The organism is Actinoplanes sp. NPDC023801 (assembly GCF_040639655.1).
Lineage (GTDB): Bacteria > Actinomycetota > Actinomycetes > Mycobacteriales > Micromonosporaceae > Actinoplanes.
Window position 1 is genome coordinate 1 of the sequence record NZ_JBFAAI010000001.1, and the last position, 56601, is coordinate 56601.

Below are 56601 nucleotides of genomic sequence, written 5' to 3' on the forward strand. Positions count from 1 at the left end.
GCGCGGCTCTCTCTGCCGTCCGCTCCACCTCGCTGGCCCGGCGGCAGTAGGCCTACCTTTTGGGGGCGTCGTGGGGCGTGGTTGCGCGTGTGGGGGGGGGGCCCCCCCCCGGCCCCCCCCCCCCGACCGATGCTCAGAGGGTCAGCGTCCAGGTGTTGATATACCCGGAATCCGACGAGTAGACGTCCTGCGCCCTGATTCGCCAGGTGCCGTTCGCCGCTTCGCCCGAAAGGTTGACGGTGTAGGTGGTGCTGACGTTGTCGGCGCTGTCGGAGGTCGACGCCGCCTTCAGGGCGTAGGTGGTGCCGTCCGGAGCCACCAGGTCAACCTTCACGTCACCCCGGTACGTGTGGACGATGTTCACCGCGACCTTCGAGGTGGCCGACGCGTTGCGGGCGCAGCCGCCGATGGTGATGTTGCTGTGGACCGCGCTGCCCGCGTCCGGGATCGAGACGTCAGCCGCGTTCGTCCCGGTGCAGCCGCCGGCCGGCGGCGTGGTCGGTGGTGTGGTCGGGGTGGTCGTGCCACACGTCGGGTCGGCGGTCTGGGCCGGCACGTTCACCGCGTCCCAGGCGGCCTTGGTCTTGTTGAACAGCCCGCAGGTGCTGTCCAGGGCCTTGGCCGAGGTGAGCGTCCACGTGCGGTACTTCAGGTACGACGAGCTGGACGTCTTCATCAGCATCGCGTTGTACATGATCTTGGTGGCGGTCTGGATGCCGACCCCGGTGAGGGCGCCGGAACCACTGCACCGGGTGCTTGCCGGCTGCCCGTTGGCCGGATTGGTGCCCTCGGCGAGCAGATAGAACCAGTGGTTGCCGGGCCCGGCCGCGGCGTGCACCTCCTGGCTCGGCGTGCTGCTGGAGTAGCAGTTGTCGTCACCGGCGAGCGACGGGTTGTACATGTACCGGATCGGGCCGTTGCCGACCAGGTCGACCTCCTCGCCGACCTGGTAGTCGAACGGGTCGTTCGGGTTGGCGGCGAACGCCTCGGTGGCCGCGCCGAAGACGTCGCCGACGAACTCCTGGGTGCCGTTGCCGGAGATGCCACCCGGGGTGTTGTCGTCGATGCCGTGACCGATCTCGTGACCCACCACGTCGAGCGAGGAGATCCACCGGCCGGCGCTGTTCTTGCCGATCTGGATCTGCGTGCCGTCGTAGTAGGCGTTCGTCTGGTTGAGGCCCACCCGGATCGGCCACGCGCCGCCGTTGCTGGTGAAGCCGGTGCGACCCAGCCAGTTGGACAGCATCGCCTTCTGCTTCTGCGCCGCGTAGAACGCGTCGACGCAGCCGGTCTCCTTGTTGCTGCCGGTGCCGTTGCCCCACACGTTGTCGGTGCCGCTGAAGGTCGTGTTCGTCGCCGAGTCCTGGCAGGTCAGGCTGGTGAGCGACGGGTCCTTCAGGCTGTACGTGCCACCCGAGAGCGTGGTGTCCAGACTGACCGGGCCGACGGTCCAGCCGGTGCCCGTACCGCTCACGTGGGTGATGTTGTCCTTGGTCCGCAGCACCTTGCTGGTGGCCGCGTCGACGTCGACGGTGAGACGGCTGGGGCTCTCGTCACCGTGGTCGTCGATCCGGGTGCCGTTGACGACGGACTCCCAGGCCAGAGCCGGTGTTCCGGTCGTGTTGAGGACCACCAGCCGGGTGCTTTCGACGTTCTTCACCGTCTTGAGTTCGGCCTTGGCGAACGGCACGGAATCGGCTGCGGACAGCTTCGGGGTCACCGCGAGCTGCCCGATCGGCCGGTCCTGCGCCACCGAAGTGAACTGGGTCTGACCGGCGCGGTCGGTGACGACGACGAAGTCACCACCGACAACCGGCAGACCCTTGTACGTGCGCTCGTAGGGCACGTACTGAAGCTTGTCGGTCGAGATCACCTGGCGCTGCACGAACACCTCGTCGGCACTGGCCAGCAGCACCGCGGGACGGTCGGCGATGAGGGCCGCCGCCGAATCCCTCGCGAGCGCCGCAACCGCGGCGGGGTCGGTGGGGTTCGGTGCCTGGGCGGTCGCCGGTCCGGAGACCGCCACCATCGCCGACGCCGCCGCGGTCGCGGCGGTCAAGGCGATGACGACTGGGGTACGGGATTTCACGCCTGCTCCTCTCCCGCCCGGGGGATGTGCGGGCGGGCCTCAACCGTCCGGGGACGGCAGGTCACACCGGGGTGACTTGAGGGGAGACGTTAAAGATCGATGAGGGTCACCGAATCGGGGAAAACCCTTGCGATCCCTCGGTACGGCTGTCGCGTACCGCTGTCTCAGCGAGTCCGGGACAGCGGTGCACGACAGTCGGCGGGGTCAGCTGCCTACTTCGCTGACCTCGACGAACGGGGCGTTGTTGAACCACTGCGCGTGGATGATGAAGCTCTTGCCGGTCCGGTGGAAATAGACGGCCAGGTTGACGTCCGAACCCTGCTTCTCCACGCGGTAGCCGTCGGCCGGAGTCGCGGTCACCAGTGACACGGTGCCCTTGCTGGACATCCGGATGACAGCCGTGCCGCCCTCGGTGGTGAACGACTTCACATAGGTCTTCACGCCGTCACTTGTAGTGACTGTCCAGCCGTCCTCGGTGGTCGTCACCGGCTTCGCCGGCGTGGTCGACGGCGCGTTCGGCGAAGGGGATTTCGACGTGGGTCGCGGATCGGCCGACGACGAGCGGGTACGCGACGGAACGGGTTTCGTGGTGCGCGTCGGATCCGCCGTCTCCGGCGGTGGGACCGGACTCGTCTCGGACACCGCGGCGGGAGCCGGGAGCTGGTCGATGTCGGGCAGCTCACCCGAGTCGGCCCGAGCCGCGTTGAGCACCGGGGACAGTGCCACCGAGGAGAGCACGATGCTGGTCGCGGTGGCCACACACCAGCCGGCTATCGGCACCCACCTGGAAGATCGCACGAGGCCATCCTCTCACCTGGTCCTATGGTTATCGCCATGGCGATGATCCTGTTGGTCGAGGACGACCGCATCATCACGGCCGCTCTCACCCGGGCGCTGACCGATGCCGGGCACGTGGTGCGCCCGGTCGGTCAGGCTGCCCAGGCGTTGAAGATCGTCACGCAGGAGCGGCCCGACCTGGTGATTCTCGATCTGGGACTGCCCGATATCGACGGCACTGATGCTTTACGGATGATGCGTACGGTCTCCGACGTCCCGGTGATCGTCGCGACCGCCAGACGGTCCGAGGCGGACATCATCGCCCTCCTCAGTGCCGGCGCCGACGACTACGTGACCAAACCGTTTTCCGGCGGGCACATCCTGGCGCGCATCTCGGCGGTGCTGCGGCGGGCCCGGACCACCACCGAGCAACAGCCCAACGCGATCACTGTGGGTGAGCTGGTGATCAAGCCGCGGCAGCGCCGGGTGGAACTCCGCGGCGAACCGTTGCAACTGACCCGGCGGGAGTTCGACGTTCTCGCGTATCTTGCCGAACGGGTCGGCCAGGTGATCAGCCGGCGCGAGCTGATGAACCAGGTGTGGCAGCAGGCCCGGATCGGCGAGGAGCAGACCATCGACGTCCACATCTCCTGGCTGCGCCGCAAGCTCGGCGAGACCGCCGCGAAACCGCGTTACCTGCACACCGTCCGGGGAGTGGGCGTCATGATGGTCGATCCGCAATGAGATGGGCGCTCAACCGCCTGGCGCTGGCGATCACCTCGATGGTGGCGCTGGCCTTCCTCGTGCCGCTCGCCGTCGCGACCCGGCAGATCGCCTACGACCGGGCCATCACCGACGCCCGACAGCAGGCCACCTCGATGGTCACCGTGCTCGGCGTCGACAACGACCTGTTCACCCTCACCAACGCGGTGGCCAGCACCGCCGCCGGTAGCGCCGGGCGGCTCGCCCTGCACCTGCCCGGCCTCGACCCGATCGGGACATCGCACCTCACCAGCGCCACCGTGCAGCGAGCCGCACAGGACCGGCGGGCCGCCACCGCCGATGCCGAGGGTGGCGTCGCCTACCTGCAGCCGACCGTGCTGACCGACGGCCGGACCGTGGTCGTCGAGGTCTACGTGCCCGAGGCGGACACCCGCCGCGGCGTCGGCACGGCCTGGCTCGCCCTCGGTGGGCTCGCGATCCTGCTGGTCGGCGGCTCGACGCTCTTCGCCGACCGGCTCGGCAGCCAGCTGGTGCGGGCCACTCGTCAACTCGCTGCGGCCAGCCGCCGCCTCGGCAGCGGCGAACTCAACGAACGGATGACCCCGACCGGCCCGCGCGAGCTGCGCGACGCCGCGAACGCCTTCAACACCATGGCCGACGACCTGCGGCGCCTGCTGGACCGCGAACGCGAACTCGCCGCGGATCTGTCACACCGATTGCGTACGCCCCTGACGGGCCTGCGTCTCGACGTCGAGGCGATGCCGCCCGGCCCGATCGCCGAACGCATGCGCCAGGCCTGCGACCTCCTCGACGAGGAGCTGGAGGCGATCATCACCGGCGCCCGGCTGGGCAGCATCGAGAAGCGTGGCTCCCAGCGATGCGACCTGGTCGAGGTGCTGGCCGACCGGCTCGCCTTCTGGTCGGTGCTCGCCGAGGACCAGGAACGGCCGTGGGAGGTGGTCGGCGGCAACGAACCGGTGTTCCTCCCGATGCCGGCCAGCGAGGTGATCCTGGTCGTCGACGCCCTGCTCGGCAACGTCTTCTCGCACACCCCGGACGGGACCGCCTTCCGGGTCAGCGTCTCGGCCGGCGGCCTGCTCGTCGACGACGCCGGCCCCGGCATCCCCGACCCGCAACGAGCCGTGACCCGCGGGTTCAGTGGCGCCGGATCGACCGGACTCGGACTCGACATCGTCCGCCGGGCTGCCGAGACCGTACGTGGTCAGCTCGTCATCGACCGTAGCCCGCTCGGTGGTGCCCGCATCGGTTTCCTGCTGCACGCGCCCATCCCAGAGCCTGCTGAGCTGCGTAAACGCCGCTGATTCCAGCTTTTAACCGAGTTTCCGGTTCCTTTAAGGCTCCGTTATGGCAGCCCTCCCTAATGTTCCGGCCTGTAACTGCCAGGTCGAATCATTGGAGAGCTGACATGCGCAGGAAGATCGCCTACCCGCTGGCCACCCTCGGGATGGTCGCCTCCTCCCTGGCGGTCGCGTCGTCGCCTGCTCTGGCACACGGCTACGTCTCCTCGCCCCCCAGCCGCCAGGCGCAGTGCGCCGCCGGTTCGGTCGCGAACTGTGGCGCCATCCAGTTCGAGCCGCAGAGCGCGGAGGCTCCGAAGGGGTCCAAGGAGTGCAACGGCGGGGTCGCGGCCTTCCCGGAGCTGAACAACAACTCCCTGCCCTGGCGCGCCACCAACGTCGGCAAGTCGGCGACCTTCAACTGGGTCCTGACCGCCCGGCACCGGACCGCCACCTGGGTGTACTACGTGGACGGCGCCGAGGTCGCGAAGTTCGACGACAAGAACGCCATCCCGGCGGCCTCCGTCTCGCACACCGTCGACCTGAGCCGGTTCTCGGGCCGCAAGACGGTCCTCGCGGTGTGGAACATCGGCGACACCCCGATGGCCTTCTACAACTGCGTCGACGTCAACATCGGCGGCTCCGGCGGCGGCTCGACGCCCCCGGCCACCACGGCTCCGGCGACCCCGCCGGCCACGCCGCCCGCCACCCGGCCCACGACCGCGCCGACCACCACCGCGCCGACCGCGACCACCGCGCCGACCAGCACGGTCCCGGCGAACGGCACCGCTTGGGCGCCGGGAGTCTCGTACAAGATCAATGATGTGGTGACCTTCGACGGCGTCTCCTACAAGTGCCGCCAGCCGCACCAGTCGATCCGCAGCTGGGAGCCCAGCATCTGGACGCTCGCCCTCTGGCTGCCGCTGTGAAGCGCCGAGTCGCCGCCCTGATCGTTGCGGCCGCCCCCTTCCTGCTCGGAGCCTGCGGCACCGCACGCGAGGACGCCCCGCCGGCCCCGGCCACGGTGCAGACCCAGAACGTCAAGAACGTCTCCGAGATCACCGCGGGCGCGACGTTCAACGACACCGACGTGATGTTCCTGCAGATGCTGATCGACAACCTGGAGCAGGGCCAGGAGATGGCGCAGACCGCGGCCAAGCGGGCCGCCCGCCCCGAGGTCGCCCAGCTTGCCGAAGCCGTGCAGGTCACCCAGGCCGACGAGATCAAGCTGATGAAGGGCTGGCTCGCCGAATGGGGCAAGCCGGCCACCCTCGACGAGCGCGTCAGCCTGCACGCCGACCACGGCGGCATGCCGAGCACCGGCGACAAGGAGATCGCGTCGCTCAAGACGGTGAAGAAGGCGCAGTTCGAGACCGCCTTCCTCAACCTCTTCCTGGCGCACCAGCACAACGCCGTCGAGTTCGCGCAGATGGAACTCGACAAGGGCGGCAACGAACTGGCCAAATCGTTCGCCGAACGGGTCAAGCAGTCGCGCACCGACCAGGTCCAGCAGATGCTCAAGCTGCTCGCCGGCTGATACTCCCCCCAGTGAAACGGGGCGGTCCGTGGGGGACCGCCCCGTTTCGCGCGTTCCGGCAACGATGGCTCACGGGCCTGGGGTGGTGCCACCGCGGAACGTCGACGGTTGCGGTTGGGGAGTGGTGGCCCGTACCGGATCGTCCGGAGTTGCCGTTGGGTTGTTCCTGGCCCAACCGCCGAAGCGGAACCTGAGGCCGGCCCGAAGAGGGAAACGGCGCCGAGAGACGGCGTCGTCTTCCCTGGAGGTGCCGCCACCTTGGCTCCCATGTTCGCGCCGCTCCGAGAACGCAACTACCGCCTGTGGGCAGTCGCCGACCTCATCTCGGTGAGCGGCACCTGGATGCAGGTGCTGGCGCTGAACTGGCTGATCCTCACCGCCACCGGATCAGCCACCGCCATGGGTGCGGTCGTCATGCTGCAGTCCCTGCCGGTCCTGCTGCTCGGCAGCTGGGGCGGCGCCCTCGCCGACCGGCTGCCCGCACGACCGATGCTCATCGCTTTCCAGGCCGTCCGCGCGCTGCTCGCCCTGGCGTTGCTGCTCCCCGGCGGTGAATGGCCGATCTACGCGGTCGCGCTCGCGTCCGGCGTGATCGGCTCGTTCGAAGGCCCGGTGCTCGGCCGGTTCGGCTCGGCCCTGGTACCCAAGGAATCGCTGGCGTCCGCGCTGGCGCTCGGCTCAGTACTCAGTTCCGGCGGTCGCATCGGCGGAATGGCCCTGGGCGGAATGCTCATCGGAGTCACCGGCCCGTCCGCGCTGTTCGTGATCAACGCGGTGTCCTACCTCGCCGTCATCATCGCCCTGCTCGCCATGCGCCTCCGCGACATGCGTGACCTCGCGGTGGCCGCCCCCACCGAAGGCGGAGTACTCGCCGGATTCCGCTACCTGCTGCGGCAGCCGGTCATCCTGATCGTTCTCGCGCTGTCGTTCGTGCTGGGCTCGCTCGGCCGCAACTACCAGGTCTCGATGGCCGCCATGGTCTCCGGCCCGCTGGGCGGATCGTCCGGATCGTACGGTCTGTTGTCGACAGTCTTCGCAGTCGGCGCCGTATCCGGCGGCCTGCTGCTGGCCGGCACCGGCCGATCCACGCTGCGGGTCCTCCTCGGCACCGGCCTGGCGATCAGCGCCCTGCAGCTCTGCTCCGGCCTGGCCCCCAACATCCTCGGCTTCGCGGCACTCATCCTGCCGATCGCCGCCGGCGCCGTCATCTTCGACACCGTCGTCTCGACCCGCATCCAGCTGGACACCCGCGAGGAGATGCGCGGCCGCGTCCTCGCCACGGTCGGCATCGTGTCGTCGCTGTCCGGCATCGTCGGAGCCCCGGCGATCGGCTGGCTGTGCGACTCGATGGGGGCGCGGGGAGCCCTGGTCACCGCCGGAATGGTGACCATGGTTGCGGCGGTGGTGGGCGGGCTTGCTCTGGTCCGGATCAAGGGGCGGTCGCTGAACTGGTCGTTCCTGTTCGGCCGCCCCGTCCCACAACCCGCCTGAACTCGACGCCGCCCAACCGAATCGGTTGGGCGGCGTTTTTACTGGTGCCCCTTAGCGCCCGCCGTCATAGATCCGCGTACGGTGCCACTCGAGGTAAGTCGGCTGAGGCCGTAAAGCGCCGATAGGCAGCAGAAGACGTTCGGCTAGCGGCGGACGGCCGAATGCGGCGCTCACACCGGGATTGGTGGCAACCGCATCCTCCAGATCTGGACGAACTTGGATACGGAGCTCCGGGGTTACCGTGATGAGCCCAGTGTCGAATGCGACGTCGTGGGTTGGGCACGCCGTCAGGCCATTGGCGATGTCGAGACGCTCGCGGGAGTCACAATCCCGCCAAGGCTTGATGTGGGATGCAAGGAGTAGCCGAGGAGTACGCCGGCCGTCAAACGTGACCGCTAAGCCGCAAAAGACACACTGGTGATCATGGTTGCGAAGGACCTCACGGGCGAAACGGTGTTGGCCTACACGAATAGCCGCTGTCAGCATCTTCTCGGTCAGCTCATCAAGGCTGTCGGAGAGTCGTTGACGTACCGCTCCGGCAATGTCTTCCGGATTGATCTCATCCTGACCGAGGAGCGTCATGGGACCGTCGTCGTTCTCCAGGTACAGGAAGTCAGGCAGCGCCTCGGCCGTGATGCCGACATCCCGCGCGGCTTGAATGATGAGTCGATAAGTGTCGGCCAGCTCGCTCTCGGCATTCAGGAGGCGGCCGGCAACCTCCATCTCGTGGCGGGCGCCGTTGGTTCGACTTCCGTCCAGATTCGCCATCTTCGCCAGCACACTGCTGTTCGGGCGCTTGAAGAGCCTAGCGAGGCTCGGAACGGGCTCCACCGCCTTGTGGGAGGTGCTACCCCCGTACCGCCGGTGATCCACAACCAGGCTCGCGGTGAGACATATGAGCGTCTCCACGGGGACGAAGTCGACCTGTCTGCGGCCGCCGTCAGGTGTTGAGCGCGCAGTGATGGAACGCCACTGCTTACGAGCGGCGGACGGAGTGATATCGAGATAGTCAGCCGCTGTGAGCATCGCTCTCCCGGAAGGGATGTGGAGGTTGTTTCGACTTCATCAAACAGACAGGTATCGGCCGCCCTCGGAGTCGGTGAATCTTGCCGCGCTCGGCCAAATCGCACCCACGTCGGCGGCCCTCAGTAGGCCCATCAGGTCGTGGCTGGGCCGATTTGGAATTAGGACCGCGAGGCTCACTTCGAAGTCCAGATATCGTCTGTAGTCGTAGAGTTGGCCTACGGCGAAGCGAAGACGGTCTCGCTCCGCCTCCGCCTTCACCTCGATCAAGAGGCTGGCCACCGGGTCGTAGAGATCGACCCGAAGTATTGAAGCTGGGGTATCGATGGATATTCCACAGAGCCGCCTGTTTTTGGGGTCTCGCCACCGGCGGAATCGCTCACGCAGCACGGCCTCCGCCTGCTGCGCCTGTTTGACTGCCTCGTGGGTCACTACAGTGACTGGTTCTTGGCTCGGGACCTCAGGCGGGAGGATACGAACGCTCGTGCCATCCGGCCCTGACACAGTTCCACCGGTTAGAAGCGCCATGCGGGCTTCTGCTTGAGCTACGGCGCGGGCTAGAGCCGCGCGATTGCCGCGCAACTTCTTCCAGTTCTCCAGTGGTTTGCCGGAGATAGGCTTCGGGCCACTGCCAGGATTGTCGGTGCTAGCGAAGTTTCCCACGCGCCAGGTGATGGAGTCCGGACTGCGTCCGAGAAGGTCCGCGATCCTGATGACATCGACGTCGTTTGATCGAACCGAGCGGCCACGACGGAGCCACAGGTCGCCCACGATCCAGTACTCGTCATGTAGCCATGGAACGCCGTCACGAACACCCATCGAATGCTCCCCGCGTCTTTCGGCGGGACGCTACCGATGGCTGCCCTAGCGGCGTGTAAAGAAGTTATGGGCTCTACCGCACTCAGACTTACAAGCGTCCGCCGACAAAGGCGAGACGGGCGTTATGGGGTGAGGTGAGCAGGCTTTGGTCCTCGGATGTCTCGGGACGAGGTGTTCGATAGCGTGAACGTGCATCGCCCGCCAGCACTGAGGGGAACCCGTGGAGCTCCTGCACTCCGGCAAGGTCCGGGACGTCTACGCCGATGGCGAGGACCTCGTCCTGGTCACCTCGGACCGGATCTCGATCTACGACGTCATCCTGCCCACTCCGATTCCGGACAAGGGCAAGATTCTCACTCAGCTGTCTCTGTGGTGGTTCGAGCAGCTCGCGGACGTCATCCCCAACCACGTCATCTCGGCCACCGACGTACCGACCGAGTTTGCCGGACGGGCCATCCGGTGCGAGCGGCTCGAAATGGTGATGGTCGAGTGCATCGCTCGCGGCTATCTGGCCGGCTCGGGGCTGAAGGACTACGAGCGGGAGCGGACGATCTCCGGCAACCTGCTTCCGGAAGGCCTGGTCGAGTCGTCGAAGCTGCCGGAGCCGATCTTTACGCCCAGCACCAAGGAGCCCGTCGGCGGTGGGCACGACGCGCCGCTGACCTTCGACGAGACGGTGGAGCGGGTCGGGAAGGAGCTGGCCGAGGAGCTGCGCCGGGTGACGCTCGAGGTGTACCGGCGGGGTTCGGAAATCGCGGCGACCAAGGGCATCATCATCGCGGACACCAAGATCGAGGTGGGGCGCTCGAAGGACGGGGCCCTGAAGATCGGTGACGAGCTGCTGACGCCGGACTCGTCGCGGTTCTGGGATGTCGCCGACTGGCAGCCGGGTCGGGTTCCCCGGTACCTGGACAAGCAGTTCCTGCGTGACTGGGCGACTCAGAACACCGACTGGGACCGCACCGAGCCGGGGCCGGAGATCCCGGACGAGGTCGTCGAGGCTACCCGTAACCGGTATGTCGAGGTCTACGAGCGGCTCACCGGCGACCGCTGGCGCTGATCGACTCGGCTGCGGCGGCCCACTTCTTGCGTTTCTGCATCAGGTGGGTCCCGTAGATCCCGGCCAGGACCGCTTCGATGAGGCCGGTCCAGCCGCCGTAGACGATGCAGATCGGCGCGATGCTCCACAGCAGAACGGCGATGACCGCCCATCGCTGCGGCGGGCGGGCGGCCCGTCGGCGGAAGTCGGGGTCGGCGGATTCGAGGCGGGTCACCAGGTCCGCGAAGACCTGCTGTTCTTCCGGCTTGAGCAAGGCGTCATCTCCAAATCCGGCGCGGCTGCGACTAGGCCTGCGCGGGCGGTGACGAATCCGGAGCGGGCTACGACGGTTCCGGAGTGGCGGCGACGCACCCGGCGCTGGCGGCGACCGCGTACCCACATCTGTGTGACGGGAAACGGCCCGGCGATGATCCGCCGAGCCGTTTTCACCGTGCTGGTTTTACCTGGACAGCGTCTTCGGCGGCAGCCGCAACATCGAGCTGTCGCGGGCCGGCTGGCCCGGCTCGGTGCAGTCGGGGCACCAGTCGTTGGTGCTTCGCAAATACCACCCGAGCGCGACTCCGGCGAAGAGGCTCATCAGGCCGACCAGTGCGGCGACGGTGACCGCGCCGGTCATGTCAGCGGGCCCCGGCGCACGAGCCGCAGCGCCCGGTGGTCGAGATCGGGGAACAGATCTTCGCGCAACGTCACGTACGGGGCGGTGAAGGTGTCGACACCCGTACCCCGATGGGATGTTTCCGGCTGGTAGGTGACGGTTACCGCCCGGGGTGAGGCCGCCTCGATGACACCGGCCCGCCATCCGTTCCGGTAGACCCACACCGGATCCGCCGGACGGTAGCTCTCGGATGGGGCGACATCTGCGGGGTCGCGGTGAACCGGAGCCACGGTAGGCGTGGATGCCGTCAGGTTCGGCATGGAAATGCCTCCAATGGCTTGAGGCGGACTCTTGCCGGGGTTACGGGCGCAACAGCTGAGCAGGCGAACATTTCGGCACGCTGCGTCAGCAGTCGGATCGTGTCTGTCAGCTATCATGCTCGTCATCAAGTGCGTCCGCAAGGCCGGATGCACGTGCATCCGCAACGAGCAGACGTCGTCGGCACGCCGATACGGACCGGTTTCGCGGCGGACGATCTCCGCTCTAGGATGCGTAAGGCTGCGCCGGGCAGTCACAGAGCAGCGACAAGGAGTCAGGTGAGCGCGGGTTCGCAGGAGGAGGCGCCGGGCGGCGGCCCTACCGTGCTGCGCATCCTGCTCGGTTCGCAGCTTCGGAAGCTGCGGGAGGCGCAGGGCATCACCCGGGAGGCGGCCGGCTACGAGATCCGCGCCTCCGGCTCCAAGATCAGCCGGATGGAGCTCGGCCGCGTCAGCTTCAAGGAACGCGACGTCACCGACCTTCTGACCATGTACGGCGTGAGCGACTCCGCCGAGCGGGACGCGTTGATCGGCCTCGCCCGCCAGGCCAACAACCCCGGCTGGTGGCAGCACTTCGGTGACGTCCTTCCCAACTGGTTCCAGGCCTATCTAGGGCTCGAGGCGGCCGCGTCGCTGATCCGGACGTACGAGATCCAGTTCGTCCCCGGCCTCCTGCAGACGCCGGACTACGCCCGCGCCGTGATCATGCTCGGCCATGCCGGCGCCAGCGCGGAGGAGATCAACCGACGGGTCGACCTGCGGTTGCAGCGCCAGCAGATCCTCACTCGTTCGGGTGGCCCTCAGCTGTGGGCGGTGATCGACGAGGCGGTGCTGCGCCGCCCGATCGGTGGCGTCGACGTGATGCGGGCGCAGATCGAGGCGCTGATCGAGGCGTCCAAACTGCCGGGTGTCCGGCTGCAGATCATCCCGTTCCTGGCCGGTGGGCACGCCGCAGCGGGTGGCCCGTTCGCGATCCTGCGCTTCCCCGAGCCCGAACTGCCCGATGTCGTCTACGTGGAGCAGCTGACCAGCGCGATCTATCTGGACAAGCGCGAGGACGTGGACCATTACGCGATGGCGATGGAGCGGGTCTGCATCGACGCCGAGCCGCCGAACCACACCCCGGAAATCCTCGGGAAGCTGCTGAACGAGGTCGGCCGCCCGGTCTGAGGTGCCGTCGTCGGGTGAAGCCGTCCGATCAAGGCTGATGAATGGGACCGGCCGCCCGGTTCGGAGAACCGGGCGGCCGCCATACAGACAGTGGATCAGGCGAGCAGGTTGTCGAAATCTCCGTCACGGACGCCGCCGAGGAACGCCTCGATCTCGGCCCGGGTGTAGATAAGTGCAGCACCCTCGGGATCCCGGGAGTTACGCACGGCGACGTCGCCGCCGGGCAGGACGGCACACTCAACGCAGTTGCCGCTCGGGTTGCTGCGGCGGCTCTTCTGCCAGGTGACTCCCTGGAGATCGCCGGCTGGCATGCCGTTGACCACGTTGGTCATCTGAAGCTCCCTAGATTTGCCCCGGATCGCCCATCGATCCGAGATCAGTGGTGTCCGCGTGCCTAAAACTGGGCGGCGATGCAAATGCACGTGCATCTGGCCTTGCGTAGTCACGGGATTCTGAGCATGATAACGCACGTACTACAACCTTTGGGTGTCACTCAGGGTGACATCTTTAGGTGACGGGTCGGTCGCGGAGCGACAGTCTGCGGCCTCGGCGCGAGGCTCCCTGGCGGGGGCGTCCTTAGCGAGAGGTGACGAGCATGTCGATTCCCAACATCGGTCCGGAGCATCCCGAACCGGGTGACCCCGGCGCGGCCGACAGCTCGCGCCGGGGCAACTCGTTGACCCATCGGGACGAACCGTTCGTCGGCGAGGTGTTCGCGGCCTCGACCAGGGCGACCATGGTGACGCATCGGTTCGGAGGGGTCAGGTATGCATTGAACCGGCCCGGCGGGACGACCGTCCGGAGGCCGCCTGCCGAGGAGGATGAGTCCGACGCGCGTGACTGAGCTCGTTCGTTGCCGCCGCCAGCAGCGACCTGCCCGGCCTCCGCAGGCGAGAGCCCCGCATGTCCGTGACAACCGGTTGCGCCCGAGCGGCCCGGCCTGGCCGGTGTATGAGTTTGCCGAGTCGGACTACTGCTACGGCATCGGCCCGATCCGGCTGCGCCTCGAATGGGTGAACTGGGCACAGCCCATCCCCCATGAGGGTGACTACTGGCTCGCGGTACGCGGAGTCGTGATCGATCGGTCCGGGCGCGACGGTGCCGTACGCGAGATGTTGATCCGGGCGGCGTGCGTGCCGGTTCCGCCCGCTTGCAAGCGGCCACGCTTGAGGGTGTTGCGCAGCAGCACACCCGTCTGAACGCCGGGTGGGCGGCGCGGTTCCCCGTGCTGGGCCGCCCACCCGGTCAGGGTTTCCGGGCGACCCCGGCCCAGTAGTAGACCGCCTCCGGGTTGTCGACCGGCGCATCCGGCCGCCAGGCCGGCACCGGCGTGAGCCCCGGCTCCAGCAGTTCCCAGTCACCGAAGAAGCGCGAAACCGCCTCGCGAGTGCGCGCGACAAGCGTCATGCCGGCGCCGGTCGCCGCGCCCACCGCGGCGGCCACCGCCTCGGGATTGAAGTCGGCCGTCGGGTGGGTTACCGCCAGGCAGCTGCCCGACGGCAGGGCATCGCGAAGCTCCTCGACCTTGGCCCACGGATCGTCCGCGTCCGCAAGCAGCATGAGGATCGCGATCAGGGTCAGCCCGACCGGCTTCTTCAGGTCCAGCGTCTCGAGCAGGGCCGGGTCCTTCAGGATGGACGCCGGGTTCCGCAGGTCGGCGGCGATGTACTCGCTGCGGCCCAGAGGATTACTGATCATCAGGGCGCGGGCGTGGACCAGCACGATCGGATCGTTGTCCACATAGACCACCCGCGCCTCGGGGATGATGCCCTGCGCTATCTCGTGCAGGTTCGGCCGGGTCGGGATGCCGGTACCGATGTCGAGGAACTGGCTGATGCCTTCCTTCTGGACCAGGTCGCGGGCCACCCGGTGGACGAACTTCCGGTTCTCGCCGGCCATGTGGCGCATGTCCGGGATGGCCTTGATCATCGCTTCGCCGACGGCCCGGTCGACGGCGAAGTTGTCCTTGCCGCCGAGCCAGTAGTCGTAGATGCGTGCGGAGTGCGGGACGTTGATGTTGACACCGGGCGGTGCGACCTCGTTGGGTGCGGAGCTGCCCTCTGCCACGACCGCCTCCTTGCGATACCGCGTGTTACGACCGCTGACCAGCCTAACCCCAACGATCGACCGGCTTAACCCCCGGAATCCGGTTCAGGCGGCCGAGGCGTAACCCCGGGCGGACGCCGAGACGACACGATCACGTCCGGCGTGCTTGGCAGCGTACAGACGACTGTCCGCAGTGGACAGCAGGGTCGGCTGGGTCGGCGCCGGCAGGTCCGCGCATGTGGCGACACCGACGCTGACGGTGACCGGCAGGCCCCGGGTCAGCCGGTGCCAGTCGTGATCACGGACCGTGCGCCGGATGCCGTCCAGCAGGGTGACGGCCCGCCGCGCCGAAATGCCGGGCAGCACGATCAGGAACTCCTCACCACCCAGCCGGGCGGTGTAACCGGCCGGGCAGCCGTCGGCGACCCCGGCGGCCAGGATCCCGGCCACCTCGATGAGCACCTCGTCACCGACGTTGTGCGAGAGGCTGTCGTTGATCTGTTTGAAGTGGTCGAGGTCGACGAGCGCGACGGTCAGCGGCGGGTCGGACTCGATCAGGACGGGCAGCGACTCGTCGACGTGCCGCCGGTTGTACAGGCCGGTCAGCGGGTCACGGCGGGCCTGCTCGCGGAAACGCTCGGCCTCCTGCCGGGCCTCGGCCGTCTCGAACATCGCCTGCCTGGTGCGGGTACGGGCCTCCCGCTGCAGCGAGTGCAGGTTCTGGTGGGCCGCGAAGAACATCTTGTGGACGGCGAACGCCTCGGCGAACTCGCCACGGGCGGCATGCAGCTCGGCCTGCTCCTGGTGCACCCGGACCAGCACGTCCACCAGATCGCGCTCGGCGCAGAGGGTGCGGCACGAGTCGAGGCTCTGCTGGGCGCGGTCGTACGCCCCGAGACCGCGCTGCGCCCCGGCGAGCGTGAGCAGGTATTCCGGGAGGGCGTCGGCATCGTCGTGCCGGCCCTGCTCGTGCTGCTCGATGCAGAGCCGCATGGTCGCCTCGGCCTCGGCGTATCGTCCGTTGCCGACCTGGATGGCACCCACCGTGTCGAGGTACGCCGGATGGAGTGGCTCGCCCTGCTCGTCGGAGAGCCGCAGCAACCGGTTCGCCACCTCCTCGGCGCGCTGCTGGTTGCCGGAGTCGTACTCCGCATAGGCGTGGTTGTTGAGCAGGCACAGCAGGGCGGGCGAACCGGTGCGGACCGCCAGTGCCTCCGCCTGCGCGTAGCGGAGGCGGGCCGCCTCCATCGAGCCGGCGGCCCACAGAGCGTCGGCCAGCTTGGTGCGGTGCCAGATGTGCATGTGCGTGGTCGACTCGTCGTCGAGCAGCTCGACGGAGAGCAGCGCGTGCTCGAGTGCCTGCTCGGAATCGCCGAGGTTCTGGTGGATGGCGGCCCAGATCAGGTGGGTGCGGGCCATCAGGACCCGGGCGTCGTTGGCGACCGCCCACTCGTGCACCCGCCACATGTGCTCGACGGCGCCGGCGATGTCACCGGAGCGCAGCCGCATGTTGGCCTGGCAGAGCCGGGCCCGGAAGATCAGCAGCTGATCGCCGAGAACCCGGGCGTCCTCCTCGATGCGAAGGGCCCGGGCCAGCTCGGCCCGCGCGTCCCAGGAGCGCTCGTCCTCGATCTCCAGGAGCTCGGCCGAAAGCACCTCGGCGCTGATCGTGTCTGTCACCGAACGCCTCTCCTCTTGGCCGGTCTGCTCCCACGGCGTGGAATCGGCGCGGAGTCGCGGTGGCTGAGGGAAAGCACCGGCCTCCCCGAGGTTAGCTCTGTGTGAACACCTGACCCCAGGGAGTACGGCGTGATTTGTGCCCTAGTCGGCCGTGGCGTCGGCGAGCTCCCGTTCCGGCGCCAGGTCGACCGTTGAACGCAGCTTGGTCGGCTTCAGCGCGATCGCCGCGATCACGCCGATCACCGCCACTCCGGCCGAGATGAGGAAGATGTGGCCGGTGGCGTCGCCGTACGCGGCCCGTACGACATGTTGGATCGGCTCCGGAAGAACGCCCAGGTTGAGGGTGCTGGTACCGCTCGAGGGGCTGCCGGCCGGCACGCCGAGGGCGGTGAGCTGCTCAGTGATCGAGTCGGAGACGCGCCGGGCGAGCACCGCGCCGAGCACCGAGACGCCGATCGTGCCGCCGAGCGAGCGGAAGAAGGCGATCGTCGAGCTGGCCGCGCCGATGTCCCGGAGCGAGACGGTGTTCTGCACGACGAGGACCAGGTTCTGCATGGACATGCCGACACCGATGCCGACCACGGCCATAGCGGTGCCGATGTACCACAGCGGAGTGTCGTGGTCGAGGACGGAGAGCCCGGCGAACCCGGCGACCAGAATGATCGTGCCGGCCACCACGTACGGCTTGATCTTGCCGCTCTTGGTGATCGCCTTGCCCGCGACGGTCGACGAGACCAGGATGCCGAGCATCATCGGAATCATCAGCAGACCCGCCTCGGTCGGGCTGTATCCACGGCCGATCTGGAAGTACTGCCCGAGGAAGACCGAGCCGCCGAACATCGCCATGCCGACCGCGAGGCTGCCGATGATGGCCAGTGCCGTGGTCCGCTGCCGGACGATGGGCAGCGGCACGACCGGCTCGGCGACCCGCGATTCGACCCGGACGGCCAGGGCGAGCAGCAGCACGCCGCCACCGGCCATGGCACCGGTCTGCCAGGACAGCCAGCCGAACGCGTCGTCCACGAAGGACACCCAGATCAGGATGACGCTGACGCCGGCGGCGATCAGGGTGGCGCCGAGGTAGTCGATCTTGACGTCGTCCCGTCGCAGAACCGGCAGGTGCAGGGTCCTCTGGAGGACGACCAGCGCGATCACGGCGACCGGGGCCCCGATGAAGAAGCACCAGCGCCAGCCGAGCGCCTCGGTGTCGACGATCACTCCGCCGAGCAGCGGGCCGGCGACGGTGGCCAGGGCCATGACGCCACCGAGGTAGCCGTTGTAGCGGCCGCGCTCACGCGGCGGGATCATCGCGGCGATGGCGACCTGGACGAGCGCCTGCACACCGCCCATACCGAGGCCCTGGAACGCGCGGGCCGCGATGAGCTGCTCGGTGTTCTGGGTGAAGCCGGCCACCAGCGAGCCCAGGATGAAGACCACGATGGAGATCTGGACCAGAAGCTTCTTGCTGTACAGGTCGGACAGCTTGCCCCAGATCGGGGTGGACGCGGTGGCGGTCAGCAGCGTCGCGGTGATCACCCAGGTGTATTGCGTCTGACTGCCGTTCAGGTCACCGATGATCTTCGGCAGGGCGGTCGAGACGATGGTCGAGCTGGCCATCGCGACGAAGAGCACGAGCAGCAGGCCGGAGAGGGCCTCCATGATCTCGCGGTGGGTCATCGGGCGCTGTTCACTCATGACTGCCTTCCGGTGATGCTTGCTGCATGCAACTATCTTCCGGAACTTGCCCAGTGCGCAAGTTTGCTCATTGGGAACTGAGTCACATCCCGGTACGCTCAGGTCATGACTGCGGTGACCGAGCCGGGCCTCCGTGAACGCAAGAAGATGGCCACCCGGCAGGCCCTGCACGAGGCCGCGCTGCGCCTGGCCCTCGAGCACGGACCGGACCGGATCACCGTCGATGCCATCGCCGACGAGGCCGGCGTCTCCCGGCGGACCTTCTCCAACTACTTCGCCAACAAGGAGGAGGCGCTCTTCCACGGCGATCTCCAGCGGATGCGTGCGCTGGCCGGCCTGGTCCGGGCCCGACCGGCGGGCGAACCGCCGTGGGCCGCGCTCACCGCGGCCGCCGAGGAGCACTACGCCGGTCTGGGCGATCTCGACCCGGAGTGGGTCGCCCGCGGCCGGCTCGTGCGCCGCCATCCGTCACTCGCGGCAGCGCAGGTCCAGACCTTCGCCACCATGGAGAGCGCGCTTGCCGCGGAGGTTGCGGCACGGCTGAAAGATCAAGACCCGCTGGGCGTACGTGCAAAGCTCGTCGCCGCCACGTTCATGGCCGTTCTGCGGGTCTCGTTGAACGTGTGGCTGGAGCATCCGGCCGAGGTCGGTTACTGGGAACTGGCCCGCGAATCGCTGGACGAGGCGGGCCGCGGATTCGCCAAGCCCAACCCCGGCGGTTCCGCACCGTTGTCTCGACGTGTTTGAGGCAGCGGTGGTGTCCAGCTGGGGGTCGGGGGTCAGCGGGTGCCGAGGCCGCCGATCACCAGGGTCAGCTGGCGCCGCCAGGCGTGCGGGTCGCCGGAGTGCTGGGCCACTCCGGCGTTCGCCATCATGAGCAGCGCGAAGTCATGCCCGGTGAAGTCGGCGCGCAGCCGCCCGGACCGCTGGGCCCGGACCAACACGTCGGCGGCCCGCTGCTGGGCGACGGCACGCAGGGCGGCGAGCCGTTCGTCGTCGTCGAAAGCCGTGGTGACTAGCAACTGGGCCAGGCCGCGATCGGTGGCCTGCAACTCACAGACCCGGGTCAGGTAGCCGACGAACGCGGCCCACGGATCCGGATGGTCGAGTGCCTGCTCGGCGAGCTGGACCGCGGCGGTCATGTGGCTGGCGAAGACCTCGGCGATCAGGTGCCGGCGGCTGGGGAACCGGCGGTAGAGGGTGGCGTTGCCGACGCCGGCCCGGCGGGCGATCTCGTCCAGCGAGGCATCGAGGCCCTGCTCGGCGAAGACCTCGCGCGCCGCGGCGAGCAGGGCCGCTCGATTGCGGCGTGCGTCCGCGCGCAGCCGGGTGGCCATGCGCCACAGGATACGACGTTCCGCGCAAAAGGCAGAGATCGAATGTTACGGTCCGCAGGATCATCTACAAGGGTGCTGGAGGTGCGGGAATGCCGCGGATCGCGACAGAGGTGCCGGCCGCGGACGGTGTGGCGGAGGCGTACCTCGTCACGCCGCACGGCGACGGGCCGTCCCCGGCCGTGCTGATGTTCATGGATGCCTTCGGGCTGCGGCCGCGGATCATGGAGATGGCCGGGCGGATCGCTGATCGAGGCTATGCCGTTCTGGTGCCGAACCTCTTCTACCGCAGTGCCCGTGGTCCACTCGCGACACCGGACGAACTGCTCGACGGCGCGAAGCGGGGTGCGGCGTTCGGCCGGCTCACCCCGATGATCCGGGAACTGACGGCCGCGCGAATCAGCGCCGACGCGGCCGCCTACCTCGACTTCCTGGCCGGGCGGCCGGAGGTGGCGGACGGCCCGGCCGGGATCGTCGGGTACTGCATGGGCGGCCGGAACGCGCTGCTCGTGGCGCAAGCGCACCCGCTGCGGTTCGCCGCCCTCGCCAGTTTCCACGCGGGCCGCATCGTCACCGACGCCCCGGACAGCCCGCACCTGGGTGTCGCCGCACTGACCGCCGAGGTCTACCTCGGACACGCCGACAACGACGACTCGATGACACCGGACCAGATCAGGACCCTGGAACTGGCCCTCGCCGAGACCGGCGTGAAGTACACCTCGGAGCTCTACGAGGGCGCACCGCACGGTTTCACGATGAGCGACACCTCGCTGTACGACCAGGCCGCCGAGCAGCGGCACTGGCAGGCACTGTTCGACCTGCTGGAACGGGCGCTGCCGGTCAGGTGATGCAGAACTCGTTGCCCTCCGGGTCGGACATCGTGAACCACGAGTGCGGTCCCTGACGGGCTTCCCAGAGGAACGTGGCGCCGCGTGCGACCAGTTTGTCGCGTTCGGCGTCCCGCTTGTCCTCGCCCACCCGCACGTCCACGTGCCAGCGGTTCTTGACCGTCTTGGCGGCTTCGTCGTACTGGAAGAGCAGCCGCCGGCCGTTCTCCGGGTGCCGGAGGGCGGACCCGGCACGCCACACGAGTTTCCCCCGGTGATGGGTGGTCTCTGCGTCGGTGGCGAACCCCTTGGCGATCATCTCCTTGATGAACGCCTCGTCCTGGGGCTCGACGTCCCAGCCGAGAGTCTCCGCCCACCAGTCGGCGAGGTTGTGCGGGTCGGTGCAGTCCACGGTGACTTGGAAGTCGTAGGCCATGGACCGCACGCTACCGACGCTTCAGGTCAATTACCGGCCTAATTCGCGTAGAGGTCCGGGAAGTACCGGTCGATCGCGGTCACGTCGTACACGTGCCGTACCTCATTGATCTTCTGGTTCTCGACGCCGAGGAACTCGACCAGCCGGGCCGTACCGAACGGCGCCGCCAGGTCGTAGATCAGCGCGGCACCGTCCACCGCGCCGGTCCGCGCGACAAGCGTGATGTGGTCGGCGAACGCGGCGATCCGGTGCAGGACCTGCAGCAGTTCCTCGTCGTCGACCGGAGCGTCGAAGTTCCACTCCGTCTCGACGTCCGGGGCGAGGAGCTTCCTCGCCCCGGCCAGGTCGTCACTGGTCCACGACTTGATCCAGAGATCGACCACGTCCATCGGGTGCTCCATCAGCCGTTGAGCATCGTTTCGGCGCTCACGAAGGTGTAACCGGCCTTGATGATGCCCGGAACGAGCTCTTTGAGGTGGTCCGTGCCGAGGTAGGGGTGGTAGAAGAAGCTTGCTACCCCGTCCCGCACCACCAGGTTGCGTTCGGCGTCGGCGATCAGGTGGGACGGCAGCCGCACCGGGTGGGTGTTGTACGCCTCCGGCTCCACGTTGCCGATGTTCTCCGGCACCACGACCGAGCCGTACACGTCCCGGACCGTGTAGGGGAAGAACTGGCCGAACTGCCGGGTGTAGTCGTACCTCGCACCGGTCAGCACACCCGGGAAGTACAGGCCGCGGTCGTACCGTTTGCCGAACAGGGTCTGCACCGCCTGGTAGTCGGCCGGGCTGGCCGCATAGTGCGGGAACTCGAAGATCTTCGGCACGCCCAGCCCGGTGGCCGCGAAGATCGCGCCGGCCGCGATCATCCGCGAGGTGGCCCAGGCTGCCGAGTCCTCCTTGACCGGCCCGTCGTAGATCACCCGGTCGGCCGAGTCGACGTGGGCCATGAAGAACTCGAAGTCGTTGCCGCTCGTGCCGTCGTACGGGTTGTTCACCGCGCCGTACTGGTGGGTGTAGCCGTGCATGAGCAGCGTGCCGCCCTTGGCCTGCATGTACTTGAGCGCGGCCACCACCTCGGGCCGTTTGGCGAGGGTGTAGTCCTCGGCCACGCCGTTGTTCTTGGCGCCCTTCGGGTCCCGGTACCGCGGGTAGGTCGCGACGCTGAACGGCACCTTCATCGAGTACAGGTAGTCAGCGATCGCGCGCAGCTGGACCGGGTCGGCGTCCGGGCCGACGTCCTCGAGCCGGAGCAGCGCCCGGTGCCGCTCGGCGGTCTTCGGGGCCAGCGCGTCGAAGAGCAGGTCCGCGAAGATCAGGTAGCGGTCCTCGTGCGTCACGTACGAGAACGGGATCTCGCCGACGTAGGTCAGGTTCCCGGAGCGGACCGCCCACGGCAGGGAGCCGCCGGCCTTCTTCGCCGTCGCCAGCGTGGTGACCTTGGCGGCGTCGCTGATCGACAGGTTCATCAGGCCGGACTTGTTGTCGGCACTGCGACCCAGCGTCCGGCCCTTGTAGGAGACCTCGGACACGTCGGCGAAGTCGTACAGGCCGCTGGTGAAGCCGAACTTGGCGGCGAAACCGTCCAGCTTGGTCAGCTGCCAGATGTTGTCGCGGACCCAGATCACCGGAAGCGTCGTGGCCGCCACGTCGGTCAGGAACGCGGCCGGCAGCGGCTCGTCGTAGGTGGAACCCAGGTAGATCACCGCGGTGTAGTTCTTCAGGTCGCCCGACCGGTAGCCCTTCACCGGCGCGGCCGTCCAGGAGCCGAAGTGCGAGGCCAGGTTCGCCGTCTGGGTCGCGTAGACCTCACCCAGCCAGCCGTAGTCGCCCGTGGTGTCGTACAGGACGAGGGTCTTCGCCGTGCCGCCGCCGGGCGCGGCCTTGCCGGTCCGGACCGGGCTGGTGCTGGTGGCGGCGTCCGCCGCGATGGTGTGGAAACCGACGGTGGCGGCCGTGGCGGCGGCCGCTCCGGCGACGAGGACGCTGCGGCGGGAAACGATGTTGTTCAGCATCAGGCGACGACTCCGGTGGCGAGGGCGGTCTGGGGCACGGGCATGGCCTCGGGGGCCGGGGCGAGACCCAGCAGGTTCGCGGTGGCCTGGGCGGTACGGACCGCGGCGAGACCATCGCCGTACGGGTTACCGCCGGCCGTCATCGAGTCGCGGCGGACCCGGCTGTCCAGCAGTTCGGACGCCTCCGCCACGATCAGCCCGGTGTCCGAGCCGACCAGCTTGGCGCAGCCCGCGTGCAGCGACTCCACCCGCTCGGTGACCTCTCGCAGCACCAGCGCCGGCACCCCGAACGACGGGGCCTCCTCCTGGATGCCGCCCGAGTCGGTGAGCACCAGGTACGCCTCGGAGAGCAGCCGGGACAGGTCCGGGTAGGGCAGCGGGTCGGTGACCGTGACCCGCTCGACCCCGGCCAGGGCGGCGTCAACCTGCTCGCGGACGGCCGGGTTGGGGTGGCTCGGCAGGATCACGTCGATGTCGTCGTAGCGGGCGATCAGTTCCTTGACCGCGGCCAGGATCCGGTCCAGCGGCTCGCCCCACGACTCACGGCGGTGCGCGGTCACCAGGACCAGGCGGTTCGTGCTGTTCGCGCGGGCCGCGGCCACGTCCGGGTTCTCGAACGGCAGCCTCCGGCCGGCCACCGCCAGGGTCGCGTCGACCACGGTGTTGCCGGTGACCAGCACGTCGCTCGCCGGGATCTTCTCGTCGAGCAGGTTCATCGCGGCCAGCGGGGTGGGCGCCAGGTGCAGGGCGGCGACCTGGGCGACCAGGCGGCGGTTGCCCTCCTCGGGGAACGGCGACTCCAGGTCACCGGAGCGCAGCCCGGCCTCCAGGTGCACGACCGGGATACGCCGCCAGAACGCGGCGAGGGCACCGGCCAGGCTGGTGGTGGTGTCGCCCTGCACGATCACGGCGGCCGGGGTGCGTACCGACCAGAGCTCGTCGAGTTCCCGGATCATCGCGGTGAGCAGTTCGGCCTGGCTGCCAGTGGCCCGGTCGACCTGGAGGGTGATGTCCGGCTCGAGGCCGAACGCGGCGAGGGCCTGGGTGACCATCGTGGGGTGCTGGCCGCTGGCGAGCAGTACCGGTTCGAGGAGACCGGCGTCGCGCATGGCCAGGGCGACCGGGGCGAGCTTGACGGCCTCGGGCCGGGTGCCGCCGACCAGGTGGACTTCACGAGACATGGGGGGAGCCTTTTCTCGAGGGGGAGCTGAGGGGGAATCTCAGGCGGGGAGAGCGAGGGGTTCTTCGACGAGCCGTTCGGTCTTGGCCCAGGCCTGGCGGCCGCTGGCCTGGCGGCCCAGAGCCCGGTAGGTGGCGGCGAGACCGAGGATCAGGAAGGCGGGGTACGCCAGGGCGGCGGTCAGCATTCGCGCCGCGCCCTCGTCGCCGTGCTTGCGCTGGTGGACCGCGGCCCAGAGCAGGCCGGGGAAGGTGGTGACGCCGAGCCAGACACCGAAGCTCAGGGCCAGCGCCTCCCACGTCGGGATGAAGACGACCGGGTGTCCGATCAGCAGGCCGCCGAGGCCGGCGATCCCGGTGCCGATGAGCAGCACCGTGACCATCGCGTTGGCCCACGGGGAGAGCAGGTAGTGCAGCATCTCGGCCAGCGCGATCCGGGCGACCCGCGGCGACGAGAAGAGCTTGCCCAGGTAGCGGGCGCACTGCATGTTGCCCTGCGCCCAGCGGGTGCGCTGCCGGGTGAGCCGGCGTACGTCGACCACCGCCTGCTGGGTGACCGAGGCGCGTGAGGTGTAGCGGATCCCGTCGCCGTTCAAATGCATCCGCAGGCCGAGTTCCAGGTCCTCGACGAGGCAGCTGGACCACGGGGCGGTGCCGAGTTTCTGCAGCGTGGAGAGCCGGCTGAACTGCCCGTTGCCGCCGAGGCCGACGGTGTCCAGGGCGTCGCGCATGTTCTGGCAGGCGTCGACGATCGCGCCGAACTCGAGGTCCTGCACGGCGCCGAGGAGCTTGTTGCGGTTGCGGATGCGTACCTGCACCTGGGCCGCGCCGATCCGCTCGTCGCGCATCAGGCGGGAGACCTCGACCAGGATGTTCTCGCTGCCCTGTCCGTCGCCGTCGATGATGCCGACGACGACCTTGTCCGGGGCGACGCCGGCCTGTGCGGTGAGCATCGAGATGTGCCGGTACGCCGCGTTCAGCGCCTCTCCCTTGCCCTGCCGGGCCGTGGGCAGCTCGCGCCGCATGACGTGCAGCCGGGGGTGGTCGATCGCGGCGAGCACCTCGGGGGTCCGGTCGTCCGAGCCGTCGTCCACGACCAGCACCCGGGAGAGGGTGCCGGCCGGGCCGCGCAGCTTGAGGGCCGCGCCGACGGTGTTGGCGACCACGGCTTCCTCGTTCAGGGCCGGGACGATGATCCAGAAGTGCTCGGGGCGGCCGTTGCCGCCGGCCACCGACCGGTTGACGGTCTTCGCGCGGTGCGTGCCGTGGTAGCGAAGTGCGAACCAGACGAGGACGACCGTGGTGATCGGCCAGGCCAGCAGGACCGCATAACCACCGACCATGTACAGCCAACTGTCCGACGCCGTCATCCGAACCTCCCCGTCACTGTCCGTTCCGATCCTTGACCGGGGTGCCCCCCGCTCTTGGACGTAATAGGACATTAAGGTGCTACGGAGCGTCACTCAAGAGCGGTGAGCGGAACGGAGGAGGAGACCGGCCAAACGGGCGAACCCAGACAACTCAGACTGCCCTCACCAGGCGAAACCGGGCGCGTCGGGCACCATTTCCGGCAAATAGCCGTCATGTCGCACCGGAGTCAGGCGACTGCGGAGAGTTACTTCAGTGAGTGTGACGAAGAGACTACGTTACGTAGTCGTCGGTGCTACTGCGGCCCGTCGAGCAGAGTGGGATCGTTGCGCAGCATCGCCGCCAGCCGGCGGGCCGCCTGCTCGGTCTCCTCCGGGCGTTCCACCTTCAGCGGGATCGGCTCGGGCAGCGGCTCCGGGAAACCGGGCTGCGGCTCGGCGTGCTGGGCCTGGAACGGCGCGGCCGGCGGGGCGTACGGGTGCGGTTCCGCGTACGGATGCGGAGCCGGCTGAGGTGGCGGAGGGTACGGGGACTGCGCGGCCGCGTACGGATGAGGGGCGTTGTTCTGCGGGGGGACCGGCGGCGGCGGTGTCGCGGCGAACGGATGCGGAGTGATGTTGCCCTGGTCGGCATAGCCGGCCGGGTCGTAGCCAAAGGGCTGCTCGTGCCGGTTCCCGACGAGCGGCTGCTCGGCCGTCGTGGGCTCGTCGTAGTCGTAGTCGGTCGGCCCGAACCGGTCCTGGTCGTCGCGGCTGGCCCGCGGTCGCTCCGCGGCGGGCTCCTCGACCGGATCCTCGACGTCTATCTCGAAGTCGGCGTGCCGGGGTCCGGCCTCGGTGGCGCGCGCCGCGACCGAATTGTCGGCGGTCACCTGGACCACGCCGTCGGCCATCGCGAAATGGAGCAGCACCGGATCGCCGGCACCCTCGACGCCCACCGTGACGCTCAGCTGGGGATTGCGGGAAACCACGCCGGCGATCGCCTCGACCAGCTCGGTCACCGCCGGCGGCGTGCCGTTGCTCTCCCCGGAGGCCCGGCGCCTCAGCTCGTCCCGCCGGGCGAGCTTGTCGAGCGCGTCGTCCAGTCCGCCTCGCACGTCACCGTCCTCTTTCCTACGCGGTCGCCCGGTACCCCAACTCTGCCCCTCCACGGGCCGGTTTGGGAACCGCCCTGCCCCGGGTTCATGGGAAACCGTCACCGGGCGACCGGCTCACACCCTACGACTTCATGCGGATCGCCTTGTCGAGAGCCTGGTCCAATACCACGAGCAGAGCGTCCCGCACGGATGCGCGGAAGCGTGCATCGAAGGATATGACCGGCACGTCCTCGCGTACCGCGAGGGCCCACCGAACCTCCTCCACGCTGTAGCTCATCTGCCCGTTGAAGGTGTTGATGCCGACCACGAACGGAAGGCCGGCGCGCTCGAAGTAGTCGACCGCCGGATAACAGTCGTCTATTCGATTGGTGTCGACCACGACCAGCGCACCGAGCGCGCCCCGGACCAGGTCGTCCCACATGAAGGCGAACCGGGTCTGCCCCGGCGTGCCGAATATGTAGAGCTTCAGGGTCTGGTCGATGGTGAGGACGCCGAAGTCCATCGCGACCGTGGTGCCGGTCTTCATGGTGGCCTGACCGGGATTGTCGATGCCGACCGATTCCGAGGTCATCTCGGCCTCGGTGGTCAGTGGCGAGATCTCGGAGATGGCGCCCACGGTGGTCGTCTTGCCCACCCCGAAGCCGCCGGCCACGATGATCTTGACCGGGACCGGCGCCTTCTTGGGTGCCGGGGCACCCGGTATGCGCGCGGTACCGACGACGCGGTTAGCTGATGGATCGAAGTCCACGGATCACTCGCATGATGGTGTCGGGGTCAGGTGTGTCGTTATCCAGCACATGGACGTCGAGCTGGCCGGCGGCGCGAAGGTCACCGACCAGGATTCGGGTCACACCCAGGTGCAGGCGAAGGCGCGCGGAGATCTCGGCTACCGAGATCGGACTCTCCTCGCAGAGAGCCACGATCGCCCTGGTTTCCGGAGAGAGCCTGGACGGTGGCGCACCTTGCACCATCGTCACCTGAGTCTCCATACCGATGTTGGGGTCGCCTCCATCGGTCCGCCCGGACGTGATGACGAACGGGCGCAGCTTGTTGGTCGAGGCCTCGACCGGCGGCTGCTCCCCGGTAGGGGTGTAACCACCGGTCGAGTGCTGAGGACCGGATTGCAGGAACGGCCGGACTCCGGGGCGCGCCGGAGCTACCGGGTCGTCGGGGTCCGGGTACGTCATTGCTGAACGGCGTTCTTCAACTCGGCGATGAGGCGCGGGCTCAGAGCGCCACCGGCGCGGGTCGCGAACAGAGTCATCTCGTACGCCAGCGTGCCCAGGTTGGCCGAGCGGTCCGCGATGACGCCCAGGACGGACCCGGTGCTGATCGCGGTGACCAGCAGATACCCGTCCGCCATGTCGATGATGACCCGGTTCAGCGCGCCCAGCCGGTACCAGCTCGCGGCACCGCCGGCGAGGCTCGTCAGGCCGGACACCACGGCCGCGAGACGCTCGGCGTTGGGCCGGTCCTTGATCGCCGACATCGCCATCAGCAGGCCGTCCGAGGAGACCGCGATGGCTTCGATCACACCCGCGGTACCGGAGGTGAACGAGTCGAGCAGCCAGTTGAAGGTTTTGGCTTCAGCGCTGAGCTGACTTTGCGCGGGGGAGTAAGGGGAAGTCATCGCGGTTGTCCCTCGTGTTGTGGCTGACTTTCGTTCAGTGCGAGTGCGACGCCGTACTCGAACTGATCCATGAGAGCCCGGGCCGCCTCAGGATCGAGGGTGGCCGGAGCGGGCGGTGTGATCGGTCGGTGCATGTCGTCGGCCGGAAGGGTCGCTCCCGGCACTCGACGAGTCAGCGGCGCGCCGCCACCGTTCGACGACGGCGGAGCAGGCGGAGCGGCGGGGGCCGGGGTGTTCCACTGCGCCGGCGCGGCCGGGGTGCTCCACTGCGCGGGTGCGGCCGGAGCCTCCCACTGCGCCGGGGCCGGCGGGGCCGCCGGAGCGGGCGTGTTCCACTGCGCCGGCGCGGGTGTGTCCCAGTTGGGGGCGGTGAAGGTCGGCGCCGGGATCGACGTGCTCGTGTCGTGGGCCCGGATGACGCCGGCCTCGAAGGCGTCGAACGCTGCCCTGGCGGCCAGGGCGTCGTCCTGCGACTTCGGTGCGGCCAGCTGGTGCGGAACGTGCTCCTCCGGGAGCTGGCTGCCGGGGACCCGGCGGCGCAGTGGCGTGGCACCACCGTTGCGCTGCGGCTCCGGTGCGGCCGGTACCGCCGGGGCGGCGGGCTGGGCGGGGATCTCGGCGGCGGCCGGGGCCGGAACGTCCCAGCTCGGCTGTACCGCCACCTCGGCGCTCCAGCTCGGCTGGGCCGGCGGCAGCTCCGGAAGCGCGGCCGGAACCCGGCCGGCGACCGGCGTGCCCATGTCGTACGACTGGACCGGCTCCGGCAGACCACCGGCGGCCGGGTAGGCCGGCTCCTGGTAGGCCGGGCGCGGCGAGTAGACCGGCTCGGCGTCGTAGACCGGCTGGCCCGCGTACGGGTCCGCCGGGGCACTGCCGAGCGCCGGGGCGCCCGACCCGCCGAAGGCGTTCCACGAGTGGCCGGATTCGACGACCTGGGTGGCGCGGTTGAGCATCACCGGGTCGAACGGCTGCTGGCTGCCCGGCACCGAACGGACGCCGGCACTGGCGATCGCGACCTCGGTGGTGTTGCCACGCAGCGCCCCCGAGTAGGCGGCCATCGAAGCGGCCGGGAAGTCGGCGGCCTGGATCTGCGGAGGCGCGACCGGGGCACCGAAGGCGGGAGCCGCCGGGTACGCGGGCGGGGCCATCGGGCTGAGGTTCTCCACCCGGGAGATCAGATGCGACTGGTTGAGGTCGATCCAGGCGGTCAGACCGCCGTCCGGGGTGTCGGTCAGGGTCACCTCGATGCCGTGCCGGCGGGCGAGCCGGCCGACCACGAAGAGACCCAGCACCTCGGTGGGCGCCAGGTCGAGGCGCTCACGGCGGGTCAGTCGCGCGTTCTCCTCGGCCAGACGCTCGGGCGCGAGGCCCAGGCCGTGGTCGATGATCGCGAGGCGTGCACCGCCGCGCAGCTCGTCGGCGGTGACCGTGACGGTGGTGTGCGGCGGGGAGAACGTGGTGGCGTTCTCCAGCAGCTCCGCCAGGAGCAGCGTCAGGTCGGCCAGGACGGCCGGGACCACGACGATGTCCTCGGGGACCTCCACCTCGACACGGGTGTAGTCCTCGATCTCACCGAGCGAGAGCCGGACGACGTCGGAGAGGGCCAGCGGGGCCATGTGCTCGTTCGCACCGGCGCCACCGGAGAGCACGACCAGCGCGGACGCGTTCCGGCGCAGACGGCTGGACATGTGGTCCAGACGGTAGAGCTCGCGCAGGCGGTCGCTGTCGGTCTCCTTGCGCTCCAGCGTGTCGATCAGGGACAGCTGACGGCCGACCAGGTTCTGGGTACGACGACCGACGTGGCCGAACATCTGGGCGACGTTCCGCCGGCCGTCCACCTGACGCTGCACCAGCCGCGCCGCGGTGGTCTGCACGCGGTCGAACGCCCGCGCCAGGTCACCGATCTCGTCCTGGGCCTCGACGTCGACCGGGTCCAGCCGGATCGGCCGTACCTGGGCCTCGGCCTCGTCGTCGGCCACGCGCTCCAGCTCGGCCTCGGCGGCACGAGCGATGCGGTCGGCGGAGGCGGTCAGACGCCGCAGCGGCCGGGCGACCGCGCGGGCCATCAGGATCGACAGCGTGATCACCAGGATGAGCAGCAGGAAGGCGCCGCCACCGATGAGGGCCGACTGCCGGAGGGCGCTGTCCCGGCTCTCGGTCACCGCGATGTCCACGTCCTGGGCCACACGCTGTTCGACGAAGCTACCGAGGATCGTCACCGACTCCAGCGACGGGAAGAGCAGCTCGATGTTCAGGCCCTTCAGGGCCAGCGCCGGGTTGGTCTCCAGTTGCCTGGTGAACTTGTCGCCCACCCGGGCCGCGAAGGCCTGCTGGGTGCTCAGGTACAGCCTGTACTGGGTCTCGGTGAAGTACTCGCGGGACGAGACGATGATCGACTGGATCTGGGCGAACGTCGCGTTGAACTGGCTCAGCAGCAGAGCGGCTTCCTGCGGCTGCCTGCCGGCGACCACCGCCGTCGCCAGCCAGCACGACGCCTGACTGATCAGGTCGTCGGAGCGCATGGCGCGGTCGAGGGCGAAGATCTGCCGGCCGACCTGGGTGGTCAGGTCGGCGTTGCCGGACAGGCCCAGGCCCTCGATCAACGGGTTGATGACGTTGGTGAAGTCGTCGATGACGGTCGGCGGCGTGATCGACCGGTTGAGCACGTTTTGCCGGGTGCTGTTCAGCTTGGCCGCGCCGGAGACGGCACGGCGCAGCGCGATCGGGGCGTCCTCGTCCTCGGCCAGCTCCGCGACCGAGTCGGTGGCCTCGGCGGCCTGCAGGACCAGCGTCGGCCGCTCGACGATGCCGAGCAGGTAACCGACCGAGAGCAGTCGCTCCTCCTGGAGCTCGATCAGGGCCGAGCTGACCTCGGTGGCCCGCCGGACGGCGTCCGAGTGGTCCTGGGCGACCTGGGCGGCGTTGATGCGGTCGTAGATGACCGGGACGGCCAGGCCGACGACGCCGAGCAGCGGTACGAGGATCAGCAGCGCCAGCTTGCCGAGGATGCGGAACTTACCGAAGAGCACCGGAACGCTCCCGACCGGCACCACTGCCGTAGTTGGGGTTTTCGCCGTAGCCCGGCGCCGGGTCGTACGGGCGGCCGCCGTAGGCGCCGGGGGCCGTGGTGGCGTTCGGGGCGTCGTTGAGAACCGAGACGTCCCGGCTGGACCGGCCGGAGTCGGAGCCGGACCGGACGGCGCGGACACGGGTCCAGAAGGCGGCGCCGATCAGCAGAAGGATGCTGACCGAAAGCATGGCCCAGGCCTCGGCCCGGCGGTAGTTCAGGTCGTCGATCCGCTCGTCGAGCAGCGTCGACATCTCCTTGAGGAGAACCGTGCTCAGCGCCTTGAGGGCGTTGGTCAGCGAACTCTGGGCGGTCACCAGGACGGAGACGTCCGGGATGCTGCCGAGGTGGGCGCCACGGTTGGCGTTCTCCACACCCTGGCGGAACTGGTCCAGGTTGTTGACCGTGTTGCTGGCGAGGGTCGAGCTCTCGGTGTCCTCGGCGGCATCCTGGAGGTTCTCGGTCAGCTCGGCGACGGTCTCCTCGACGGCGATGATCTCGGCGCCGAACAGCACCGCGAGCTCGGCCCGCTCCCGCTCCTTCGCGGCGGCCACCATGTTCGCCAGGTCGGCCATCCGGCTCACGTGGGTGACGGCCTCCGGCATGTTGACCGCGACGGTCTCCTGGAGGAACCAGACGTCGCTCTGCTGGTCCTGGTTCAGCCTCGAGGCCTCACGGACCGCGCTGTAGAGCTCCAGGGCGAGGTCACCGACCTCGACGTGGGCCTCGTAGACCTGCGCCGAGCTGCCGGTGACGCCGGGGAGGCGGCCGATCTTCTCCTTGAGTCCTGCCCAGCGGCTGCTGGTGTCGAGGTCTTCGCCGAGGCTCTCGTCGACACCCTGCACGCGCGCGACTGCGGCGGTCAGCGCGGCCGGCTCGGCGGTGACTCCCTGCAGGGCCGAGGACTGCGACTCGGCCAGCGCGCTGACCAGCGGCGCCAGCTCGGCGAGGTACTCGATGCCCTTCTGCTTGAGCTCCGTCGCGTCCCGCTGAGTGGTGTTCTCGTCCAGGACGCGCAGGAACAGGACTGCGGTCGGCAGCACGACGAGCACCGTCAGCGCCACCGCGATGGCGGAGCTCCAACGGGACCGCCGGCTTTTCACCGAGACTGACATTGCTTTAGTCCTCCGCCATGCACACGCGATGGGCCAATGGGGGGGCTACGGAGAGTAGCCATGCGGGCGCACCGATCCGGGTCAATCTATCCGAGAAATCCTCAGAAAACCCCTTTCCAAGGGTCAGAGTTCGCTCGGCTGATCGGGGGATACGCGACGCTGCCGGCTTCGCTGTACGAACGCCTGCCCTGCGGAAGGAAAGGGGAAGGCCCAGTCCACGAGGCTTTCGAAACAAAGTGAGGAGCGCCGCCGGAGATCGTATCCGTCCACCTGGCGGGACGTGAATATGAGTTCTACTTCGGATTTGTTACGTCTTGGCGTCCTTCCATTTACGGAAAGTGCTGGATCGATAACTCTACGAAGTAAAGTCACCCATCGTGATGGGATGAATACAGACAACCGAGCCCCTCCGTCCTGTTTGAGGCACGAAGAAGCCCGATTGACTCAAATCCTGGCCAGTGCCTTACGCAACGGGTCGAGCCCGAGGGAACCGAGGTTCAACGCGTCCCGGTGGAAAGCCTTGAGGTCGAAGTCACTTCCCTTGCGGGCCTTCGCCTCGTCCCGGGCCTGCAGCCAGATGCGCTCGCCGATCTTGTACGACGGCGCCTGCCCCGGCCAGCCCAGATAGCGCTTCCACTCGAACCGCAGGACCTCCTCCTGCATCCGGGTGTGCGCCCGCAGGAACTCCCAGCCCAACTCCGGAGTCCACCGCTCACCGGGGTGGAAACCGAACGGGTTGTCCCGCGGAATTTCCAGCTCAAGGTGCATGCCGATGTCGACGATCACCCGAGCCGCGCGCAACGCCTGGCCGTCGAGCATGCCCAGCCGGTCACCCGGGTCGGCCAGGTAGCCGAGTTCGTCCATCAGGCGTTCGGCGTACAGCGCCCAGCCCTCGCCGTGCCCCGAGCTCCAGCAGAGCAGCCGCTGCCAGCGGTTCAGCGAGTCCGCCCGCAGCAGAGTCTGGCTGACCTGCAGGTGATGGCCGGGAACACCCTCATGGAAGACGGTGGTGACCTCACGCCATGTGGAGAAATTCTCCTGCCCCTCCGGCACCGCCCACCACATCCGGCCCGGCCGGGAGAAGTCCTCGCTGGGGCCGGTGTAGTAGATGCCGCCGTCGCTGGTCGGCGTCAGGCAGCACTCAAGCTTCCGGGCCGCTGGTTCGATGTCGAAGTGCGTGCCGTCCAGCTCGGTGATCGCCCGGTCGGAGAGTGCCTGCATCCAGTCCCGGAAGGCCTCCTTGCCGGCGATCGTGCGGGCCGGGTCGGCGTCGAGCACCTCCACCGCCTCGTCCACCGACGCACCCACCCCGGCGATCCGGGCCGACACCGCGCGCATCTCCCGTTCCAGCCGGTCCAGCTCGGCGAACCCCCATAGATACGTCTCCTGCAGGTCGACCTTCGCACCGAGGAAGTACTGGGAGGCCAGGGCGTACCGCTCGGGGCCGGCCGCCTCCTTGTCCCGGCCGAGGGGAGCCAGCTCGTCACGGAGGAAGCGGCCGAACGAGGCGGTCGCGGCGGTCGCCGCCTCGGCTCCGCGCCGCAGCTCGGCGGCGAGGGCGCCGGACGCGTTCAGCCGGCCGGCCAGCCCGTTGAAGAAGTCGTCGCGAGCCGGGTCGGTCCACGCGTCACACTGCTCGGCCACGGCCACCAGCTGTTTCGCCGCGCTGACCCGGCCGTCGGCGGCGCCCTCCAGCAGAGTCCGCCGGTACTGCTCCAGCGCCCGCGGGAACTCCTTGAGCCGGGCGGTGACGTTGGCGACCGCCTGCTCACCCTCGGCCGGCATCACGTCGAGCACCATGCGCAGCTCGTGCAGCGGACTGGTGATGACGTTGACGTCGGTGCTGACGTAGCCCGCGTCGTACTGGGCCAGCTGCAGCCCGAGACGCTCCATCATGGCGTCCTTGGCCACCTGCTCGGACTCGTGCTCCGGCTCGATCACGTCGAGCTCGTTGACGGTCCGGCGGATCAGCTCGGCCTGCGCCGCGAAACCCTCGGGGGAGAGATCGTCGGTCTTGTCGTCATGGCCGGTGATGCCGGCCGCGGTGGCACCCGTCGGGTTGAGCGCGGCCCACTCGTCGACATAGCGGTTGGCGAGTTCGTCAATGTGTCCCACTGCGGGGACATTACGGGACCTCACGCGTGCGAGGCAGTCCACTCGAGCAGGCGTTCGACCGGCCAGGTGTTGACGATCCGGTCGGCCGGGACGCCGCACAGCGCGGCCCGTTCGCAGCCGAAGTCCAGCCAGTCCAGCTGTCCCGGCGCGTGCGCGTCGGTGTCGATCGTGAAGACGCAGCCGGCCTCCACCGCGACGGTGAGCATCCGCTTCGGCGGGTCGAGACGGTCCGGCCGCGAGTTGATCTCCACGGCCTTGCCGTGCTCCACGCAGGCGGCGAGCACCTTCTCCAGATCGAAGTCGCTGGGCGGGCGGGTCCGGACCTTCGAGTGCGCGGCGTCGCCGGCCCCGGCGGCGGCCACCTTCCGGCCGGTCATGTGGCCGAGGACGTCCAGGTGGGGATTGGCGATCGCGGCCACCATCCGCCGGGTCATCCGGGCCGAGTCGTCGCGCAGCCTGCTGTGCACCGAGCCGACCACCAGATCCAGCCGGGCCAGCAGCTCGTCCTCCTGATCGAGGCGGCCGTCGTCGAGGATGTCCACCTCGATGCCGGTCAGGATGCGGAAACCGTCGGGCAGAGCTTCGTTGAGCCGGGCCACATGGTCGAGCTGCCGGCGCAGCCGGTCGGCGGTCAGCCCGCGGGCCACGGTCAGCCGCGGCGAATGGTCGGTCAGCACGAAGTACTCATGGCCCAGATCGGCCGCGGCCAGCGCCATCTCCTCGATCGGGGAGCCGCCGTCGGACCAGTCGGAGTGCACGTGGCAGTCACCGCGCAGCGCCGCCCGCAGCGCGGCGGCCGCAGCCGGCAGGTCGGTGCCCTCGGTGGCGGTGATCCGGCGCAGATACACCGGTTCCTCACCGGCCAGCGACTCCGTCACACAGCGGGCTGTGACGTCACCGACCCCGGAGAGTTTCGCCAGGGTACCGGCCGCGGCCCGCTCGACCAGCTCGTCGTGCGGAGTGTTCGCGACCGTCGCGGCCGCCGACCGGAACGCGCGCACCCGGTAGGTCGCCTCGTTGGCCCGCTCGAGCAGGAACGCGATGCGCCGCAGGTCGGCGACCGGATCACGGGACTCAGGCATGTCCGAAGCCTAGGCGTCAGCGGCCGAAGGCGTACGCGTCCTTGCGAGCCGACACGAACCTCTTGGCCGCGTTGCCCCGGTACGACCACGGCCAGTCGGTGACGTGGTCGCCGACCACGTCGAAGACGCGGGCCGCCCACCCGAACTCACCGCTCATGTGGAGGGCCATGGCGAACGTGTTGGCTCGCGACGGCCAGCCCGGGACGAACCGGAACGAGGGATGCAGCACCGACTGGTTCGCCGCGGCGATCAGCTCCTGGCGTACCTGCGGGTGGCGCATGTGCTCCTGATCCTCGCCCGACGGCAGTCTGAGCCAGTACTCGATGTGCGCGGCGGCCACGATGTTGTGCACCTGACTGCCCGGCGTCGCCTTGGACGCGCTCTCGCGGGCGAAGGCGAACATCTCCTCGTGGCTGCCGGACCACTTCGCGCAGAGGTACTGGAGCCGCTGCTCGTGGGCCATCACGTGTTCGGGCGCGTACTTGACCACCGCGTCGAAACGCGCCGCGGCCTCCTCCGGCCCGATCTGCCGCCCGCGCGCCGACGCGGTGAGGAAGGCCCAGGCCGTGGTGTCCTCGGGCGTACGCCGGGTGACCTCGTCCAGGCAGTTCTCAGCGAGCCGCAGCCGCCGGAAGAACTCGTCGAACTGCTCCTGCGAGGTGTGCTTGGCATAGGCGGCGCCGCGGGCCTCCCACGCCCACCAGACGGCGTGACAGCCCCGGAGCAGCAGCGGAAGGGTCGAGTCCGGTTCCTCCTCGACCCAGCGGGGGATCCAGTCCTGCACGCCGGGCACGTCCGCCGCCAGCGAGATCAGGAACGCCCGGGCGTCCGGGTCGTGAACGTCCGCCAGGCAGGCCCGGACGGTGTTGCGGTCCTGGACGGCCAGCGCGTTCATCAGCGCGCGCGCCCGGGGATCACCGTGCGTCGGATCGATTACCGGAGTTCGAGTGAATGGCCACATGTCGTATACCTCCCCGTGATGGGTGGAGATCTTATGGTCTTGCCCGGCACATATCGAGGTCGGTACCTTCCGACGGCTGCCCGCACGGGTGGCCGCACGGGGAGGAAACGCACGGTCATGTCCACAGCGCTACGTGCCGCCGTATCGGTGGCGATGCTTGTCGGCTTCTATCTGCTCGGCCTGCTCCAGCTTGCCCTGGTCGGCTGGCTTCTCTACGAGATCTGGACCCATTCGCAGGGCCTGGGCGCCGCCAAGGTGAGCTGGCTCCTGCTGGCCGCCGTCGGTGCGGTCGTCGTCGGCCTGTGGAAGGCGATCCGGGCCCAGCCGGGCGAGCCGGACGGCATGCTCCTCACCCCTGAGCAGGCGCCCGACCTGTGGCGTACGGTCCGCGAGATGGCCGCCGAGGCCGGCACCCGCGCACCCGACGAGATCCGCCTGGTCGCCGAGGTCAACGCCGCGGTCAGCGAGGACGCCAAGGCACTCGGCCTGATCGCCGGCACCCGTCGTCTGTACATCGGCATGCCGCTGATGCAGACCTTCACCGTCGACCAGATGCGCTCGGTGCTCGCCCACGAGCTCGGCCACTACTCCGGTTCGCACACGCGGCTCTCGGCGGTCGCCTACCGTGGCCGGGCGGCCCTGCACGAGACCCTCGGCCGGGTCGGCAGGTGGAACGTGTTCGGCTGGGTGTTCAAGGGCTACGGCCGTCTGTACCTGCTGGTCAGCAATGCTGTCACCCGGCGCCAGGAGTTCGAGGCCGACCAGGTGTCGGTACGCGTCGCCGGTGTCGACGCGGCGGTCAGCACCATGCGGGAACTGCCGGTCGTCGCCGCGGCGTGGAACTTCTACTTCGGACGCTACGTCGCCAGCGGCTGGGAGCTCGGGTACGCCCCGGACGACATCTTCGGCGGCTTCGGGCAGCTCTACGCGGCCCGGACCGAGGAACTCGCCCGGCTGCGCGACGAGGAACCGGACACCGAGACGTCCCGCTGGGACACCCACCCGGCGATCGGTGTGCGCATCGAGGCCATGCGGGCCCTCCCACCGGTCCAGCACGCGCCCGACCGGCGTCCCGCCGCGACCCTGCTGCCGCACGTCGGCGGTGCCGGGCTCGCCCTGCAGGCCGAGGTCGTCGACTTCGGGGACCGTACCGTCCTGCCCTGGGACGACTTCACCGCCGCGTCGATCACCGCGATCCAGCAGCGCCGTGCCGACCGGGTGTTCCGTTCCGCGGCTCGTCGTCTCGGCGTCCAGGAGGCGGGCCTGTCCGAGATCTTCGGACTGGTCAGCTCCGGCGGGCTGGGTGAGCTGGCGGCCGAGTTCTTCCCGGACGCCACGCGCCGGGAGGCGGCCGTCGCCTTCGCCGACGTGATGGACGACCTGATCACCCTCGCCGCGGTGCGCTCCGGCGCGGCCCGCTGGCAGCACTCCTGGTCGGCGCCGGCCCGGTTGATCGACCCGTACGGGCAGCCGGTCGACTACACCGAGATCGCCAAGCTCGCCGTCGACCCGGCGACCGTCGACGAGGCCCGGCAGCGTCTCGCCGCGATCGGCATCCATCTCGAGGCGGCCCGGGTGGTCGAGGCCAAGGCCACCGCGAGCGGCTCGGACGTCATCGGCGCGATGGCCAACGTCCGTGTCGACGACCAGGAGACCGACCTGATCCTGCTGGACCGCGGCTTCCTGTTCGTGCCCGCGCCCAAGAGCGCCAACGACGGCGAGAAGCGGCTGAAGACCCTGCTGGCCGGCAACGACCCGGCCACCCTGGCCCACCACTACCGGTTCGTGCCGTACGAGGAGGTCACCGGCGCCCGGATCACCAAGGCGGTGCCGATCAACGCCGAACTCGATCTGCACGGCGGCGGCACGGTGTCCATGAAGGAGCGCTGGTCGAGCGAGCAGCTCGGCAAGAGCCGCGACACACTGGAAGCCGTGCTGAAGCGGATCAACGAACGGGCGGAATAGTTTTGCGGACCATCGATTGGGTCAACGGGGCCGTCGAGATCATCGATCAGACGGCCCTGCCCGGCGAGGAGCGGGTGCTGCGTCTGCACACCGTGGGCGAGCTGATCGCGGCGATCCAGTCGCTGGCGGTACGCGGGGCGCCCGCACTGGGTGTGGCGGGCGCCTTCGGTGTGGCGCTGGCGGCCCGCATCCACGTCGACGATCCGGTGGCGCTGGCGGTGGCCGTACGGAAGGTCGAAACCGCACGCCCGACGGCGGTGAACCTGGCCCGCGGTGCGCAACGTGCCGCCGCCCTGATCCCGCACGGGCCGGAGGCCGTCCTGGCCGAGGCGTGCGCGGTACGGGACTCCGAGATCGCGGCGTCGGCGGCGATGGCACAGCTCGGGGCCGACCTGGTCGCCCAGTTGTGCGGGGCACGTCCCCGGCTGCTCACCCACTGCAACACCGGCGGACTCGCGGCGGTGACCGTCGGCACCGCTCTCGGCGTCGTCGGGGAACTGCACCACCGGGGCCGGCTGGCCGGAGTGATCGCCAGCGAGACCCGGCCGCTGCTGCAGGGTGCCCGGCTCACCTCGTGGGAGCTGACCCGGTGGGGCATCGAGCACCGGATCGCGGTCGACTCGGCGGGGCCGTTCCTGATGGCCCGCGGCGAGGTCGACGCGGTGATCCTCGGTGCCGACCGGATCTGCGCCAACGGCGACGTGATCAACAAGATCGGGACGTATTCGCACGCGCTCGGCGCGAAGCGGGCCGGGATTCCGTTCATCGTGGTGGCGCCGGAGTCCACCGTGGACCTCGGCACCCCCTCGGGCGCGCACGTGGAGATCGAGGATCGGGGTGCGGCCGAGATCACCGCCTGGGGTGAGGCGGTGAATCCGGCTTTCGACATCACCCCGGCGGACCTGGTGACCGCGATCGTCACGGACCGCCGGGTGATCCGCGTCGATCGCGGACAGACGCCCTAGGGAGCCCGTCGGCTCAGGCCGGCTTCCAGGGCTTCATCCAGGGCGACTCGGGCCAGCCTTCGGCGGCGGCCATCAGCGGGTACGCGGTGGCGCCGTCGACGGTCTCCCGGATGAGGTCGGCGTGCCCGGTGTGCCGCGCGGTCTCCTGGATCAGGTGCAGCAGCACCCAGCGCAGCGACCACGCGTCGTGGTCCTTGGGGTTCCACGGCACCGAGTGGTCGATCGGCACCGGGTGGTCGAGGTCCGCGATGTCCCGGACCGTCTTCTCGGTGGCCGCGGCGACCCGGTCGTAGTAGGCGAACAGCTCCTCGACGGTCTCGCCGTCGGCCATCGCGAAGTTCCGCTCGTACGCGTCGTAGTCGATCTGCTGCTCATCACGCCGGACGGTGGCCAGCCAGCCCTCCTCGGTGGAGGCGCAGTGCTTGATCAGGCCGCCGACGCTCAGCGTGCTGGCACTCGGGGTGGACCGCAGCTGCTCGGGGGTGAGACCGAATGCGGTCAGCTTGAGGACGTACCGCATGTGGGCGAGGTAGGCGAGCAGACCGTCCTGCTCGTCGGCGACGGGGCGGACCTGACCGGGCATCTCATGCTCCCTCGGCTGGGGTGGTTGACACCCCTGACACTAGGGAACAATGCGGCCACTTTCTGGCCGCATTCCGACAAGGTCCGTGCCATTCACCGACGTCACCCAGCCGCCGGACCGGCCGAGCTCGAGGAGACGGTCGATTCGTGCCGTTATCTTCTCCGCGGCCCCGGGCGCCGGCGGCCATGCCCGGCGCAACTCCGACGCCGGTCGCAGCAGAGGCACCAGCGCCTTCACCGGCTCCGGATGATCCAGCGCGGCCGCCATCGTGGTCAGCTCGCCCATCAGCCGGCCCAGCTCGGCGCGGACCGCGTCCCGGTTGCCGCCGCACATCGCCGCGGTGAGTTCGGCGCGGGTCGCCGCCACCCGGGTGCCGTCCCGGAACGATCCCGCGGCCAGGGCCCCCGCCAGCGGGCTCCCGCCGAGCTGCTGCGCCAGCACGGCCGCGAACAGGTGCGGTACATGACTGATCCGCGCCACCGCCGTGTCGTGCTCGGCCGCGGTCGCCGGCACCACCCGGGCGCCCATCCCGGTGAACATTCCGGCCAGCAACAGCCAGTCGCCGAGATCCGTTTCGTCCGGTTCCAGGCACAGCACCCACGCGCACCCGCTGAAAAGCCCCACCTCGGCCGCCGCGAAACCCGACGTCTCCTTGCCGGCCATCGGATGCCCGCCGACGAACCGCCGACCCTCCAACAGGTGCCTGACGGGACCCTTCACCGACGTCACATCGGTCACCAGGCCGTCATATCCGTACAGGTCGGCGACCACTTCCGGCAGAACCTGCAGCGGTACGGCCAAAGCCGCCACCGCGCTGCCGGCCACCGTCTCACGCACCGAACCGGCGACCCGGAACCCGGCCTTGCGGGCCAGCAGCCGCGTCTCCGGATCGGCGTCGAAGCCCACGACGTCATGTCCCGCCGCCGCGAGCGCCCGCAGCAGCGACCCGCCGATCAGTCCCAGCCCGATGACCGCAATCCGCACGGACCCGACTCTAGGGCCTGCAGTCGTTGTCCTTCTTCCAGGAGGTCACCGTGGCGACCGGGCTCTTCTGGCCGCCCTTGCGCCACGACGCGAGATAGGTGTACGGCCACACCACACCACGCCGCACCTTCCAGTCGCCGGTCCTCGCGCACGGCGGCGAGATGCCGTAGTGGACGTGGCAGACGCCGCTCGAGTTGCCGGTCTTGCCGGTCAGGCCGAGCAACTGGCCACTCTTGACGCGGGCCCCGGGCTTGATGCCGGACTGCACCTTGCTCAGGTGCGAGCCGTAGTAGCGCACCCCGTCGTCACCCTCGATCGCCACCGACAGACCGCCGTTGTTGGGCCCGTCCGGGTTGCCCTCCACATAACGGTCGGCGAGGCTGACCTCCAGAACCGTGCCGCTGGTGGTGGCCACGAAACGCTCGCCACAGTCGACGAAGAGGTCGGTCGCCGGGTATTTCGAGTGCGTGTTGCTCCAGTCCACGTTCGACGCGTCGACCGGGAAGGTGTACTTCACCGACGTCGCCGGTTTCGTGTCGGCGGACGGGCTCGCCTTCGATTTCGGCTTGGCGCTCGCGCTCGTGCTGGCGCTGACGCGGGGACTCGCGGCCGTGCTCGCTGCCGCCGGTGGCCGCGCCGGAACCGAAGCGGACTCGGCGCTCGACGCCTGGGCCGCCGGGTCCACGAACTGCGGCGTCGAGGCCGGTGACCCGGACCCGTTGGCGCCGCCGCAGCCGGCGAGGCAGACGGCCGCGATCGTCAGACCGGAGAGGCTACGGAGTAAACGCACCGCGCCATCCTGGCAGAAGACCGCAGATCGTGCAGACCCACGCCGGTGGCTAGGCTGCTGGTAAGAGCTGCGAGGAGGGCCGAGAGATGGCAGACCGGCAGGGTTCGTGGCCCGCTGCGGAGCCGCCGCCACCGGGCTATCTACCGCCCCGTGATCTGCCGCCGCCCCTCTTCAGCGGACCTCCGCCGCGCCCCACGTACCGGGAGCCGCACCCCGTCACGGCCGGTCCGGTGATCAGCGGTCTGGCCGCCACGACGGTGTGGTTCGTGCTGTTCGGCAGTCTGGGCGACGATCTCGGGTCGTACGCCTGGTGGACCGTCGGCGCCGCGATCGTCGCCTGGGCGGTCGCCGCGGTCCTGGCCGTCATCGGCGACCGGGGCGTGGCCGTCGGCGTGGCCGTCGCGAGCGGGCTCGGCCTGTCGGTCGCGCTGCTGGTCACGACCCTCCGCTGGGTCACCACGCAAGACTGGCCGTTGTGGTGATTTTCGCCACCCGACGTGCCCCTTCGGTAGCCCTGAGCACTGGTTCTGCCGACATGCCCATCGACCCTTGACTAACGCCGCGCGGCTGACGCACTCTCGGTCGCATGGCCCCCTCGCCACAACGGCTGGACCCCGATCGCAGCCGTCGCCGCCTCCAGCTGCTCGCGGCCCTGGCCCAGGCGAAATCGACCCGTGAGTCGATACCCTCGCCCCGCCTGCGCAACCTCCGGCTCCGCGAGTTGATCGCGACCCGCCGACGGCCGGTGAACTGACTTCGGTTCCGTCAAGGCGTGGCGCGATGCGCCTGCCGCCGTACCCGCTACCGTCAGGCGCTGAGACATAAGAGTCGCGTTGGGGGAAATCGTGTCGATTTTCGCTGCCGCCGCCGCCCGGGGAAAAAACGGATGGACGGCGTCGGAGCTGGAGCTTTCGGGCCTGGCCGACATCGACGAGGTGGTGGACGCGCTCCGGGATACCGAGCCGGACGCCGACCTCGCACTGCTGTTCGTCGAGAGCGACGACGAGTACCTGGCCGTGTTGCGCCTGGACGAAGGTGAAGATTTACGGGTCTTCGCGTCGGATTCGGCGTTCGCCGGGGAGTCGCGGGTCGGATCGGTGCTGCTCGGCGAGGTGGAGACACCGGCCCTGGAGCTGGACGACCTGGCCGACGGGGCCGAAGCGGCCGACGGCGACGACGGGGACGACAAGCCGGTCGACCCGGACGCCGACCCGATCGGTGACGCCGAACTGCTCGCTGACCTCGGTGTCAGTTCCCAGCGGCTGCTCGCCCTCTGTGGGATGGAGGGGATGCTGCCGTCCGACGTCACCGCCGAGATCTGTCAGAAGATCGGCTGCGGGGACGAGATGGAGGAGCTGCGCGAGGCGTGATCCGCCGGCGACAGCACGAGGAGTGGATGCGGCGGGCGCTCGCCGTCGCATCGACCTCACCCGAGGACGTCCCGGTCGGTGCGGTGATCCTCGGACCCGACGGCACCGAACTGGCGGCCGCCGGGAACGAGAGGGAACTCACCGGCGATCCGACCGGGCACGCCGAGGTCCTGGCGATCCGCCGGGCCGCGGCCGGCCTGCGGACGTGGCGGCTGGAGGGCTGCACTCTCGTGGTCACCCTCGAGCCGTGCACCATGTGTGCCGGTGCCCTCGTGCTGGCCCGCATCTCCACGCTGGTCTTCGGTGCCTGGGAACCGAAGACGGGTGCCGTCGGATCCCTCTGGGACGTGGTCCGTGACACCCGCCTCAACCACCGTCCCGAGGTGTACGCCGGCATCCTCGAACCCGAGTGCGCCGCTCTGATGCGCGGCTTCTTCCGCTAGGCCGTCGATCCCCGGCCGGCCGCCACCGCTGTCTCAGCTGCGCTGAGACACCGCCACCGCCCAGCCGGTCGGGGTGCGGCTGGACGCCACCGCTGTCTCGGAGGGCTTGAGACAGCGGTGGTGTCCAGCTGGGTTCGGGGGGTGTGGTGTGTTCGGCTGGGGTCAGGCGATGGCGGCGTCCAGGCCGATCTCGACCATGTTGGAGAAGCCCTGCTCCCGCTGGGCGGAGTCCATCGCCTCACCGCGCTTGATGTGGTCGCTCACCGTCAGGATGGTGAGCGCCCTGGCCTTGTAGCGGGCGGCGATCGTGTAGATCGCGGCGGATTCCATCTCGACCGCGAGCACGCCGTAGTCGGCGAGGCTGTCGTAGAGGTCGGGGCGATCGGTGTAGAAGGCGTCGGCGGCCAGGATCGGGCCGACCCGCATCGGGACGCCCCTTCTCTCGGCGATGTCGACGGCGGTGCGCAGCAGCCCGAAGTCGGCGACCGGCGCGTAGTCGACCAGCCCGTCGAAACGGGTCCGGTTCATGTTGGAGTCGGTCGCCGAGCCGATCGCGGCGATGACGTCACCCAGGTTCAGGTCCATGGCGAGTGCACCGCAGGAGCCGATCCGGATGAGCGACTTCACCCCGTACTCATTGATCAGTTCGTGGGTGTAGATCGAGGCCGACGGCATCCCCATGCCGGAGCCCTGCACCGAGACCCGGACACCGTTCCAGGTGCCGGTGAAGCCCAGCATTCCCCGGACCTGGGTGTAGCAGACGGCGTCCTTCAAGAACGTCTCCGCGATCCATTTGGCCCGCATCGGGTCACCGGGCAGCAGAACCCGTTCGGCGATGTCGCCCGGCTTGCCGCCGATGTGCACGCTCATCTCAATCCTCCGCTTTCCATGCTCAGACCGTCGATCTTGCCAGGTCAGCGGGGCTGCGCAGGGTTATGGGTGACCCGGCGGCAAAGCCTTCGCAGCGTCCGGTAACGTACTTCCCGGTGGTGTGTCCGAGTGGCCTAAGGAGCACGCCTCGAAAGCGTGTGAGGGTTTACGCCCTCCGCGGGTTCAAATCCCGCCGCCACCGCCATCTTGCAGGACAAACGCCCGGCGACTCTGATGAGTCGCCGGGCCGTTTTGCGTCTGGTCTCAGTTGGGGTCTCTCTTGCGGGCACGCGTCCGGCTCAGACGACGTCTTCGGTCCATCCGTTGGTTGCGGCGTCGTAGGAGATGATCACGCTCTTTCCGGTTGTGTGTTGAAGCGTTCCGATCAGTCCTCGCAGCGCCGTGAACGCCTCCCCTCGGTCGCGGATGTCCCCGGCGAATTCGTGCCACGTTGTATCGGGGGCAGCGCCCGGGGAGGTCAGTCCTCGGATGCTGAGGAGGCCGGCCTGGTGTCCCGGCTGGCCTTCCTTCTGACGGGAGTAGTTGCCGTCCACCACATCGAGGACGGTGACCGTGTCGGCTCGGATGAACAGCCCATCGGTCGTTGCGATCCAGACTCCATCGGTGAGTGCCACAAGGGCATCTTCCTGCTGGATCGGCTGGGACTCAACGTCGCTGTTCGGGAGAGTGCCATAGAAGATCACCGACTCCCCAGCCGCGTCGCCGCAATCTCGTCCGCTTCTGTTCAGGTCCGTTCGCGGCCGGTCTCGAATCCCCTCCGACGCTGGCCGGGCGGCTGTTACGCAGGGTGAAGAACTTTCGCGTACGGTCGTTCTCAGACCTCGACAGCGTGTGCGGGTTTACGCCTTACGTGGGTTCATATCCCGCCGCCACCGCCATCCGAGAGCCCGGTTCATATGGACCGGGCTCTCTGGTCTTCCCGCCCGGGTCTTGTTACTGTGCGTGCCCGGCGCCGGGGTCCACCGTGTGCCGGAGCTGCGACTCGTCCGTTCGGCTGTTCTCCATGATCAGCGCCGGGGATGTAACGGTGGTGTTTCATCGCAGGTCAGAGCCCAGGGCTACGTTCTGTAGTCAGACGTGGACGGCCCTAATACGTAGGGTGTTGCGCAAGTCACGCGGGCCAAATACACCGGATCAGACAATGCGGTTCCGACCGGGCGTCGAACAACTTCTACAGATTCGCCCCACCCAGGTTCGTCGATATCTGTCCTAGATTTGACACGTGAGAGTTGAGCATCACTGGTGGAATGGCGACGTCCGGCTCGGGCGCCGCGACGTCTACGTCCGCACCGACGGCACATCCTGGGAGGTCGAGGCCCAGATGGGCGGCCCCGAGGGTAAGTCGAAGGTGCAGCAGTGTCCCGGCAAGGCGTCAGCGATGATCCTTGCCGACGCGTGGCGCGGTCCACGCTGGCGGTGGCGCGAGCTCTGATGCCGCGCCAGGAGCCCCCTTCAGGCTGCGCCGCACCTGCTTGACTGATCCCGGCCAGCCTCGAAACGGGCCGGACCCCACGTTGGGTCCGGCCCGTTCGTGTTTGTTATGACGCACGTAGTGTCCGATGTGTGGAAATCGTCGGGATCTAGGCTGAATCCCCATCGCACGGGTAGGAAGCCGATCATCATGCACGCAACAGTCACCGAGCACCGGGCCGAAGTCACGGTTCTGCATCTCCGCGGCGAGCTGGACGCGGACACCGCCGGTCAGTTGCATGCCACCCTGGCCGGCCTGCTCGAGAGACCGGTGCCCCGGATCGTGGTGGATCTGACCGGCCTGAAGTTCTGCGACTCGGTCGGCCTGAGCGCCTTCATCACCAGTAAAGAGGTGATCTCTACGCGCGGCGGGTGGCTGAGCTTCGCCGGTGCGAACCCGTTCCTCAGTCAGCTGCTGGAGACGGTCGGCCTGGGGCGCTACTTCGCGATCTTCCCGGAGGTCGACGACGCGATAGCGGCCGCGCGGATATGACAGCGGATCGCGGCCAGATCTGACAGCGGGTCGCGGCGCGAATAGGCGAGGGCCGACCCCGATCGGGAGCCGACCCTCGCCCGCACTGTTTTCAATCCCGACAATAGACCCACCCCACGGAGGGTCGATCGCCGGGGCACAACGAGTGAAGGCCGGCCGGCTCAGGGCCGGTCTTTTCCGGTTTACCGGGCCGGCATGGAGAATCGGTCGGCGTTGATGACCGACAGCAGGGGCCTGAGCATGACTTTCGACGGCTTCATCTCGTACAGCCACGCCGCGGACGGACGGCTCGCGCCGGCCGTACAGCATGGTTTGCATCGTCTGGCAAAGCCGTGGCACCGCCGTCGCGCCTTGTGGATCTTCCGCGATCAGACCGGCCTGTCGGTGACGCCGGCGCTGTGGTCGTCGATTCAGCGGGCGCTGGACGGCTCCGAGTGGTTCGTGCTGCTCGCCTCGCCGACGGCGGCGCAGTCGGCGTGGGTGAACCGCGAGATCGCGCACTGGATCGCGACGAAACCGGCCGACCGGATCCTCCCCGTGGTGACCGACGGCGAATGGCGCTGGGATCCGGTACTCGGCGACCTGTCCGCCGACTCGACGGCCGTACCGGAAGCGTTGCGTGGTGTGTTCGCCGAGGAGCCACTCTTCCTCGATCTGCGCTGGGCGCGCGACGACCATGACCTCAGCCTGCGGCACTCCCGGTTCCGGAACGCGATCGCGCAGCTGGCCGCGCCCATGCACGGGATCAGCAAGGACGAGCTCGAGGGCGAGGACGTACGGCAGTACCGGCGGGCCCGGCGGCTGCGCCGGGTGGCGGTGGCGGCCGTCGCGTTGCTGACCGCGGTGGCCGGGCTGACCGGTGTGCTGGCCGGGCACAACGCCGACCGGGCCACTGCCGCGTCGGTGGAGGCCCGGCATCAGCAGGAGGTCGCCTCGCAGCAGCGCGGCAACGCCGAGCGGTCCGCCGAGGAGGCCCGCCGGCAGGAGGAGAACGCCCGTACGCAGGAGGCGCGGGCCCGCGACGCCACCAACGAGACCAAGCGTCAGGAACAGCGGGCCCGGGAACAGCAGCGCGCGGCCGGGAAGGCCGCGACCGAGGCGAGACGGCAGGAGGCGAACGCGCGCCGCCAGGAGCGGCTGGCGAACCGCGCGCAGAAGCTCGCCGAGGAGCAGCGGGCGGTGGCCCGGGAACAGAGCGAACTGGCGCGGCAGTCGATCCGCGAGACGGCCCGCCAAAAAATCATCGCTGAGCAGCAGCAGTCACTCGCCGGTGAGGCCGCCGCCGAGGCCGAACGTCAGCGGACCATCGCGCGGCAGCAGCAACGGTTCGCCGAGGAGTCCGCCGCGGAGGCCCGGCGCCAGGAGGCCATCGCCCGCGCCAACCAGCGGAAAGCCGAGGAGTCCGCGGAGGAGGCCCGCCGGCAGGAGGAGAACGCCGCGGAACAGAAGCGGATCACCGTCGGACGGCGGCTCCTCAACCAGGCCAAGGCGACGGTCAGCAACGATCCGGAGACGGCGCTGCGACTCGGGATCGCCGCGGAGGCGATGCAGCCCGGCACCGAGACTCGCGCCGAGCTGGCCGGTCTCGTCACGTCCACACGCCGGCTCGGCGCTATCGGCGACGCGAGGACCGTGGCGTACGGCCCCGGCAACGTACTCGCGGTCGTCGAGTCCGAGTTCTCCGCGTCGCTGTGGAACGTCGCCGACCCGGCCCAGCCGGTCCGGCTCGCCGGGCTCGACGACAGCGAGCACTACGTGGGAGACCCCGTCTTCAGCCCGGACGGCCGGACGCTGATCGTGACCGGGGGCCGCGACTTCCGGCCGATCCTCTTCGACGTGTCCGATCCTGCCCATCCGGCGATGCTCGGGATCCTCCCCGAGCCGTTCGCCGCCTGGCTCACCTTCAGCCCCGACGGGCAGACCCTCGCCGTATCCAGCCCCGAGAAGAAATGGAGCCTCTGGGACATGTCCGACCGGACCCGTCCCACCCGGCTCGCCGACCGGACCATGGCGCACGGCGCGCCGATCACGTTCAGCGCCGACGGTCGCACCGTGGTGACGGCCGGCGCACCCGGAACCGTCTGGGACATCACCGACCGGACCGCGCCCACCGAGATCGGCACGCTGGCCGGGGACTGGCGGAGGCTCACCTTCCATCCGGTACGGCCTCTCCTGGTCACCTACGACGGCTCCGGCAACATGGCGTTCTGGCACATGAACAACCGGACGAAACCGCTGCGGTTCAACACGACGGCGGCGCGAGGCTACGACGCGAGATTCAGCGACGACGGCCTGGTCCTCGCCACCAGCGACAGCGACGGCTCGGCGCGCCTCTGGGACATGACCGCGAACGCACCCGTCCACCTGGCAGATCTCGACGACCACAGCGGGTACGCCGAAACGATCGCTTTCAGCCCCGACGGCCGCACCCTGGCCACCGCCGGAATCGTCGGCTCGCTGAGCCTGTGGTCCGTCCGGGCACACGGCGAACCCGAGATCCTCGGTCGCGGCGAGGGCGAGTTCGACCGTGCGCTGAGCGCCGGCATCACACCCGACGGGCAACGCCTGATCACCACCCATTTCCGCGGTACGGCGACCGTGTGGGACCTGTCCGGACCCGCCGGGCCGGTCGAGCGTGCCACCGTGCCCATCCATCCCACCTACATCGACGCGGCCGCGATCAGTCCCGACGGCCGGATCGTCGCCGCGCTCGGGTGGGACAGGAAGCAGCCGCTGACCCTGACCGACGTCAGCGACCCCAGCGCGCCGGTGCCGCTCGGCGGGCTGCCCGCCTCCGGCCGGACACTGGCGTTCAGCCCGGACGGGAGCATCCTGGCGATCGGCAAAGGCTTCGACGTGACCCTGTGGGACCTCGCCGACCCGCGGCGCCCGGTCCCGCTCGCCGACCTGCCGGGCAACGACCTGGTCTGGTCCGTCGCGTTCAGCCCCGACGGGCTCACCGTCGCCGTCAGTACGGGCCGGACCGTGAACCTGTGGAACGTGACCGATCGGTCCGGCCCGGTCGAGCTCGGCACGCTCCAGGGCCACTCCGACCGGGTGCTCACCGTGACGTTCAGTCCCGACGGGCGCACCCTGGCGACCGGCAGCGAGGACAGGACGGCGTCGCTGTGGAACGTCGACGGGCCGCTCCGCCGGCAGGCCATCCTCACCGGCAACCGCGCTGCGGTGTGGTCGGTGGCGTTCACAGCCGACGGCCGTACCCTCGCCACCGGAACCAAGGACGAGACGGTGGCGTTCTGGGACGCGGCCGAACTGTCCGGACCGGTTCGCGTCGCGGTACTTCGGGGTACCGACCTGAGGTCGACGGCCCTGGTCTTCCATCCGGACGGGCGCAGGCTGGCGACCAGCGGCAACTCCAGCAGCATCCGGGCCGTGCTGTGGGACCACTCGGCGCTGAACGCGCTGCGTGCCGACCCGGCTGCGGCCGCCTGCGCGGTCACCGGGCGCGGCTTCACCCAACAGGAGTGGGACTCGTACGTCCCGGAGACGCCGTACCGGCCGACCTGCCCCTGACAAGCCGGAAGGCCGGACCCGCGGGTCCGGCCTTCCGGTCGTCCTCAGTCCAGTCGGGGACCGCACCCGCGACATATCGCGGGGTATTCCCTCTGTGTGCCGGTCATGTGGTCGTTCCAGATCACGTTGACCATCCGCTCGCCACCGGCCGGCATGCCACCGGTCACGATCGCACCGGGTGGCTCGTTGCCGAACCAGCAGTAGGCCCAGTTGTCGTTGCCCTGGGCGCAGAGGCTGCCGCCGCCGGCGGACAGGTTGGTGAAGGGCACCGGCATGGTGGTCGTCGCCACCGGTGTCTGGCTCTGCGCATAGTTGCTGCCCCAACCCCAGCCCCAGCAGTAGACGCGGGAGTCGTTGCCCAGCCCGCAGGTGTAGTTGTAACTGGCCGCCACCTCGGTGAGGGCCGCGCCGCCGGGGATGGTGACCGCCACTGGGCTCAACTGGTTCGCGGTACTGCCGTTGCCGACCTGGGAGTTGCCGTTGAAGCCCCAGCAGTAGGTCTGGCTGTCGCTACCGATGGCGCACGAGTGGTTCTGGCCACTGGTGACCTGGGTGAAGGTCACGCCGGCCGGCATGTCGACGGGCCCGGGACTCAGCTGCCTCACGGTGGATCCGTTGCCCATCGCGCCGTTGAAGCCATGCCCCCAGCAATAGACCTTGGCGTCGTTACCGACCGCACAGGTGTGGGTATGCCCGGCGGCGACCTGGGTGAAGGTGATTCCGGCGGGGGCGTCGACCGCCGTCGGGCTCAGCCGGTTCGTGGTGGTGCCGTCACCCACCTCGCCCTCGGGATTCTGACCCCAGCAGTAGGTCTTGGCATCGCTGCCGCGCCCACAGGTGTGGAAGCCCTGCGTGGTGAGTCCGGTGAGGCTGACCCCTGCCGGCGTGTCGGTCGGCGTCGGAGTCGAGACGTTCGCGGTGCTGCCATTGCCCAGCACGCCGTTGAAGCCGGCGCCCCAGCAGTAGGTCCTGTTGTCGTTGCCGGTCGCACACGTGTGACTGGCTCCGAGAGCGAACTGCGTGAACGTGACCCCGGCGGGAGCATTGACCGGTGTCGGGGTCTGCCGGTTCGTGGTGGTGCCATCGCCCAGCTGACCGGATTCGTTCGGGCCCCAGCAGTACGCCTTCCCGGTCTCGTCCAGTCCGCACATGTGCGAATGGCCGACGATCACCCTGGTGAGCCGGGAACCGGACGGACCGGGCGGAGCCTGTGCCGTCACGACCTCGACCGGGGTGGACTGGTCGATGTTCTCGTTGTTGCCCAGCTGACCGTTGCCGCCCCGGCCCCAGCAGTAGGCGTTGTTGTAGGGGTTGCCGAGTGCGCAGGTGTGGTTGGCGCCGGCGGTGACGCGATAGAAATTCGTCCCGGACGGGGCTTCGACGGTCACCGGAGCGCGCTGTTCCGCGTTCCCGACCCAGCCCCAGCACCACGGCCTGCCGTCATTGCCCATCGCGCAGGAATGGTTGCCGTTGACGGTGAGCTCGGTGAAGATCACCCCAGAAGGCACATTCACCTGTACGGGTGTCAACCGGTTCACGTCGGTGCCGTCACCGAGCTGCCCGTTGTTGTTGAAACCCCAGCACCAGGTCTTGCCGTCGTTGCCGATCGCGCAGGTGTGGCCCGCGCCGCCGGCGAGCCCGGTGAAGATCACACCCACGGGGACGTCGACCTGCACGGGATTCGTCTGGTCCGCCGTCGAGCCGTTGCCGATCGCGCCGTTCTGACCCATGCCCCAGCACCAGGTCTTCGAGTCGTTGCCGATCGCACAGGTATGGGTGTCCCCGGCACTGACCTGCATGAACGTCACACCGGCCGGATTGTTGACCTGTCCCGGCCGGTCCTGAACCGTGAAGGTGCCGTTGCCCAGCTGACCGTTCGGATTCCGGCCCCAGCAGTACGCGTAGCCGTCGTTGCCTGTCGCACACGTATGGTGGCCGGTGGTACTGATCTCGGTGAACAGGGTCCCGCCCGGCATGATGACCTGAGCCGGGGTCCGCCGGTCCAGAGAGGTACCGTCGCCGAGCTTGCCGGCCCAGCCCTGGCCCCAGCAGTAGGCCCTGGAGTCGTTGCCGAGCGCGCAGGTGTGACTCTCACCGAGCGCGAGGTGCGTGAAGAGCACCCCGGGCGGCATCTGTACGGGGACCGGCGCCAACCGGTCGATGGCGTCGCCGTCGCCCAGCTGACCGTTGTTGCCCATGCCCCAGCAGAAGGCCTGTCCGTTGTTGTTCAGACCGCACGTATGGGAATGGCCGGCGACCAGCTGAACGAACTGGGGACCCACCATCTGAGCCGTGGCCATCGTGGCGGGTGCCGCTACGAGCACCACCGCTAGGGATATCGCCGCTGCCACCATCGAGGTAATCCGTTTCGACACACCACCGACCGCACCATGGCCCTCGTAGGCTCTACCGGCCTTGACCTCGGTGTTCACTCCTTTAGGTGGTGTTCGGTGAAAGCCACACATGCCCGCCGGCCGGTGTGCCGCGTCCGTCCCGGCCGCTGATTTGGTGAAGGCCGGACCCGCCGGGCCCGGCCTTCAGTGCTCGGCACGTGCGCCTCAGTGCCGCAACTCCGCCCGCGGTCCGCATCCGCGACAGACCGCCTGGTACTCCCGCGCCGGACCGGTCGGATCCAACCAGGTCACGTTGACCATCCGGTCGCCTCCGCCGACGCCGCTCACGACCTCCACCGGACTCGACCGATCGGTCATCCCGCCGTCGCCGAGCTGGCCGTTTCCGCCGTACCCCCAGCAGTAGGCCTTGCCGTTGTTGCCCAGACCGCAGGTGCGACTGTGCCCGGAGTGCAGCTGGGTGAGGATGACCCCGCCCGGCACGTTGACGGCGACCGGATTCACCTGCTGTGTGATCCCGCCATTGCCGAGCTGGCCGCTGTCACCATTGCCCCAGCAATAGGTCCGGGAATCGTTGCCGATCGCGCAGGTGTGGTTGTTGCCGGGAGCGAGCCCGGTGAAGATCACACCCCCGGGTACGTTGACGGCCACCGGGACCGTCTGGTTCGAGATGCTCCCGTTGCCCAACTGTCCGAAGCCCCCGGCACCCCAGCAGTACGCCTGCGAGTCGTTGCCGAGGGCGCAGGTGTGGGCGTAGCCGGCAACAGGATCGGCGAGCAGCACTCCGGGCGGAGCATTGACCGGTACCGGAGTGAGCTGTTCCGTGGTGGACCCGATGCCGAGCGTCCCGTCCGCGTTGTAGCCCCAACAGTAAATCTTGGAATCGTTGCCTTGCGCACAACTGTGATATCCGCCGGTGGTGATGCGAGTGAAGATCACCCCGGATGGGGTGTCGACCCGTGTCGGTATCGGCGACCCGTTGGTGGAACCGTTGGCCAGCTGTCCGAAGCCGCCTTGGCCCCAGCAGTAGGCCTGAGAATCGTTGCCCAACGCGCATGTGTGGTATCGCCCCGCGGCCACCTGGGTGAATGTCACGCCAAGCGGCACATTGACCGGCGTGGGAGAGAAGCGGTCCTGATCAATGCTGCCGTCGCCCAGTTGCCCGGAGTCGTTCCGTCCCCAGCAGTAGGTCTTGGAGTCGTTGCCGATCGCACAGGTGTGGGTGTCCCCGATCGCGATATCGGTGAAGGCCACTCCCATAGGGCGGTTGACCGGCGCCGGAGTGGAACGGCGCACCGTGCTCCCGTCACCCAGATAGCCGGACTCGTTCTGTCCCCAGCAGTAGGTGCTCGAGTCGTTGCCGATCGCGCAAGAGTGAGAGCTGCCGGTGGCCACCCGCAGGAACTGGACCGGAGAGCCAGGGGAGCCGGAGGCGGGCTGACCGGACAGAACCTCGACCGGATCGGTTCGGTCGGCTGTCTGGTTGTTTCCCAGCTGGCCGACGTTGCCCATGCCCCAGCAGTAGGTCTTGGCATCGTTGCCGATCGCGCAGTTGTGGTTGGCGCCGGTGGAGATCTTGTTGAAGGTCACCCCCGCCGGAGTGCCGACCACCCTTGGAGTGCGTTCGTTCGTCAGAACCCAACCCCAGCAGTAGGCCTTTGTGTCATTGCCCAAGGCACATGTCGTGTTGTAATCAGCGTCGATGTCGGTGACGGTCGTCCCGGCCGGCATAACGACGGCCTCGGGCGTCGGGAAGTTCTCTGCAGTGGAGCCGATACCGAGCTGCCCGCTCGCATTGAAGCCCCAGCAGTACGCCTTGCTGTCGCTACCGAGGCCGCAGGTATGGGCTTGACCGCTGGTCACTTGCGTGAAGGTCACTCCCGGCGGGGCGTTGACAGGTTCGGGGGTGAGTTGGTCCGTCGTCGTGCCGTTACCCATTGCGCCGTAGTAGTTGTAACCCCAGCAGTAGGTCTTGGAATCGGTGCCGAGGCCGCACGTGTGGATGGACCCAGCACTGATCTGAGTGAACGTCACGCCGGCCGGTTTGGTCACCGCTCCGGGGCTGGACCGGTAATGGGTCGTTCCACCGTCGCCCAATTCACCTCTGCCGCCCTGGCCCCAGCAGTACGTGTTCGTGTCGCTGCCGAGCGCGCATGTGTGAACCCCGCCAGCGGATATCTGTGTATACGTGACACCTGGTGGAGGAGTAAGCGGTTGAGGCGTCAACCGGTCGGAGGCGCCGTAGTAGCCCGGCCCCCAGCAGTAGGCCTTGCTGTCGCTGCCCATTGCGCAAGCCTCTCCACCCAGCGTGAGCTTGGAGAAGCTGACGCCGGCCGGAGCCTGGACTGGAACCGGCACCCATTTGTCGGTCGTTCCGCCGTAACCGAGCTTGCCGTTACCGCCGTGGCCCCAGCAGAAGGCGTTCCCGGTGCTGTCCAGCGCACATGCGTAGGAATTGCCGACCTCTACGTCCGTGAACTGGGCACTCGCGATTCGAGCTGTGGCCGCCGCCGGGGATACCACTGCCAGCATTGCCGCTAGGGGTATCGCCGCCGCCACCATCGAGGTAATCCGTTTCGGCACACCACAGACCGCACCATGAACCCAGGCTCTACCGGCATTGACCTTGGTGTTCACACCTTCGGGTGCTCGTCGGCGAAAGCGCTACCTTCCTGGGGACCGCATGCTGCCCCGGCTTCCGGCCCCAGACGCAGTGAAGGCCGGACCCAGCGGGTCCGGCCTTCCACGTCTGCTCTCGCGAGAGCTGGCGGAGGATACGAGATTCGAACTCGTGAGGGTTTTATCCCAACACGCTTTCCAAGCGTGCGCCCTAGGCCTCTAGGCGAATCCTCCGTGCGCCAGGATACAGAGGTCCGCGCCGTCACCGAAGGCAGGGGGCGCATCACACGCGCCTGAGGCCGGCCAGGTATCCTCGACGACAGCCCCTCGTGCGGCGTCATCCTGTGAACCTCCCCAGGGCCGGAAGGCAGCAAGGATAAGCGGGCTCTGACGGGTGCACGAGGGGTCCTTTGCATCCCGGCCCACTTCCGGGGCAACGCCGTTTGTTCTTGTCAGACCCTCGGCGGAGAATGACGCGGTCGTTCAGGAGGTGGCAGGAGTGGCACTCGCCCTCTATCGCAAGTACCGGCCGCGCACCTTCGCCGAGGTCATCGGCCAGGAGCACGTCACGGAGCCGCTGTCGCAGGCTTTGCGCAGCGGGCGGCTCAACCACGCCTATCTCTTCTCCGGGCCACGCGGCTGCGGCAAGACCTCCAGCGCGCGCATCCTGGCCCGGTCGCTCAACTGTGAGCAGGGTCCCACCCCGGATCCGTGCGGGGTGTGCGGGTCCTGCAAGTCGCTGGCCAACGACGGTGGCGGCTCGATCGACGTGATCGAGATCGACGCGGCCAGCCACGGTGGCGTGGACGATGCCCGTGAGCTGCGGGAGAAGGCGTTCTTCGCGCCGGCCAGCAGCCGCTTCAAGATCTATGTGATCGACGAGGCGCACATGGTCTCGTCGGCCGGCTTCAACGCGCTGCTCAAGCTCGTCGAGGAGCCGCCGGACTATGTGAAGTTCATCTTCGCCACCACCGAGCCCGACAAGGTGCTCGGCACGATCCGCTCGCGGACGCACCACTACCCGTTCCGGCTCATCCCGCCCGCGGTCCTCCGGCCGTACGTGCAGCAGCTCGCCGAGTCCGAGGGCGTCACCGTCGAGCCGTCGGTGTACCCGCTCGTGGTGCGCGCCGGCGGCGGCAGTGTCCGGGACAGCCTGTCGATCCTCGACCAGCTGATCGCGGGGTCCGGGCCGGAGGGAGTCACGTACAGCCGGGCCGTCGGTCTGCTCGGCGTCACCGACGTCACCCTGATCGACGAGATGTGCGAGGCGGTGGCCAACGGGGACGGCGCTGCCGCCTACGCCACCATCGACCGGGTCGCCGAAGCCGGTCACGAACCGCGCCGTTTCGCCTCCGACCTGCTGGAACGCTTCCGGGATCTGATCATCCTGCAGCAGGTGCCCGACGCGGTCGCCAAGGGCCTCATCGACGGCCCCGCCGACCAGTTGGAGACGATGGCCGGGCAGGCGCACCAGCTCGGGGCCGCCACCCTGTCCCGTTGTGCGGACATCCTGCACAACGGCCTGGTCGAGATGCGCGGCACGACCGCTCCCCGCCTGCTGCTGGAACTGGTCGCGGCCCGCATGCTGCTGCCCGGCGCGGA

54 protein-coding genes, 2 tRNA genes and 1 other RNA gene (1 of these 57 only partly in view) are annotated in these 56601 nt (G+C 68.9%); 23 read left to right on the top strand and 34 right to left on the bottom strand.

Features of this window, described 5'->3' with window-relative positions:
- Window positions 1-133: 133 nt before the first annotated feature.
- Window positions 134-2089 (bottom strand): M4 family metallopeptidase, encoded by a 1956-nt coding sequence (locus tag AB0G04_RS00005; RefSeq protein ID WP_360973726.1) that lies wholly within the window; start codon window positions 2087-2089, stop codon window positions 134-136.
- Window positions 2090-2293: 204 nt separating this feature from the next.
- Entirely contained in the window at window positions 2294-2887 is a 594-nt protein-coding gene (locus AB0G04_RS00010) for a DNA mismatch repair protein MutL (protein ID WP_360973729.1), read from the bottom strand.
- 36 nt (window positions 2888-2923) lie between these two features.
- Here AB0G04_RS00010 and AB0G04_RS00015 point away from each other — a divergent pair, with 36 nt between their 5' ends.
- The 5 genes from AB0G04_RS00015 (at window position 2924) to AB0G04_RS00035 (ending at window position 7915) form a co-directional block, all read left to right on the top strand.
- The gene (locus tag AB0G04_RS00015; RefSeq protein WP_106320927.1) at window positions 2924-3610 is read left to right on the top strand and encodes a response regulator transcription factor; all 687 of its coding nucleotides are present in this window, start codon (window positions 2924-2926) and stop codon (window positions 3608-3610) included.
- Window positions 3607-4911 (top strand): ATP-binding protein, encoded by a 1305-nt coding sequence (locus tag AB0G04_RS00020; RefSeq protein ID WP_360973733.1) that lies wholly within the window; start codon window positions 3607-3609, stop codon window positions 4909-4911. The genes AB0G04_RS00015 and AB0G04_RS00020 overlap by 4 nt, the downstream gene beginning before the upstream one ends.
- Before the next feature lie 104 nt (window positions 4912-5015).
- The gene (locus tag AB0G04_RS00025) at window positions 5016-5816 is read left to right on the top strand and encodes a lytic polysaccharide monooxygenase (protein ID WP_360973736.1); all 801 of its coding nucleotides are present in this window, start codon (window positions 5016-5018) and stop codon (window positions 5814-5816) included.
- Window positions 5813-6424: a DUF305 domain-containing protein gene (locus AB0G04_RS00030; protein ID WP_360973739.1), complete on the top strand. Its 612-nt coding sequence runs from the start codon at window positions 5813-5815 to the stop codon at window positions 6422-6424. Before AB0G04_RS00025 ends, AB0G04_RS00030 begins: the two co-directional genes overlap by 4 nt.
- 267 nt (window positions 6425-6691) lie before the next feature.
- The gene (locus AB0G04_RS00035) at window positions 6692-7915 is read left to right on the top strand and encodes an MFS transporter (protein WP_360973742.1); all 1224 of its coding nucleotides are present in this window, start codon (window positions 6692-6694) and stop codon (window positions 7913-7915) included.
- 51 nt (window positions 7916-7966) lie between these two features.
- Here AB0G04_RS00035 and AB0G04_RS00040 read toward each other — a convergent pair whose 3' ends face one another.
- Both AB0G04_RS00040 and AB0G04_RS00045 read right to left on the bottom strand, forming a co-directional pair.
- Window positions 7967-8683, bottom strand: coding sequence for an HNH endonuclease (locus AB0G04_RS00040; protein WP_360973745.1), 717 nt, complete (start codon window positions 8681-8683; stop codon window positions 7967-7969).
- A gap of 297 nt (window positions 8684-8980) precedes the next feature.
- On the bottom strand, window positions 8981-9757 hold the full coding sequence (locus AB0G04_RS00045) for a hypothetical protein (protein WP_360973748.1): 777 nt from the start codon (window positions 9755-9757) through the stop codon (window positions 8981-8983).
- Window positions 9758-9977: 220 nt separating this feature from the next.
- Here AB0G04_RS00045 and AB0G04_RS00050 point away from each other — a divergent pair, with 220 nt between their 5' ends.
- Window positions 9978-10817 (top strand): phosphoribosylaminoimidazolesuccinocarboxamide synthase, encoded by an 840-nt coding sequence (locus AB0G04_RS00050; RefSeq protein ID WP_360973751.1) that lies wholly within the window; start codon window positions 9978-9980, stop codon window positions 10815-10817.
- Here the strand turns inward: AB0G04_RS00050 and AB0G04_RS00055 are convergent.
- The 3 genes from AB0G04_RS00055 to AB0G04_RS00065 form a co-directional block, all read right to left on the bottom strand.
- On the bottom strand, window positions 10795-11070 hold the full coding sequence (locus AB0G04_RS00055) for a DUF3040 domain-containing protein (protein WP_360973754.1): 276 nt from the start codon (window positions 11068-11070) through the stop codon (window positions 10795-10797). The genes AB0G04_RS00050 and AB0G04_RS00055 overlap by 23 nt on opposite strands.
- A gap of 186 nt (window positions 11071-11256) precedes the next feature.
- A complete protein-coding gene (locus tag AB0G04_RS00060; RefSeq protein ID WP_360973757.1) occupies window positions 11257-11433 on the bottom strand; it encodes a hypothetical protein in 177 nt (58 codons plus the stop codon).
- Window positions 11430-11636 carry a hypothetical protein gene (locus tag AB0G04_RS00065; protein WP_360973760.1) on the bottom strand — a complete coding sequence of 69 codons (207 nt, stop codon included), beginning with the start codon at window positions 11634-11636 and terminating at the stop codon, window positions 11430-11432. Before AB0G04_RS00065 ends, AB0G04_RS00060 begins: the two co-directional genes overlap by 4 nt.
- 372 nt (window positions 11637-12008) lie before the next feature.
- Between AB0G04_RS00065 and AB0G04_RS00070 the strand changes: the two genes are divergently transcribed.
- Window positions 12009-12899 (top strand): helix-turn-helix transcriptional regulator, encoded by an 891-nt coding sequence (locus AB0G04_RS00070; protein ID WP_360973764.1) that lies wholly within the window; start codon window positions 12009-12011, stop codon window positions 12897-12899.
- 95 nt (window positions 12900-12994) lie between these two features.
- Here the strand turns inward: AB0G04_RS00070 and AB0G04_RS00075 are convergent, their stop codons facing one another.
- Window positions 12995-13231, bottom strand: a complete 237-nt coding sequence (locus tag AB0G04_RS00075; protein WP_106320897.1) for a DUF397 domain-containing protein — start codon at window positions 13229-13231, stop codon at window positions 12995-12997.
- Window positions 13232-13494: 263 nt separating this feature from the next.
- Between AB0G04_RS00075 and AB0G04_RS00080 the strand changes: the two genes are divergently transcribed.
- Together AB0G04_RS00080 and AB0G04_RS00085 are read left to right on the top strand one after the other, a co-directional pair.
- Entirely contained in the window at window positions 13495-13743 is a 249-nt protein-coding gene (locus AB0G04_RS00080; protein ID WP_360973768.1) for a hypothetical protein, read from the top strand.
- Window positions 13744-13846: 103 nt separating this feature from the next.
- Window positions 13847-14098: a hypothetical protein gene (locus AB0G04_RS00085; RefSeq protein WP_360973771.1), complete on the top strand. Its 252-nt coding sequence runs from the start codon at window positions 13847-13849 to the stop codon at window positions 14096-14098.
- Between the two features lie 46 nt (window positions 14099-14144).
- On the opposite strand, the gene AB0G04_RS00090 is transcribed toward AB0G04_RS00085, so the two are convergent.
- The 3 genes from AB0G04_RS00090 to AB0G04_RS00100 form a co-directional block, all read right to left on the bottom strand.
- Window positions 14145-14966 carry an SAM-dependent methyltransferase gene (locus tag AB0G04_RS00090; protein WP_360973774.1) on the bottom strand — a complete coding sequence of 274 codons (822 nt, stop codon included), beginning with the start codon at window positions 14964-14966 and terminating at the stop codon, window positions 14145-14147.
- Window positions 14967-15050: 84 nt separating this feature from the next.
- Window positions 15051-16625, bottom strand: coding sequence for a diguanylate cyclase (locus AB0G04_RS00095; protein WP_360973777.1), 1575 nt, complete (start codon window positions 16623-16625; stop codon window positions 15051-15053).
- Between the two features lie 141 nt (window positions 16626-16766).
- Window positions 16767-18320 (bottom strand): MDR family MFS transporter, encoded by a 1554-nt coding sequence (locus tag AB0G04_RS00100; protein WP_360973780.1) that lies wholly within the window; start codon window positions 18318-18320, stop codon window positions 16767-16769.
- A 105-nt stretch (window positions 18321-18425) separates the two neighbouring features.
- Here AB0G04_RS00100 and AB0G04_RS00105 point away from each other — a divergent pair, with 105 nt between their 5' ends.
- A complete protein-coding gene (locus AB0G04_RS00105) occupies window positions 18426-19067 on the top strand; it encodes a TetR/AcrR family transcriptional regulator (RefSeq protein WP_360973783.1) in 642 nt (213 codons plus the stop codon).
- A gap of 32 nt (window positions 19068-19099) precedes the next feature.
- On the opposite strand, the gene AB0G04_RS00110 is transcribed toward AB0G04_RS00105, so the two are convergent.
- Window positions 19100-19657, bottom strand: coding sequence for a helix-turn-helix domain-containing protein (locus AB0G04_RS00110; protein WP_360973786.1), 558 nt, complete (start codon window positions 19655-19657; stop codon window positions 19100-19102).
- Window positions 19658-19746: 89 nt separating this feature from the next.
- Between AB0G04_RS00110 and AB0G04_RS00115 the strand changes: the two genes are divergently transcribed.
- On the top strand, window positions 19747-20502 hold the full coding sequence (locus tag AB0G04_RS00115) for a dienelactone hydrolase family protein (RefSeq protein WP_360973789.1): 756 nt from the start codon (window positions 19747-19749) through the stop codon (window positions 20500-20502).
- Here AB0G04_RS00115 and AB0G04_RS00120 read toward each other — a convergent pair.
- The 14 genes from AB0G04_RS00120 to AB0G04_RS00185 form a co-directional block, all read right to left on the bottom strand.
- On the bottom strand, window positions 20495-20917 hold the full coding sequence (locus AB0G04_RS00120; RefSeq protein ID WP_360973792.1) for a VOC family protein: 423 nt from the start codon (window positions 20915-20917) through the stop codon (window positions 20495-20497). The two genes, AB0G04_RS00115 and AB0G04_RS00120, sit on opposite strands and share 8 nt — an antisense overlap.
- Window positions 20918-20955: 38 nt before the next feature.
- Window positions 20956-21306 carry a hypothetical protein gene (locus tag AB0G04_RS00125; protein ID WP_360973795.1) on the bottom strand — a complete coding sequence of 117 codons (351 nt, stop codon included), beginning with the start codon at window positions 21304-21306 and terminating at the stop codon, window positions 20956-20958.
- Window positions 21307-21317: 11 nt separating this feature from the next.
- Window positions 21318-22928 carry a polysaccharide deacetylase family protein gene (locus tag AB0G04_RS00130; protein WP_360973798.1) on the bottom strand — a complete coding sequence of 537 codons (1611 nt, stop codon included), beginning with the start codon at window positions 22926-22928 and terminating at the stop codon, window positions 21318-21320.
- Window positions 22928-24109, bottom strand: coding sequence for a UDP-N-acetylglucosamine 2-epimerase (non-hydrolyzing) (gene wecB / locus AB0G04_RS00135; protein WP_360973801.1), 1182 nt, complete (start codon window positions 24107-24109; stop codon window positions 22928-22930). Before wecB ends, AB0G04_RS00130 begins: the two co-directional genes overlap by 1 nt.
- Before the next feature lie 39 nt (window positions 24110-24148).
- The gene (locus AB0G04_RS00140) at window positions 24149-25477 is read right to left on the bottom strand and encodes a glycosyltransferase (RefSeq protein WP_360973805.1); all 1329 of its coding nucleotides are present in this window, start codon (window positions 25475-25477) and stop codon (window positions 24149-24151) included.
- A gap of 293 nt (window positions 25478-25770) precedes the next feature.
- Entirely contained in the window at window positions 25771-26571 is an 801-nt protein-coding gene (locus AB0G04_RS00145; RefSeq protein WP_360973808.1) for a hypothetical protein, read from the bottom strand.
- A 121-nt stretch (window positions 26572-26692) separates the two neighbouring features.
- Entirely contained in the window at window positions 26693-27319 is a 627-nt protein-coding gene (locus AB0G04_RS00150) for an ATP/GTP-binding protein (RefSeq protein ID WP_109594882.1), read from the bottom strand.
- Window positions 27297-27758 carry a DUF742 domain-containing protein gene (locus AB0G04_RS00155; protein ID WP_360973812.1) on the bottom strand — a complete coding sequence of 154 codons (462 nt, stop codon included), beginning with the start codon at window positions 27756-27758 and terminating at the stop codon, window positions 27297-27299. The genes AB0G04_RS00150 and AB0G04_RS00155 overlap by 23 nt, the downstream gene beginning before the upstream one ends.
- Window positions 27755-28201 (bottom strand): roadblock/LC7 domain-containing protein, encoded by a 447-nt coding sequence (locus AB0G04_RS00160; RefSeq protein ID WP_360973815.1) that lies wholly within the window; start codon window positions 28199-28201, stop codon window positions 27755-27757. Before AB0G04_RS00160 ends, AB0G04_RS00155 begins: the two co-directional genes overlap by 4 nt.
- Complete coding sequence (locus AB0G04_RS00165; RefSeq protein ID WP_360973818.1) at window positions 28198-31230, bottom strand: nitrate- and nitrite sensing domain-containing protein; 3033 nt, start codon at window positions 31228-31230, stop codon at window positions 28198-28200. Before AB0G04_RS00165 ends, AB0G04_RS00160 begins: the two co-directional genes overlap by 4 nt.
- Complete coding sequence (locus AB0G04_RS00170) at window positions 31217-32311, bottom strand: hypothetical protein (protein ID WP_360973821.1); 1095 nt, start codon at window positions 32309-32311, stop codon at window positions 31217-31219. Before AB0G04_RS00170 ends, AB0G04_RS00165 begins: the two co-directional genes overlap by 14 nt.
- 516 nt (window positions 32312-32827) lie before the next feature.
- A complete protein-coding gene (locus AB0G04_RS00175) occupies window positions 32828-34498 on the bottom strand; it encodes a DUF885 domain-containing protein (RefSeq protein ID WP_360973824.1) in 1671 nt (556 codons plus the stop codon).
- Window positions 34499-34518: 20 nt separating this feature from the next.
- Window positions 34519-35580, bottom strand: a complete 1062-nt coding sequence (locus tag AB0G04_RS00180) for a PHP domain-containing protein (RefSeq protein ID WP_360973827.1) — start codon at window positions 35578-35580, stop codon at window positions 34519-34521.
- Window positions 35581-35596: 16 nt separating this feature from the next.
- On the bottom strand, window positions 35597-36541 hold the full coding sequence (locus tag AB0G04_RS00185) for a DUF4034 domain-containing protein (RefSeq protein WP_360973830.1): 945 nt from the start codon (window positions 36539-36541) through the stop codon (window positions 35597-35599).
- 117 nt (window positions 36542-36658) lie between these two features.
- On the opposite strand from AB0G04_RS00185, the gene AB0G04_RS00190 reads away from it, so the two are divergent.
- A complete protein-coding gene (locus AB0G04_RS00190) occupies window positions 36659-38506 on the top strand; it encodes a M48 family metallopeptidase (RefSeq protein WP_360973833.1) in 1848 nt (615 codons plus the stop codon).
- A 2-nt stretch (window positions 38507-38508) separates the two neighbouring features.
- Window positions 38509-39471: an S-methyl-5-thioribose-1-phosphate isomerase gene (gene mtnA, locus AB0G04_RS00195; RefSeq protein ID WP_360973836.1), complete on the top strand. Its 963-nt coding sequence runs from the start codon at window positions 38509-38511 to the stop codon at window positions 39469-39471.
- Between the two features lie 13 nt (window positions 39472-39484).
- Here mtnA and AB0G04_RS00200 read toward each other — a convergent pair whose 3' ends face one another.
- From AB0G04_RS00200 to AB0G04_RS00210, 3 genes are read right to left on the bottom strand one after another with little or no spacing between them, the layout of a single operon-like run.
- A complete protein-coding gene (locus AB0G04_RS00200; protein ID WP_360973839.1) occupies window positions 39485-40054 on the bottom strand; it encodes a DinB family protein in 570 nt (189 codons plus the stop codon).
- A 39-nt stretch (window positions 40055-40093) separates the two neighbouring features.
- Window positions 40094-41038 carry a prephenate dehydrogenase/arogenate dehydrogenase family protein gene (locus tag AB0G04_RS00205; protein WP_360973842.1) on the bottom strand — a complete coding sequence of 315 codons (945 nt, stop codon included), beginning with the start codon at window positions 41036-41038 and terminating at the stop codon, window positions 40094-40096.
- A 10-nt stretch (window positions 41039-41048) separates the two neighbouring features.
- The gene (locus AB0G04_RS00210) at window positions 41049-41828 is read right to left on the bottom strand and encodes a M23 family metallopeptidase (protein ID WP_360973845.1); all 780 of its coding nucleotides are present in this window, start codon (window positions 41826-41828) and stop codon (window positions 41049-41051) included.
- Window positions 41829-41914: 86 nt separating this feature from the next.
- On the opposite strand from AB0G04_RS00210, the gene AB0G04_RS00215 reads away from it, so the two are divergent.
- The 4 genes from AB0G04_RS00215 (at window position 41915) to AB0G04_RS00230 (ending at window position 43641) form a co-directional block, all read left to right on the top strand.
- The gene (locus AB0G04_RS00215) at window positions 41915-42310 is read left to right on the top strand and encodes a hypothetical protein (RefSeq protein ID WP_360973848.1); all 396 of its coding nucleotides are present in this window, start codon (window positions 41915-41917) and stop codon (window positions 42308-42310) included.
- Between the two features lie 104 nt (window positions 42311-42414).
- A complete protein-coding gene (locus AB0G04_RS00220) occupies window positions 42415-42582 on the top strand; it encodes a hypothetical protein (RefSeq protein WP_360973851.1) in 168 nt (55 codons plus the stop codon).
- 91 nt (window positions 42583-42673) lie between these two features.
- On the top strand, window positions 42674-43198 hold the full coding sequence (locus tag AB0G04_RS00225) for a tRNA adenosine deaminase-associated protein (protein ID WP_360973854.1): 525 nt from the start codon (window positions 42674-42676) through the stop codon (window positions 43196-43198).
- Window positions 43195-43641 carry a nucleoside deaminase gene (locus AB0G04_RS00230; protein ID WP_360973857.1) on the top strand — a complete coding sequence of 149 codons (447 nt, stop codon included), beginning with the start codon at window positions 43195-43197 and terminating at the stop codon, window positions 43639-43641. The genes AB0G04_RS00225 and AB0G04_RS00230 overlap by 4 nt, the downstream gene beginning before the upstream one ends.
- Before the next feature lie 162 nt (window positions 43642-43803).
- Here the strand turns inward: AB0G04_RS00230 and deoD are convergent, their stop codons facing one another.
- Entirely contained in the window at window positions 43804-44511 is a 708-nt protein-coding gene (deoD, locus tag AB0G04_RS00235; protein WP_360973860.1) for a purine-nucleoside phosphorylase, read from the bottom strand.
- 115 nt (window positions 44512-44626) lie between these two features.
- Between deoD and AB0G04_RS00240 the strand changes: the two genes are divergently transcribed.
- Window positions 44627-44716: transfer RNA gene (locus tag AB0G04_RS00240), tRNA-Ser, on the top strand.
- A 94-nt stretch (window positions 44717-44810) separates the two neighbouring features.
- Here the strand turns inward: AB0G04_RS00240 and AB0G04_RS00245 are convergent.
- Entirely contained in the window at window positions 44811-45215 is a 405-nt protein-coding gene (locus AB0G04_RS00245) for a hypothetical protein (RefSeq protein ID WP_360973863.1), read from the bottom strand.
- Between the two features lie 539 nt (window positions 45216-45754).
- Between AB0G04_RS00245 and AB0G04_RS00250 the strand changes: the two genes are divergently transcribed.
- From AB0G04_RS00250 to AB0G04_RS00260, 3 genes are all read left to right on the top strand, one after another.
- Window positions 45755-45964, top strand: a complete 210-nt coding sequence (locus AB0G04_RS00250) for a hypothetical protein (protein ID WP_360973866.1) — start codon at window positions 45755-45757, stop codon at window positions 45962-45964.
- Window positions 45965-46153: 189 nt separating this feature from the next.
- Window positions 46154-46495 carry an STAS domain-containing protein gene (locus AB0G04_RS00255; RefSeq protein WP_360973869.1) on the top strand — a complete coding sequence of 114 codons (342 nt, stop codon included), beginning with the start codon at window positions 46154-46156 and terminating at the stop codon, window positions 46493-46495.
- A 216-nt stretch (window positions 46496-46711) separates the two neighbouring features.
- Window positions 46712-50029, top strand: coding sequence for a TIR domain-containing protein (locus AB0G04_RS00260; protein ID WP_360973872.1), 3318 nt, complete (start codon window positions 46712-46714; stop codon window positions 50027-50029).
- 44 nt (window positions 50030-50073) lie between these two features.
- Here the strand turns inward: AB0G04_RS00260 and AB0G04_RS00265 are convergent, their stop codons facing one another.
- The 3 genes from AB0G04_RS00265 to AB0G04_RS00275 form a co-directional block, all read right to left on the bottom strand.
- A complete protein-coding gene (locus tag AB0G04_RS00265; RefSeq protein WP_360973875.1) occupies window positions 50074-52404 on the bottom strand; it encodes a hypothetical protein in 2331 nt (776 codons plus the stop codon).
- A gap of 183 nt (window positions 52405-52587) precedes the next feature.
- The gene (locus AB0G04_RS00270) at window positions 52588-55017 is read right to left on the bottom strand and encodes a hypothetical protein (RefSeq protein ID WP_360973878.1); all 2430 of its coding nucleotides are present in this window, start codon (window positions 55015-55017) and stop codon (window positions 52588-52590) included.
- A 128-nt stretch (window positions 55018-55145) separates the two neighbouring features.
- Window positions 55146-55233: transfer RNA gene (locus tag AB0G04_RS00275), tRNA-Ser, on the bottom strand.
- Between the two features lie 84 nt (window positions 55234-55317).
- Between AB0G04_RS00275 and ffs the strand changes: the two genes are divergently transcribed.
- Both ffs and AB0G04_RS00285 read left to right on the top strand, forming a co-directional pair.
- Window positions 55318-55413: signal recognition particle sRNA small type (gene ffs, locus AB0G04_RS00280), an RNA gene on the top strand.
- 85 nt (window positions 55414-55498) lie between these two features.
- A protein-coding gene (locus AB0G04_RS00285) for a DNA polymerase III subunit gamma and tau (protein ID WP_360973881.1) crosses the window boundary here: on the top strand, window positions 55499-56601 show its start. 2593 nt of this gene lie beyond the right edge of the window; 1103 of the gene's 3696 nt are visible here — the first part of the coding sequence; it begins with the start codon at window positions 55499-55501; its stop codon lies off the right edge, out of view.

What these genes read in the sequence shown, in the direction of transcription:
- wecB (WP_360973801.1), bottom strand. Translation starts at nt 24,109, where the DNA reads ATGTCTCGTGAAGTCCACCTGGTCGGCGGCACCCGGCCCGAGGCCGTC.
- AB0G04_RS00190 (WP_360973833.1), top strand. Translation starts at nt 36,659, where the DNA reads ATGTCCACAGCGCTACGTGCCGCCGTATCGGTGGCGATGCTTGTCGGC.
- AB0G04_RS00100 (WP_360973780.1), bottom strand. Translation starts at nt 18,320, where the DNA reads ATGAGTGAACAGCGCCCGATGACCCACCGCGAGATCATGGAGGCCCTC.
- AB0G04_RS00140 (WP_360973805.1), bottom strand. Translation starts at nt 25,477, where the DNA reads ATGACGGCGTCGGACAGTTGGCTGTACATGGTCGGTGGTTATGCGGTC.
- AB0G04_RS00035 (WP_360973742.1), top strand. Translation starts at nt 6,692, where the DNA reads ATGTTCGCGCCGCTCCGAGAACGCAACTACCGCCTGTGGGCAGTCGCC.
- AB0G04_RS00180 (WP_360973827.1), bottom strand. Translation starts at nt 35,580, where the DNA reads ATGCCTGAGTCCCGTGATCCGGTCGCCGACCTGCGGCGCATCGCGTTC.
- AB0G04_RS00260 (WP_360973872.1), top strand. Translation starts at nt 46,712, where the DNA reads ATGACCGACAGCAGGGGCCTGAGCATGACTTTCGACGGCTTCATCTCG.
- AB0G04_RS00200 (WP_360973839.1), bottom strand. Translation starts at nt 40,054, where the DNA reads ATGCCCGGTCAGGTCCGCCCCGTCGCCGACGAGCAGGACGGTCTGCTC.
- AB0G04_RS00025 (WP_360973736.1), top strand. Translation starts at nt 5,016, where the DNA reads ATGCGCAGGAAGATCGCCTACCCGCTGGCCACCCTCGGGATGGTCGCC.
- AB0G04_RS00040 (WP_360973745.1), bottom strand. Translation starts at nt 8,683, where the DNA reads ATGGCGAATCTGGACGGAAGTCGAACCAACGGCGCCCGCCACGAGATG.
- AB0G04_RS00105 (WP_360973783.1), top strand. Translation starts at nt 18,426, where the DNA reads ATGACTGCGGTGACCGAGCCGGGCCTCCGTGAACGCAAGAAGATGGCC.
- AB0G04_RS00045 (WP_360973748.1), bottom strand. Translation starts at nt 9,757, where the DNA reads ATGGGTGTTCGTGACGGCGTTCCATGGCTACATGACGAGTACTGGATC.
- AB0G04_RS00125 (WP_360973795.1), bottom strand. Translation starts at nt 21,306, where the DNA reads ATGGACGTGGTCGATCTCTGGATCAAGTCGTGGACCAGTGACGACCTG.
- AB0G04_RS00080 (WP_360973768.1), top strand. Translation starts at nt 13,495, where the DNA reads ATGTCGATTCCCAACATCGGTCCGGAGCATCCCGAACCGGGTGACCCC.
- deoD (WP_360973860.1), bottom strand. Translation starts at nt 44,511, where the DNA reads ATGAGCGTGCACATCGGCGGCAAGCCGGGCGACATCGCCGAACGGGTT.
- AB0G04_RS00220 (WP_360973851.1), top strand. Translation starts at nt 42,415, where the DNA reads ATGGCCCCCTCGCCACAACGGCTGGACCCCGATCGCAGCCGTCGCCGC.
- AB0G04_RS00120 (WP_360973792.1), bottom strand. Translation starts at nt 20,917, where the DNA reads ATGGCCTACGACTTCCAAGTCACCGTGGACTGCACCGACCCGCACAAC.
- AB0G04_RS00115 (WP_360973789.1), top strand. Translation starts at nt 19,747, where the DNA reads ATGCCGCGGATCGCGACAGAGGTGCCGGCCGCGGACGGTGTGGCGGAG.
- AB0G04_RS00130 (WP_360973798.1), bottom strand. Translation starts at nt 22,928, where the DNA reads ATGCTGAACAACATCGTTTCCCGCCGCAGCGTCCTCGTCGCCGGAGCG.
- AB0G04_RS00060 (WP_360973757.1), bottom strand. Translation starts at nt 11,433, where the DNA reads ATGACCGGCGCGGTCACCGTCGCCGCACTGGTCGGCCTGATGAGCCTC.
- AB0G04_RS00255 (WP_360973869.1), top strand. Translation starts at nt 46,154, where the DNA reads ATGCACGCAACAGTCACCGAGCACCGGGCCGAAGTCACGGTTCTGCAT.
- AB0G04_RS00160 (WP_360973815.1), bottom strand. Translation starts at nt 28,201, where the DNA reads ATGACTTCCCCTTACTCCCCCGCGCAAAGTCAGCTCAGCGCTGAAGCC.
- AB0G04_RS00185 (WP_360973830.1), bottom strand. Translation starts at nt 36,541, where the DNA reads ATGTGGCCATTCACTCGAACTCCGGTAATCGATCCGACGCACGGTGAT.
- AB0G04_RS00215 (WP_360973848.1), top strand. Translation starts at nt 41,915, where the DNA reads ATGGCAGACCGGCAGGGTTCGTGGCCCGCTGCGGAGCCGCCGCCACCG.
- AB0G04_RS00015 (WP_106320927.1), top strand. Translation starts at nt 2,924, where the DNA reads ATGGCGATGATCCTGTTGGTCGAGGACGACCGCATCATCACGGCCGCT.
- AB0G04_RS00155 (WP_360973812.1), bottom strand. Translation starts at nt 27,758, where the DNA reads ATGACGTACCCGGACCCCGACGACCCGGTAGCTCCGGCGCGCCCCGGA.
- AB0G04_RS00110 (WP_360973786.1), bottom strand. Translation starts at nt 19,657, where the DNA reads ATGGCCACCCGGCTGCGCGCGGACGCACGCCGCAATCGAGCGGCCCTG.
- AB0G04_RS00020 (WP_360973733.1), top strand. Translation starts at nt 3,607, where the DNA reads ATGAGATGGGCGCTCAACCGCCTGGCGCTGGCGATCACCTCGATGGTG.
- AB0G04_RS00075 (WP_106320897.1), bottom strand. Translation starts at nt 13,231, where the DNA reads ATGACCAACGTGGTCAACGGCATGCCAGCCGGCGATCTCCAGGGAGTC.